This window comes from Streptomyces sp. NPDC005492 (assembly GCF_040605995.1).
Lineage (GTDB): Bacteria > Actinomycetota > Actinomycetes > Streptomycetales > Streptomycetaceae > Streptomyces.
The window spans coordinates 1-46,655 of sequence record NZ_JBEXDX010000060.1 but is presented as its reverse complement, the minus strand read 5'-3'; the positions used below and the strand labels follow the sequence as shown (position 1 = coordinate 46,655).

Annotated in this window: 41 protein-coding genes, 5 tRNA genes, 1 other RNA gene and 4 pseudogenes; 22 read left to right on the top strand and 29 right to left on the bottom strand. The window is 68.3% G+C overall.

Features of this window, described 5'->3' with window-relative positions:
* Position 1: 1 nt before the first annotated feature.
* Positions 2–65 (top strand) — tRNA-Asp (locus tag ABZT04_RS41680).
* A 142-nt stretch (positions 66–207) separates the two neighbouring features.
* Positions 208–375 (top strand): DUF6274 family protein, encoded by a 168-nt coding sequence (locus ABZT04_RS41675; RefSeq protein ID WP_356064692.1) that lies wholly within the window; start codon positions 208–210, stop codon positions 373–375.
* A gap of 401 nt (positions 376–776) precedes the next feature.
* Here ABZT04_RS41675 and bldC read toward each other — a convergent pair whose 3' ends face one another.
* Together bldC and ABZT04_RS41665 are read right to left on the bottom strand one after the other, a co-directional pair.
* Positions 777–983: a developmental transcriptional regulator BldC gene (gene bldC / locus ABZT04_RS41670; RefSeq protein WP_003949541.1), complete on the bottom strand. Its 207-nt coding sequence runs from the start codon at positions 981–983 to the stop codon at positions 777–779.
* Positions 984–1,493: 510 nt separating this feature from the next.
* The gene (locus ABZT04_RS41665; RefSeq protein WP_356064689.1) at positions 1,494–2,336 is read right to left on the bottom strand and encodes a hypothetical protein; all 843 of its coding nucleotides are present in this window, start codon (positions 2,334–2,336) and stop codon (positions 1,494–1,496) included.
* Positions 2,337–2,560: 224 nt separating this feature from the next.
* Between ABZT04_RS41665 and ABZT04_RS41660 the strand changes: the two genes are divergently transcribed.
* Both ABZT04_RS41660 and ABZT04_RS41655 read left to right on the top strand, forming a co-directional pair.
* The gene (locus tag ABZT04_RS41660) at positions 2,561–3,652 is read left to right on the top strand and encodes a Glu/Leu/Phe/Val dehydrogenase dimerization domain-containing protein (protein ID WP_356064686.1); all 1,092 of its coding nucleotides are present in this window, start codon (positions 2,561–2,563) and stop codon (positions 3,650–3,652) included.
* A 274-nt stretch (positions 3,653–3,926) separates the two neighbouring features.
* Entirely contained in the window at positions 3,927–4,184 is a 258-nt protein-coding gene (locus ABZT04_RS41655; protein ID WP_019061825.1) for a DUF3073 domain-containing protein, read from the top strand.
* Between the two features lie 122 nt (positions 4,185–4,306).
* On the opposite strand, the gene purM is transcribed toward ABZT04_RS41655, so the two are convergent.
* The 4 genes from purM to ABZT04_RS41635 form a co-directional block, all read right to left on the bottom strand.
* Positions 4,307–5,380 (bottom strand): phosphoribosylformylglycinamidine cyclo-ligase, encoded by a 1,074-nt coding sequence (purM, locus tag ABZT04_RS41650; protein ID WP_356064683.1) that lies wholly within the window; start codon positions 5,378–5,380, stop codon positions 4,307–4,309.
* 34 nt (positions 5,381–5,414) lie between these two features.
* Positions 5,415–6,941, bottom strand: coding sequence for an amidophosphoribosyltransferase (purF, locus tag ABZT04_RS41645; RefSeq protein WP_356064680.1), 1,527 nt, complete (start codon positions 6,939–6,941; stop codon positions 5,415–5,417).
* A gap of 61 nt (positions 6,942–7,002) precedes the next feature.
* Positions 7,003–7,392, bottom strand: coding sequence for an META domain-containing protein (locus ABZT04_RS41640; RefSeq protein WP_356064677.1), 390 nt, complete (start codon positions 7,390–7,392; stop codon positions 7,003–7,005).
* A gap of 45 nt (positions 7,393–7,437) precedes the next feature.
* Positions 7,438–8,235 carry a sterol carrier family protein gene (locus tag ABZT04_RS41635; RefSeq protein ID WP_356064674.1) on the bottom strand — a complete coding sequence of 266 codons (798 nt, stop codon included), beginning with the start codon at positions 8,233–8,235 and terminating at the stop codon, positions 7,438–7,440.
* 43 nt (positions 8,236–8,278) lie between these two features.
* Here ABZT04_RS41635 and ABZT04_RS41630 point away from each other — a divergent pair, with 43 nt between their 5' ends.
* Both ABZT04_RS41630 and ABZT04_RS41625 read left to right on the top strand, forming a co-directional pair.
* A complete protein-coding gene (locus ABZT04_RS41630; protein ID WP_356064671.1) occupies positions 8,279–8,782 on the top strand; it encodes a hypothetical protein in 504 nt (167 codons plus the stop codon).
* An 85-nt stretch (positions 8,783–8,867) separates the two neighbouring features.
* Positions 8,868–10,022 carry an NAD(P)/FAD-dependent oxidoreductase gene (locus tag ABZT04_RS41625; RefSeq protein ID WP_356064668.1) on the top strand — a complete coding sequence of 385 codons (1,155 nt, stop codon included), beginning with the start codon at positions 8,868–8,870 and terminating at the stop codon, positions 10,020–10,022.
* A gap of 60 nt (positions 10,023–10,082) precedes the next feature.
* Here ABZT04_RS41625 and purL read toward each other — a convergent pair whose 3' ends face one another.
* From purL to purS, 3 genes are read right to left on the bottom strand one after another with little or no spacing between them, the layout of a single operon-like run.
* Positions 10,083–12,341, bottom strand: a complete 2,259-nt coding sequence (gene purL, locus ABZT04_RS41620; RefSeq protein ID WP_356064665.1) for a phosphoribosylformylglycinamidine synthase subunit PurL — start codon at positions 12,339–12,341, stop codon at positions 10,083–10,085.
* Positions 12,338–13,018 (bottom strand): phosphoribosylformylglycinamidine synthase subunit PurQ, encoded by a 681-nt coding sequence (gene purQ, locus ABZT04_RS41615; RefSeq protein WP_356064662.1) that lies wholly within the window; start codon positions 13,016–13,018, stop codon positions 12,338–12,340. Before purQ ends, purL begins: the two co-directional genes overlap by 4 nt.
* Entirely contained in the window at positions 13,015–13,278 is a 264-nt protein-coding gene (gene purS / locus ABZT04_RS41610) for a phosphoribosylformylglycinamidine synthase subunit PurS (protein WP_015659417.1), read from the bottom strand. Before purS ends, purQ begins: the two co-directional genes overlap by 4 nt.
* A 382-nt stretch (positions 13,279–13,660) precedes the next feature.
* On the opposite strand from purS, the gene ABZT04_RS41605 reads away from it, so the two are divergent.
* From ABZT04_RS41605 to ABZT04_RS41570, 8 genes are all read left to right on the top strand, one after another.
* On the top strand, positions 13,661–13,978 hold the full coding sequence (locus ABZT04_RS41605) for an Lsr2 family protein (RefSeq protein WP_019073805.1): 318 nt from the start codon (positions 13,661–13,663) through the stop codon (positions 13,976–13,978).
* Positions 13,979–14,114: 136 nt separating this feature from the next.
* Positions 14,115–14,186, top strand: a tRNA-Gly gene (locus ABZT04_RS41600).
* Between the two features lie 80 nt (positions 14,187–14,266).
* Positions 14,267–14,342, top strand: a tRNA-Gly gene (locus ABZT04_RS41595).
* Between the two features lie 129 nt (positions 14,343–14,471).
* A complete protein-coding gene (locus ABZT04_RS41590) occupies positions 14,472–15,410 on the top strand; it encodes an ABC transporter ATP-binding protein (RefSeq protein WP_356064660.1) in 939 nt (312 codons plus the stop codon).
* The gene (locus tag ABZT04_RS41585; protein ID WP_356064657.1) at positions 15,407–16,183 is read left to right on the top strand and encodes an ABC transporter permease; all 777 of its coding nucleotides are present in this window, start codon (positions 15,407–15,409) and stop codon (positions 16,181–16,183) included. The genes ABZT04_RS41590 and ABZT04_RS41585 overlap by 4 nt, the downstream gene beginning before the upstream one ends.
* A gap of 20 nt (positions 16,184–16,203) precedes the next feature.
* Entirely contained in the window at positions 16,204–17,595 is a 1,392-nt protein-coding gene (locus tag ABZT04_RS41580; protein WP_356064703.1) for a histidine kinase, read from the top strand.
* A gap of 169 nt (positions 17,596–17,764) precedes the next feature.
* Positions 17,765–18,382 (top strand): response regulator transcription factor, encoded by a 618-nt coding sequence (locus tag ABZT04_RS41575; RefSeq protein WP_356064656.1) that lies wholly within the window; start codon positions 17,765–17,767, stop codon positions 18,380–18,382.
* Positions 18,383–18,405: 23 nt separating this feature from the next.
* Positions 18,406–18,481, top strand: a tRNA-Gly gene (locus ABZT04_RS41570).
* 47 nt (positions 18,482–18,528) lie between these two features.
* On the opposite strand, the gene ABZT04_RS41565 is transcribed toward ABZT04_RS41570, so the two are convergent.
* From ABZT04_RS41565 to ffs, 6 genes are all read right to left on the bottom strand, one after another.
* Positions 18,529–19,428: a phosphoribosylaminoimidazolesuccinocarboxamide synthase gene (locus tag ABZT04_RS41565; protein ID WP_356064654.1), complete on the bottom strand. Its 900-nt coding sequence runs from the start codon at positions 19,426–19,428 to the stop codon at positions 18,529–18,531.
* A gap of 69 nt (positions 19,429–19,497) precedes the next feature.
* Entirely contained in the window at positions 19,498–21,003 is a 1,506-nt protein-coding gene (locus ABZT04_RS41560; protein WP_356064651.1) for a N,N-dimethylformamidase beta subunit family domain-containing protein, read from the bottom strand.
* 197 nt (positions 21,004–21,200) lie between these two features.
* Complete coding sequence (locus ABZT04_RS41555; RefSeq protein ID WP_356064701.1) at positions 21,201–23,786, bottom strand: hypothetical protein; 2,586 nt, start codon at positions 23,784–23,786, stop codon at positions 21,201–21,203.
* Between the two features lie 312 nt (positions 23,787–24,098).
* Positions 24,099–25,352 (bottom strand): phosphoribosylamine--glycine ligase, encoded by a 1,254-nt coding sequence (gene purD / locus ABZT04_RS41550; RefSeq protein ID WP_356064649.1) that lies wholly within the window; start codon positions 25,350–25,352, stop codon positions 24,099–24,101.
* A gap of 151 nt (positions 25,353–25,503) precedes the next feature.
* Entirely contained in the window at positions 25,504–27,762 is a 2,259-nt protein-coding gene (locus tag ABZT04_RS41545) for a DNA polymerase III subunit gamma and tau (protein WP_356064647.1), read from the bottom strand.
* Between the two features lie 81 nt (positions 27,763–27,843).
* An RNA gene (gene ffs / locus ABZT04_RS41540) (signal recognition particle sRNA small type) lies at positions 27,844–27,942 on the bottom strand.
* Between the two features lie 71 nt (positions 27,943–28,013).
* Here ffs and ABZT04_RS41535 point away from each other — a divergent pair.
* Positions 28,014–28,101 (top strand) — tRNA-Ser (locus ABZT04_RS41535).
* 75 nt (positions 28,102–28,176) lie between these two features.
* Here ABZT04_RS41535 and ABZT04_RS41530 read toward each other — a convergent pair.
* From ABZT04_RS41530 to ABZT04_RS41480, 11 genes and pseudogenes are all read right to left on the bottom strand, one after another.
* Entirely contained in the window at positions 28,177–29,448 is a 1,272-nt protein-coding gene (locus ABZT04_RS41530) for a tyrosine-type recombinase/integrase (RefSeq protein WP_356064644.1), read from the bottom strand.
* A gap of 10 nt (positions 29,449–29,458) precedes the next feature.
* The gene (locus tag ABZT04_RS41525) at positions 29,459–29,692 is read right to left on the bottom strand and encodes an excisionase family DNA-binding protein (RefSeq protein WP_356064641.1); all 234 of its coding nucleotides are present in this window, start codon (positions 29,690–29,692) and stop codon (positions 29,459–29,461) included.
* Positions 29,685–30,986: a replication initiator gene (locus tag ABZT04_RS41520; RefSeq protein ID WP_356064698.1), complete on the bottom strand. Its 1,302-nt coding sequence runs from the start codon at positions 30,984–30,986 to the stop codon at positions 29,685–29,687. Before ABZT04_RS41520 ends, ABZT04_RS41525 begins: the two co-directional genes overlap by 8 nt.
* A 152-nt stretch (positions 30,987–31,138) precedes the next feature.
* Positions 31,139–31,389, bottom strand: a pseudogene (locus tag ABZT04_RS41515) (SpdD protein).
* A 25-nt stretch (positions 31,390–31,414) separates the two neighbouring features.
* On the bottom strand, positions 31,415–31,609 hold the full coding sequence (locus tag ABZT04_RS41510; protein ID WP_266770641.1) for a hypothetical protein: 195 nt from the start codon (positions 31,607–31,609) through the stop codon (positions 31,415–31,417).
* A gap of 16 nt (positions 31,610–31,625) precedes the next feature.
* Positions 31,626–31,817, bottom strand: a complete 192-nt coding sequence (locus ABZT04_RS41505; RefSeq protein ID WP_356064637.1) for a mobile element transfer protein — start codon at positions 31,815–31,817, stop codon at positions 31,626–31,628.
* Positions 31,818–32,001: 184 nt separating this feature from the next.
* Positions 32,002–32,639: pseudogene (locus ABZT04_RS41500) on the bottom strand (DUF2637 domain-containing protein).
* 80 nt (positions 32,640–32,719) lie between these two features.
* A pseudogene (locus tag ABZT04_RS41495) lies at positions 32,720–34,101 on the bottom strand (FtsK/SpoIIIE domain-containing protein).
* Positions 34,101–34,457, bottom strand: a complete 357-nt coding sequence (locus ABZT04_RS41490; protein ID WP_356064634.1) for a hypothetical protein — start codon at positions 34,455–34,457, stop codon at positions 34,101–34,103. Before ABZT04_RS41490 ends, ABZT04_RS41495 begins: the two are co-directional and overlap by 1 nt.
* 171 nt (positions 34,458–34,628) lie before the next feature.
* Positions 34,629–34,910 (bottom strand): DUF3027 domain-containing protein, encoded by a 282-nt coding sequence (locus ABZT04_RS41485; RefSeq protein ID WP_356064631.1) that lies wholly within the window; start codon positions 34,908–34,910, stop codon positions 34,629–34,631.
* A gap of 14 nt (positions 34,911–34,924) precedes the next feature.
* Positions 34,925–35,713 (bottom strand): GntR family transcriptional regulator, encoded by a 789-nt coding sequence (locus ABZT04_RS41480; RefSeq protein WP_356064628.1) that lies wholly within the window; start codon positions 35,711–35,713, stop codon positions 34,925–34,927.
* Positions 35,714–35,823: 110 nt separating this feature from the next.
* On the opposite strand from ABZT04_RS41480, the gene ABZT04_RS41475 reads away from it, so the two are divergent.
* Both ABZT04_RS41475 and ABZT04_RS41470 read left to right on the top strand, forming a co-directional pair.
* On the top strand, positions 35,824–36,231 hold the full coding sequence (locus tag ABZT04_RS41475) for an NUDIX domain-containing protein (protein ID WP_356064696.1): 408 nt from the start codon (positions 35,824–35,826) through the stop codon (positions 36,229–36,231).
* Positions 36,232–36,277: 46 nt separating this feature from the next.
* Positions 36,278–36,706, top strand: a complete 429-nt coding sequence (locus ABZT04_RS41470; protein ID WP_356064626.1) for an ATP-binding protein — start codon at positions 36,278–36,280, stop codon at positions 36,704–36,706.
* Here ABZT04_RS41470 and ABZT04_RS41465 read toward each other — a convergent pair.
* A complete protein-coding gene (locus ABZT04_RS41465) occupies positions 36,672–36,980 on the bottom strand; it encodes a hypothetical protein (protein WP_356064623.1) in 309 nt (102 codons plus the stop codon). The two genes, ABZT04_RS41470 and ABZT04_RS41465, sit on opposite strands and share 35 nt — an antisense overlap.
* A 377-nt stretch (positions 36,981–37,357) precedes the next feature.
* On the opposite strand from ABZT04_RS41465, the gene ABZT04_RS41460 reads away from it, so the two are divergent.
* The 5 genes and pseudogenes from ABZT04_RS41460 to ABZT04_RS41440 all read left to right on the top strand — a co-directional run bounded on the left by ABZT04_RS41460 (position 37,358) and on the right by ABZT04_RS41440 (position 44,059).
* Entirely contained in the window at positions 37,358–39,619 is a 2,262-nt protein-coding gene (locus tag ABZT04_RS41460) for a tetratricopeptide repeat protein (RefSeq protein WP_356064621.1), read from the top strand.
* 617 nt (positions 39,620–40,236) lie between these two features.
* Positions 40,237–40,827, top strand: a complete 591-nt coding sequence (locus ABZT04_RS41455; protein ID WP_356064619.1) for a toll/interleukin-1 receptor domain-containing protein — start codon at positions 40,237–40,239, stop codon at positions 40,825–40,827.
* A pseudogene (locus tag ABZT04_RS41450) lies at positions 40,824–40,967 on the top strand (AAA family ATPase); the annotation flags it as partial. The gene ABZT04_RS41455 and the pseudogene ABZT04_RS41450, both read left to right, overlap by 4 nt.
* A 141-nt stretch (positions 40,968–41,108) precedes the next feature.
* Entirely contained in the window at positions 41,109–43,352 is a 2,244-nt protein-coding gene (locus tag ABZT04_RS41445) for a tetratricopeptide repeat protein (RefSeq protein WP_356064694.1), read from the top strand.
* 176 nt (positions 43,353–43,528) lie between these two features.
* Positions 43,529–44,059 (top strand): hypothetical protein, encoded by a 531-nt coding sequence (locus tag ABZT04_RS41440; protein ID WP_356064616.1) that lies wholly within the window; start codon positions 43,529–43,531, stop codon positions 44,057–44,059.
* A 326-nt stretch (positions 44,060–44,385) separates the two neighbouring features.
* Here ABZT04_RS41440 and ABZT04_RS41435 read toward each other — a convergent pair whose 3' ends face one another.
* Both ABZT04_RS41435 and ABZT04_RS41430 read right to left on the bottom strand, forming a co-directional pair.
* On the bottom strand, positions 44,386–45,108 hold the full coding sequence (locus ABZT04_RS41435) for a hypothetical protein (RefSeq protein ID WP_356064614.1): 723 nt from the start codon (positions 45,106–45,108) through the stop codon (positions 44,386–44,388).
* 885 nt (positions 45,109–45,993) lie between these two features.
* Entirely contained in the window at positions 45,994–46,323 is a 330-nt protein-coding gene (locus ABZT04_RS41430) for a hypothetical protein (protein WP_356064611.1), read from the bottom strand.
* Between the last annotated feature and the right edge of the window lie 332 nt (positions 46,324–46,655).

The following is a 46,655-nucleotide window of genomic DNA, read 5'->3' as shown; positions in this document are numbered from 1 at the left end:
TGGAGCAGTTTGGAGTGCTCGCCACCCTGTCAAGGTGGAGGCCGCGGGTTCAAATCCCGTCAGGACCGCAGTAGATGAAGGCCCGCACCCGCGAGGGTGCGGGCCTTTTTCATGCCCTCCCCTGAACGCCTGCCGTCTTGACGCCCCCACATCCGCCAGGTACCCAGAAACCAGGCCCCGTTCCCGCAGGGCCACTGGAGGTGGCGTATGGCGGCTTCGGTCAGGCATGAGACGCGGGCCCTGCTCCGTGCGCATCTGTCGGCCGCCGGCTCCTACCGCCATGTGACCCGGCACTGCCCGATCTGCCACCGGCTGCTGCGGCTGGCCATGGACTCCCCTCCGCCCCGGGACGATCCGGAGGGCCAACCCTCTTAGCGCACATAGGTCAGCGGCAACAAGCCATCCGGCATGTGACGGGTGTCACCGCATAAGTTTTTGAAACCGCGGAACTCACACCTCGCTTACAACTGGTCAATTTAATATGTGCAATTGCACCCCTACGGGCGATGGTCCACAGGAGATCCGACAGCCCTCCCCAGAGTCCGACAAGGTCCCTCACAGGACCCTGCGTTCTGCGCGCACGGACCCACGACCAGGCACAAAAAAGATCGCGCTGGACCCGGCGGAGTCCAGCGCGATCTACGACGCACCCTGTGTTCACATGTCTGAAGAGCTTGGGCGTGGGCCCTGTTGGGGCAGAACCCGCGTCGCTTGGAGCTGTGCTGTCGGGCGCTTGACCGGTTGGGGGACCAGCCGTTTCGCCCTTATTCAGTTGGTCAGGCTTCGCTGCGCTGCTGCGGGATGCCCGCGAGCAGTGCACGGACCTCCGCCTCGCGGTAACGGCGGTGTCCGCCGAGCGTGCGAATCGAAGTGAGCTTGCCGGCCTTCGCCCACCGCGTGACCGTCTTGGGGTCCACACGGAACATCGTGGCGACCTCAGCCGGGGTCAGCAGCGGCTCGGCATCAGGGGTGCGAGCGGTCATGAGCGGCCTCCTCGGGAGAACCGAACCTTCTCGGTTCTTTCCTCTAAATTCTGCACCTTGACCCGCGTTGCCCGAAATGGCGGACGCGAGTCGAGTCGGTTATAGGACGAACGGCTTGTCCTCGGCACTACAACTACACCATCTGTCCAACCGCGTAGGCCAAACCGATGGAATTGCCCTCCCAGGTGGCCATCAGCGACGGAAGCCGATGGACCATGCCATAGCGGACAGTCACACCACTGTGACGATCAGTCACAGGGCGATCAGGAGTCATCCAGACCCCCCAAAGCACGCAATGCTGAGATTCCGCCCACAACGGGACGGACAGAGTCCTCCCCGGACTCCTTGTCCTATTTTGGCACGAGGGTGGGCAAGGGGCGCAAGGGATCTGTACGTGCGTTCCGTCACGCTTGGCATCAAAGGTCCGGATCGGGACCTACGTCCTGTGTTGACGAACCGTAAGAATCCTATGCGCAGTTGTTCGAAACTGTCAGTTCGCTTCGGTTCGTCTCAGTTCGCCGAGCGCCGGTCCCTGACCGACCGCCAGCGCTCCACGAGCCGCCCGTACGCCTCGCCCGCCGCCGCCCCGTCCCCGACCCGCAGCGCCTCGATGCCCTCGGCCACGTCCGCCGCCGAGTGGTCGTCCTCCAACTCGCCGGCCGGCAGGACATGCACGAGCCCGCCGTAGTCCAGTTCCACCAGCGAACGCGGATGGAACTCCTCAAGCCAGCGCCCCACGTCCACCAGACCGTCGATCAGCGGCCCCTCGTCGATCGCGTCCTTCAGGGCCCGCAGCGCCCGCGCCACCCGCCGCCGCGCCTGCACCATCGGCGTCCGGTAGCGCAGCATCGGCGGATCGTCCCCGGAGGCCTTGTCGTAGCGCCGCTCCTCGTCGCCGACGAGCACGAACCAGTTCAGCGGCACCTGCCAGGTCGCCGTGCGGATCCACGGCCGGGCGTCCGGGTTGCGGGCCAGCCAGCGCTCGTAGTCCTGGGTGGCCTGATGCCGTAGGAGCGGCGGCAATACGGCGTCCAGGACCGGCGGCGGGAGCTCCTCGGCGAGGTCGCCCAGGGCCTGCCAGCCGCGCAGCCGGGTGCGCCAGGGGCAGACGCAGACCACGCCGTCGACCTCCACCACGAAGGCGTCGGCGCTCTCGTGCACCGGCACCGGGACGGGCGGAGTGGGCAGCAAGTCGGCCAGCGCGCGGCGCAGTTCGTCCTGGTACGACGGGCGGTCGGGGCGGCGGGCGTAGCGCGCCCAGTGGCCGCGCTCCGGCTCGGGGAAAGCGGCCAGTGGTTCGTAGACCCGCAGATAGGTCGCGTACGGGACGATCACCGAGGACACCTTGGGCACGCCTGCTTCCCTCCCCCGCCGACCGTCGGGAAAACCTCTGGGACCCGCTCGCGAACGCACGGGAAAACTATGCAGATCGTCGCACGGACACCCCCCTCCAGTAGGTGATCCTGAACACTGCACCGATCGCGGTCGGACGCAGGCTCTACGCTCGTGCCACCGGCACCCGCCACCCTTACGGGGGCCTGTCTCCAACCGCCGCCACTTACCCAGGAGTCACCACAGTGACCGACGTAGACAACGGCGTCCTGCACACCCTGTTCCACTCGGACCAGGGCGGTCATGAGCAAGTCGTGCTCTGCCAGGACCGGGCCAGCGGCCTCAAGGCCGTCATCGCCATCCACAACACCGCCCTGGGCCCCGCCCTGGGCGGTACGCGCTTCTACCCGTACGCGAGCGAGGCGGAGGCCGTCGCCGACGCGCTCAACCTCGCCCGCGGGATGTCGTACAAGAACGCCATGGCCGGTCTTGACCACGGCGGCGGCAAGGCCGTGATCATCGGTGACCCGGAGCGCGACAAGACCGAGGAACTGCTGCTCGCCTACGGCCGGTTCGTGGCCTCACTCGGCGGGCGGTACGTGACCGCGTGCGACGTCGGCACGTATGTCGCCGACATGGACGTCGTGGCCCGCGAGTGCCAGTGGACGACCGGACGCTCCCCTTCGAGCGGCGGCGCGGGCGACTCCTCGGTGCTGACCGCCTTCGGCGTCTTCCAGGGCATGCGCGCCAGCGCCCAGCACCTATGGGGCGAGGCTTCGCTGAGCGGCCGCAAGGTCGGCATCGCGGGCGTCGGCAAGGTCGGGCACCACCTGGTGGAGCACCTGCTGGACGAGGGCGCCGAGGTCGTGATCACCGACGTGCGCGAGGAGTCCGTACGACGGATCCTCGACAAGCACCCGACCGGCGTGAGCGCCGTGCCCGACACCGAGGCGCTGATCCGGGTCGAGGGGCTCGACATCTACGCCCCCTGCGCCCTCGGCGGCGCCCTGGACGACGACACCGTCCCGGTGCTGACCGCCAAGGTGGTGTGCGGCGCGGCCAACAACCAGCTCGCGCACCCGGGCGTCGAGAAGGACCTCGCCGACCGCGGGATCCTCTACGCACCGGACTACGTGGTGAACGCCGGCGGGGTGATCCAGGTCGCCGACGAGCTGCACGGGTTCGACTTCGAGCGGTGCAGGGCGAAGGCCGCGAAGATCTTCGACACCACGCTGGCAATATTCGCACGTGCGAAGGAAGACGGTATTCCGCCGGCCGCCGCGGCCGACCGGATCGCCGAGCAGCGGATGCACGAGGCGGCCGCCGGGAACAGGTGAGCGGTACCCGCCGACGGGCACTTAGAGAGAACTCTCACGTTCGTCGGCGGGTCGCCTGCCAAGAAGTGGTTAAAATCGCGGTTGACCAGCGAGTACAGGGCACCTCGCGGGTCCTGGAGCCCGGCACGTGCTGCGGGCGACGTACCGTATGGGCGCGGGCTCAGGTACCGTGGAAGCCCTACGGACCGGTCTCTCCACGGAGAGTCCGTTCCAGAACATGAACGCGTGTCAAGACTCTGGGGCCACCGAGCCCCGTATCCGAGGGGGTCGAGCCATGGGGCGCGGCCGGGCAAAGGCCAAGCAGACGAAGGTCGCCCGCCAGCTGAAGTACAGCAGCGGCGGGACTGACCTCTCGCGTCTGGCCAATGAGCTGGGCGCTTCGACTTCGAGCCAGCCGCCGAATGGCGAGCCGTTCGAGGACGACGACGAGGAAGAAGACGACCCGTACGCTCAGTACGCGGATCTCTATAACGACGACGATGAGGACGAGGACGACGAGTCCGGTCCTCAGTCGCAACGTCGAGGCGCTTGACGCACCAGCGTCCCTCGCAGTTCCGTCATTTCCGGAGCAACTGCACCTCACCCGGTCCGGGGCAACACCGCCGGACCGGGTTTTGTGCTGCCTTTCAGCAGCCTCGTCAGACTGAGGCGCTTCTAGATCGAATACGTGCCGACCATCTCCGCGCCCGTCGCGTGGTCGCCGCGCTCGGTGATCTCGCCGGCGATCCAGGCCTCGACCCCGCGGTCGGCCAGCGTCTCCAGGGCCACCTCCGCCGACTCCTCCGGGACGATCGCGATCATGCCGACGCCCATGTTCAGGGTCTTCTCCAGCTCCAGGCGTTCGACCCGGCCGGTCTTCCCGACGAGGTCGAAGATCGGTGCCGGGGTCCAGGTGGAGCGGTCCACGATCGCGTGCAGTGTGTCCGGGATCACTCGGGCGAGGTTGGCGGCGAGTCCGCCGCCGGTGATGTGCGAGAAGGCGTGCACATCGGTGGTGCGGGTCAGTGCCAGGCAGTCCAGCGAGTAGATCTTGGTGGGCACGAGGAGTTCCTCGCCGAGGGTGCGGCCCAGTTCGTCGACGCGCGCCTCCAGGTCCAGGCCCGCCTGGTCGAGGAGCACATGCCGGACGAGCGAGTACCCGTTCGAGTGAAGTCCGGAAGCCGCCATCGCGATGACCGCGTCACCCGTCCGGATGCGATCGGCGCCGAGCAGCCGGTCGGCCTCCACGACGCCCGTACCGGCGCCGGCGACGTCGAAGTCGTCCGGGCCCAGCAGACCGGGGTGTTCGGCGGTCTCGCCGCCGACCAGGGCGCAGCCGGCCAGCACACAGCCCTCCGCGATGCCCTTCACGATGGCCGCGACACGCTCGGGGTGCACCTTGCCGACACAGATGTAGTCGGTCATGAAGAGCGGCTCCGCGCCGCACACCACGATGTCGTCCATGACCATGGCGACCAGGTCGTGGCCGATCGTGTCGTAGACACCGAGGCGGCGCGCGATGTCGACCTTGGTGCCGACGCCGTCCGTGGCGGAGGCGAGCAGGGGGCGCTCGAACCGCTTGAGGGCGGAGGCGTCGAAGAGCCCGGCGAAACCGCCGAGGCCGCCGAGGACCTCGGGGCGCTGGGTCTTCTTCACCCACTCCTTCATGAGTTCTACGGCGCGGTCGCCCGCGTCGATGTCGACGCCGGCAGCCGCGTAGGAGGCACCGGAAGCGGGACTCTCAGACATTGCCTGGGATCTTTCGGGTTGATGGGTACGAGGCTTACGGGCGACGGATCGCGTCGGCCGCCGCCGTGGCGGCCGGACCGGCCGCCAGCTCGGTCTCCAGGAGCTGCTTGCCGAGCAGCTCGGGGTCCGGGAGGTCCATCGGGTACTCGCCGTCGAAGCAGGCGCGGCACAGGTTGGGCTTGGCGATGGTGGTCGCCTCGATCATGCCGTCGATGGAGATGTACGACAGGGAGTCGGCGCCGAGCGAGGTGCCGATCTCGTCGATGGTCATGCCGTTGGCGATGAGCTCCGCGCGGGTGGCGAAGTCGATGCCGAAGAAGCAGGGCCACTTCACGGGCGGCGAGGAGATCCGGATGTGGACCTCGGCGGCCCCGGCCTCGCGGAGCATGCGCACCAGCGCGCGCTGGGTGTTGCCGCGCACGATCGAGTCGTCGACGACGACCAGGCGCTTGCCCTTGATGACTTCCTTCAGCGGGTTCAGCTTCAGGCGGATGCCGAGCTGCCGGATGGTCTGCGAGGGCTGGATGAACGTACGGCCGACGTAGGCGTTCTTCACCAGACCCGCACCGAACGGGATGCCCGAGGCCTCCGCGTAACCGATCGCGGCCGGCGTGCCGGACTCCGGAGTCGCTATGACCAGATCGGCCTCGACCGGAGCTTCCTTGGCGAGCTTGCGGCCCATCTCCACGCGGGAGAGGTACACGTTCCGGCCGGCGATGTCGGTGTCGGGGCGGGCGAGATAGACGTACTCGAAGACACAGCCCTTGGGCTTCGCTTCCGCGAATCGGGAGGTGCGCAGGCCGTTCTCGTCGATGGCGACGAACTCGCCCGGCTCGATCTCGCGGACGTAGGCGGCGCCGCAGATGTCGAGGGCGGCGGACTCGGAGGCGACGACCCAGCCGCGCTCCAGGCGGCCGAGGACCAGCGGGCGGATGCCCTGCGGGTCGCGGGCCGCGTAGAGGGTGTGCTCGTCCATGAAGACGAGCGAGAAGGCGCCCTTGACCTGGGGGAGGACCGCGTGGGCGGCTTCCTCGATGGTCAGCGGCTTGCCGTCGGTGTCGACCTGGGCCGCGAGGAGCGCGGTGAGCAGGTCGGTGTCGTTGGTGGCCGCGACGCGCGGGGTACGGCCTTCCTGCTTGGGCAGGTCGGCGACCATCTCCGCGAGCTGGGCGGTGTTGACCAGGTTGCCGTTGTGGCCAAGCGCGATGGAACCGTGCGCGGTGGCGCGGAACGTCGGCTGGGCGTTCTCCCAGACGGAGGCGCCGGTGGTCGAGTAGCGGGCGTGACCGACCGCGATATGACCCAGGAGCGAACCGAGCGAGGTCTCGTCGAAGACCTGGGAGACCAGACCCATGTCCTTGAAGACAAGGATCTGCGAGCCGTTGCTGACCGCGATTCCCGCGGATTCCTGGCCTCGATGCTGCAGGGCGTAGAGCCCGAAGTAAGTGAGCTTGGCGACCTCTTCACCGGGAGCCCAGACCCCGAAGACGCCACACGCGTCCTGGGGACCCTTCTCGCCGGGGAGCAGATCATGACTGAGTCGACCGTCACCACGTGGCACGCCACCGAGTGTAGGCGAGATCGACCACTGGTCCGAATTCGGGTTACTCGCCGGTAGTGGATCACTTGTCGGCGACCGCGTGCACGATCGTGCCGTTTCCGCTGGTCAGGGTGAGGGTGTCGTGATCGACTCGATAGCCGACCTGCCCGCCGAAGAGGGCGAGCAGCGAGCGTTCGGTGCCCATGAGTGAGGCGTCGCACATCATTCGGGTGGTGGACGGGCGGCCGAGCGTGATGTGTCCGGTGCGTACGGTCGCCGTCGCGTCCACGGAGTTGCAGCCGAGCCGGCCGCCGACCTTGCCGGTCCTGGCGTCGAAGGTGAGGTACGCCTGCTTGCCGGCGGACGGTGAGGTGACGGTCCACTTCGTGCCGAAAAGCGGGGTGGTGTCCGATCCGCCGCACGCGACGGCGAGGGGCAGCACGGTGAGGACCGCGAGGGTGAGTCGCTTCATGTCCATGGTGGTGGGACGGGAGGGACGGGGGCCCGGTTCCCCGACTCAGCTCATCAGCGGCAGCAGCCCGCGCAGATCCGCCCGTTCCCCGCTCGCACTGACCTTCGCCTCTCCTACGGCGTCCTTCCACGACGTCCGTCCGGTCGCCAGCCGGAGCCAGGTCAGGGGGTCGGTCTCGACGACGTTCGGTGGGGTGCCGCGGGTGTGCCGGGGCCCTTCGACGCACTGCACGACGGCGTACGGCGGGATCCGCACCTCCGTCGAACCGCCGGGCGCCTTCACGGCCAGCGCGTCGGCCAGCAGCCGGGTGCAGGCGGCGAGGGCCTGGCGGTCGTAGGGGATGTCGAGGCCGGGGACGGCGGCGTTCAGGTCGTCGGTGTGGACGACGAGTTCGACGGTGCGGGTGACGAGGTAGTCGGCGAGGGGGAGGGCGCCGACGTTGGTGGCCAGCAGCCGGGTGCCGGGGTGGGCGTCGAGTTGCTCGGTGAGGTGCCGCTCGATGTCGGCGAGGTAGGTGTCGAGGTCGGGGTGCTCCCGGCCCAGCCGTCGGCTGAAGTCGTCGATGGCCGCGGAGTTGGCGCTCGTCGCGAACGCCCAGTCGAGCAGCACGGCGTCCTGCTTCGCCGGCTCCGGCAGGGCGAGGGCGCGCTCGATCGCCGTGAGCGCCATCCCGATGTGCGCGACGAGTTCCCGTACGGTCCACCCGCCGAGCCGGGTCGGCAGCGCGAGCTGCTCGGGGCTGAGGGCCGCCACCGCCTCCCGTACGTTCCCGAACTGGGCGAGGACCGCGGCGCGGGTCCTGGCGGGGTCGTAGGTGCGGGGGCGCTTCTTGGCGGTGGGCATGGCGGCGAGCCTAGTGCGCGTCCCGGGTCGGTCTCACGGCGTTTTGCGCGCGTACTCCCCGAGCCCGTGTTCCACCAACGCGAAGGCGGGCGCGGCGCGTTCGGGGGCGTCGAGCGGCGACCGTCTCGACCGGCTCGCCCGCGTCGAGACGGCGGTAGTGCCCCCCGGTCAGGGCGTCGCGCGCGGCGCTGATCATGGCGGCGCTGATCATGGCGGCGGCGACCGTGGCGAGGGAGTGGCCACGACGTCGATCCGCTTCTTCCAGACACTGGGCAACGCCCTGGGCACGGCGGTGTTCGGCACGGTGCCGGCCCGCTTCTACGCCGGGCACGGTCCCGGCGGCGACATCGCGGCCGTGGCTCATCTGACGGGTGCGGCCCACGCGGCCGGCGTCCAGGCGTTCGTGGATGCGACCCGGGTGGTGTTCTGGGGCGGGGGCGGCCTGATGGCGGTGGCCGCGGTGCTGGCCCGGCGGTTGCCCAAGCCTCCTGAGCTGCCCCGGGAACCGTCCTGTCGGTCGTCTGTCGGAGCTGTCGGTACGACGTAGGCGGGCTGTCGGTGCCGCGTTGAAACCTTGGTGAAGAACCCGCCGGGCGCTCGTCCGGCAGTCCCGCCACTCACAAGGAGTCGTCATGACCACTCACGTCACGATCATCGGAGCCGGGCTCGGCGGACTGACGCTCGCCCGCGTCCTGCACGTCCACGGCATCACCGCCACGGTCTACGAGGCCGAGGCTTCACCGATGGCCCGAACACAGGGAGGGATGCTCGACATCCACGACTACAACGGCCAACTGGCGCTCAAGGAAGCGGACTTGATGGACGAGTTCCGCGGCATCATCCTGGAGGGCCGCCAGGCGACCCGCGTCCTCGGCACGGACGGGACCGTCATGCTCGACCATCCCGACGACGGCACCGGTGGCCGGCCCGAGGTGCAGCGCGGCGAGCTGCGGCGGATCCTGCTCGACTCGCTCCCGGCCGACACCGTGCGGTGGGGGCACAAGGTCACCGGTGTCCGGAGTCTCGGTGCGGGCCGGCACGAGGTGACCTTCGCGGACGGCACCACCGTCGGCACGGACCTGCTCGTCGGTGCGGACGGCGCGTGGTCGCGGGTACGGCCGCTGCTGTCCGACGCCGTTCCCGAGTATTTCGGCCGGTCGTTCGTCGAGACCTATCTGTTCGACGCCGAGACCCGGCACCCGGCCGCCGCGAAGACGGTCGGCGGCGGTTCCCTCTTCGTGCTCGGCCAGAACGCGAACGGCAGGTGGATCGGGGCCCACCGGGAGACCGGCGAGACCCTGCACGCCTACGCCACACTGACCAAACCCCAGGAGTGGTTCGCCGACATCGACTTCACCGACTCCGCCGCGGCCATCGCGCGGATCGCCGCGGAGTTCGACGGCTGGGCCCCCGAGATCACCACCCTGATCACCGACAGCGACACCGCCCCGACCGTGCGCCCCCTCAACTCACTGCCGATCGGGCACCGTTGGGACCGAGTGCCGGGAGCGACCCTGCTCGGCGACGCCGCCCACCTCTCGCCGCCGGACGGCGAGGGCGCCAACCTGGCCATGCAGGACGGTGCCGAACTCGGCAAGGCCATCGCCGCGCACCCCGACGACATCGAGCGGGCGCTCGCCGAGTACGAGGAGGCACTGTTCCCCCGTAGCGCCGAAGCCGCGAAGGCGGCCGTGGCCACCAACGACGCCATCGGCGGGGACCTGCTCGAATTCTTCGCCCAGAAGGGGCAGGGAAACCAGGAAGAACAGGAAGAACAGTCCGCATGACAGGCGTTCGTGGAACGGTCACCGTGACCGTTCCACGAACGCTTGCGTGGCCCCGGCGTACTACGCCAGCAGCGCCTCGATCGTCCCCTCGTGCGCCTCGCGCAGCTCCTCCAGGGACAGCGCGAACTCGCCCTGGATATCGACCGATTGACCGTCGACGACTCCGATCCGCGTGACCGGCAGCCCCCGCGCCCCGCACATGTCGGTGAAGCGCAGCTCCTCCGAGCGCGGCACGGCCACGACCGCGCGGCCCGCCGACTCCGAGAACAGGAACGTGAACGCGTCGAGCCCGTCCGGTACGACCAGACGCGCGCCCTTCTCGCCCAACAGGGCCGATTCCACGACCGCTTGGACGAGACCGCCGTCGGACAGGTCGTGCGCCGAGTCGATCATGCCGTCGCGGGAGGCGGAGATCAGGATCTCGGCCAGCAGCCGCTCGCGCTCCAGGTCGACCTTCGGGGGCAGCCCGCCGAGGTGGTCGTGGACCACCTGCGACCAGGCCGAACCACCGAACTCCTCGCGGGTGTCGCCGAGGAGGTAGAGGAGCTGGCCTTCCTCCTGGAACGCCACCGGCGTGCGGCGCGCCACATCGTCGATGACACCCAACACCGCGACCACCGGCGTCGGGTGGATGGCCACCTCGCCCGTCTGGTTGTAGAGCGACACGTTGCCGCCCGTCACCGGGGTGCCCAACTGCTGGCAGGCGTCGGCCAGTCCACGGATCGCCTCCGCGAACTGCCACATCACCGCCGGGTCTTCGGGCGAACCGAAGTTCAGGCAGTCGGAGACGGCGAGGGGCTTCGCACCCGTCGTCGCCACATTGCGGTAGGCCTCGGACAGGGCCAACTGGGCGCCCGCGTACGGGTCCAGCTTCGCGAACCGGCCGTTGCCGTCCGTCGCGATGGCGACCCCGAGCCCGGTCTTCTCGTCGATGCGGATCATGCCCGAGTCCTCGGGCTGCGCCAGCACCGTGTTGCCCTGCACGAAGTGGTCGTACTGCGACGTGATCCACTTCTTGGACGCCTGGTTGGGAGAACCGACCAACTGGAGGACCTGTGCGCGGAGTTCCTCGCTGGTCGCCGGTCGCGGCAGCTCGTTCGCGTCGTCCGCCTGGAGCGCGTCCTGCCAGTCCGGGCGGGCGTACGGGCGCTCGTAGACCGGGCCGTCGTGCGCGACCGTGCGCGGGTCGACGTCCACGATCTTGCCGCCGTGCCAGAAGATTTCGAGGCGGTCGCCGTCGGTCACCTCACCGATGACGGTGGCGATGACGTCCCACTTCTCGCAGATCTCCAGGAAGCGCTCGACCTTCGCCGGCTCGACGACCGCGCACATCCGCTCCTGCGACTCGCTCATGAGGATTTCCTCGGGCGAGAGCGTGGAGTCACGCAGCGGTACGTCGTCCAGGGTGACCGTCATGCCGCCGGAGCCGTTGGACGCCAACTCGCTGGTGGCGCAGGAGAGTCCGGCCGCGCCCAGGTCCTGGATGCCGACGACCAGCTTCTCGGCGAAGGCCTCAAGCGTGCACTCGATCAGCAGCTTCTCCTGGAAGGGGTCACCCACCTGGACAGCCGGCCGCTTCGAAGGCTTCGCGTCGTCGAAGGTCTCGCTCGCCAGGATCGACGCGCCGCCGATGCCGTCGCCGCCCGTGCGGGCGCCGTAGAGGATGACCTTGTTGCCCGCGCCGGAGGCCTTCGCGAGGTGGATGTCCTCGTGCCGCATCACGCCGATGGCACCGGCGTTCACCAGCGGGTTGCCCTGGTAGCAGGCGTCGAAGACGACCTCGCCACCGATGTTGGGCAGACCCAGGCAGTTGCCGTAGCCACCGATGCCCGCGACGACGCCCGGCAGGACGCGCTTGGTGTCGGGGTGGTCGGCCGCGCCGAAGCGCAGGGGGTCCACCACGGCGACCGGGCGGGCGCCCATCGCGATGATGTCGCGGACGATGCCGCCGACACCCGTGGCCGCGCCCTGGTAGGGCTCCACGTACGACGGGTGGTTGTGCGACTCGACCTTGAAGGTCACCGCGTAGCCCTGGCCGACGTCGACGACACCCGCGTTCTCGCCGATGCCGACGAGCAGCGCGTCGCTCTGCGGGGCCTTCTCGCCGAACTGGCGGAGGTGGACCTTGGAGGACTTGTAGGAGCAGTGCTCGGACCACATGACCGAGTACATGGCGAGCTCGGCGCCGGTGGGCCGGCGGCCGAGGATCTCGACGACCCGCTCGTACTCGTCCTTCTTCAGGCCGAGTTCGGCCCAGGGCAGCTCGACGTCGGGGGTCTCGGCCGCGTGCTCGACCGTGTCCAGAGGCGTCCGGCTCATGCGTTGACCAGCTTCTTGAGGATCGAGGTGAAGAAGGGGAGGCCGTCGGTGCGGCCGGACCCGATGAGCGGCTCGACCGCGTGCTCGGGGTGCGGCATGAGACCCACGACGTTCCCGGCGGCGTTCGTGATGCCGGCGATGTCGCGCAGCGAGCCGTTCGGGTTCAGGTCCAGGTAGCGGAAGACGACCCGGCCCTCCGCCTCCAGCTCGTCGAGCGTGTGCTCGTCGGCGACGTACCGGCCGTCCATGTTCTTCAGCGGGATGTGGATCTCCTGGCCTGCGGTGTAGTCACCGGTCCAGGCGGTCTCCGCGTTCTCCACCCGCAGTTTCTGGTCACGGCAGATGAAGTGCAGGTGGTTGTTGCCGAGCATCGCGCCGGGGAGGAGGTGCGCCTCGGTGAGGACCTGGAAGCCGTTGCAGATACCCAGGACGGGGAGTCCCGACTTCGCCTGCTCGATGACCGTCTCCATGACCGGCGAGAAACGGGAGATGGCGCCCGCGCGCAGATAGTCGCCGTAGGAAAAACCGCCCGGGAGGACGACCGCGTCGACCTGGTGGAGGTTCTTGTCCTTGTGCCAGAGGGCGACCGGTTCGGCGCCGGCGAGACGGATCGCGCGCTGGGTGTCGCGGTCGTCGAGGCTGCCGGGGAAAGTGACGACGCCAATACGAGCGGTCACTTGGCGGCCTCCGCCACTTCTTCCACCTTGACGGTGAAGTCCTCGATCACCGTGTTGGCGAGGAAGGATTCCGCAAGATCGTGGATGCGGGCGAGCGCGGCCTCGTCGACCGGGCCGTCAACTTCCAGTTCGAATCGCTTTCCCTGACGTACGTCGGAGATGCCTTCGAAACCCAGGCGCGGCAGCGCACGCTGGACCGCCTGGCCCTGGGGGTCGAGGATCTCCGGCTTGAGCATGACGTCGACTACGACGCGTGCCACGGGCACTCCCGGTGGTGTGGTGCTGAGCAGGTTCCTGCGGGTCTTCGGCAGGTGTCTTCAGACTACCCGCACAAAATTTCTACGCGGGTAGAGTTGTAGGAATCTACGTGATGACCATCACGATCCGGTGTCGGACGGGGGTGTTCACGAAAAGTTCAGGGAAAGATCCCGGATCGATCCCGGTTCCCTATTGCGCCGAGACACGCGGGGAGATTTAGTCGGGCTTCACATTGCATTGCCGGGCACTGTACAAATGAATTGGCAATAGCCGATACTTTGCCCAATAACAGGCGGACAGTCGACATCTCCGCACCTCCGTGGCGTCTCTGTACGTCTCTGCGGATAGTGCGGTTGGAGGTGTCGCACGAAGGGACCGATATTCGTGGCGCAGAAGGTCGTGGTCACTCTCTTTGACGACATCGACGGCTCGGAAGCGGCGGAGACGATCGCCTTCGGACTCGACGGCAAGTCGTACGAGATCGACCTGAATCAAGCCAATGCCAAGAAACTGCGTAAGGCGCTCGCGCCGTACGTGGACGCAGGTCGCAAGCGGTCGAGGTCGGGCAAGGCCTACCGCCAGACCGAGGTGGCCCCCGACCCGGCGGCCGTCCGGGCCTGGGCCCAGGCGAACAAGATGGACGTGCCGGCGCGCGGACGCATCCCCAAGAAGGTCTACGAGGCGTTCGCCGCTGCCCAATAAGGGCTCTGTGCGAGCTGGGCCTACGGCCGGTCACCGGGCCCTCGGAGCAACCGACTTGCGCTGCACCCCTCCTGGTCAGCTAGAGTTCGGAGCACGCCGAGGGGCGAGGCCGAAAGGCCCAGCTCACGGAGTACATGCGGGTGTAGTTCAGTAGCAGAACATCCCCCTTCCAGGGGGAAGGCGCAGTGTGCAATTCCTGTCACCCGCTCTGCATCGCCGTCCGGACCACTGCTGTGGATCGGGTAGGCTGGTGCTCGCGCCGATCGGTGAGAGCTGGTCGGAGGCAATGCGGACGTAGCTCAGTTGGTAGAGCGCAACCTTGCCAAGGTTGAGGTCGCCAGTTCGAACCTGGTCGTCCGCTCCAGTTTCAGAGAAAGCCCCGGTCCAGTGGACCGGGGCTTTCTCGTGTGCCCGGCACCCGTCTGACATTTGTCATGCCGAGCGGTGACACCGCGCACTGCCCCGCCGCTCCCGCCGCCGGGACGCTGAAGTCATGAACACCAACGAACACGAACACGTGATTGAGGTCACTGACCTACGCCGTGTGTACGGGGGCGGGTTCGAGGCGGTGCGGGGGATCACCTTCTCCGTGCGCCGTGGGGAGATCTTCGCGCTCCTGGGCACCAACGGCGCGGGGAAGACCTCCACGGTCGAACTTCTGGAGGGACTCGCACCGCCGTCCGGCGGCCGGGTGCGCGTCCTCGGCCACGATCCCCACACCGAGCGGGCCGCCGTACGGCCTCGCACCGGGGTGATGTTGCAGGAGGGCGGGTTCCCGTCCGAGCTGACCGTCGCCGAGACCACCCGGATGTGGGCCGGCTGCACGAGCGGGGCCCGGCCCGAGGCGGAGGCGCTCGAACTGGTCGGACTCGCGCGGCGGGCGGACGTACGGGTGAAGCAGTTGTCCGGAGGCGAACGGCGGCGGCTCGACCTGGCGCTCGCGCTGCTCGGCGAACCCGAGGTGCTGTTCCTCGACGAACCGACGACCGGCCTCGACGCCGAAGGGCGCCTGGACACCTGGGAGTTGGTGCGGGCGCTGCGGGACGGCGGGACGACCGTGCTGCTGACCACGCACTACCTGGAAGAGGCGGAAGGGCTCGCCGACCGTCTCGCCATCCTGCGCGAGGGGCGGATCGCGGTCACCGGGACGCCGGCCGAGGTGACGGCGGGACAGCCGTCGCGGATCTCCTTCGAACTGCCCGCCGGGTACTTCGTCGGGGACCTGCCGCCGCTCGGCGAGCTGGGGGTCGTCGGACACGAGGTGGCCGGGCGGGTCGTACGGCTGAAGACGCATGAGCCGCAGCGGGCGGCAACGGGGCTGCTGGTGTGGGCCGAGGGGGCGCGGATCGAGCTGCGGCGGCTGGAGGTGCGGTCGGCCTCGCTGGAGGAGGCGTTCCTCGGGATCGCGCGGGAGCGGGAGGTGGCGGTATGAGTTCGACGACCACTACTCCGGTACGGCGGTTGCGGGCGCTGGGGCGGGCCGAGCTGACACTGCTCGGGCGGAACCGGAACGCGGTGGTCACGGCGCTGCTCGTGCCGCTGTCGCTGCCGTTCAGCGTGCGGCCCGCGGTCGACCAGATGGACCTGAAAGGAGAGGGGCTGAGCGTCGGTTCGGTGATGCTCACGGCCGCGATCGGGTTCTCGCTGCTCTTCGCCGTGTACTCGTCCCTGGTCGGCGCGTTCGTCGCGCGCCGGGAGGAACTGGTCCTCAAGCGGCTGCGCACGGGGGAACTCGACGACTCCGAGATCCTCGCCGGCACGGCCCTGCCCTCCCTGTGCCTCGGGCTCGTCCAGTCGCTGCTGCTGGCGGTGGCCTGCACGCTGCTGCTGGACGCCGGGGCTCCCGCGGTGCCCCAACTCGTCGTCCTGGGGCTGCTGTTCGGCCTCTTCCTCTGCGCCGCGCTGGCGGCCCTCACGGCGAGCGTGACCAGGACGGCGGAGAGCGCGCAGGTGACCGCGCTGCCGGTGCTGTTCGCGTCCATGCTGGGTTCCGGGATCATCATCCCGCTGCAGTTCCTGCCCGACCGGGTCGCCGACGTCTGCGCCTTCCTCCCCCTCTCCCCCGCGATCCGGCTGATCAGCGGCGGCTGGAACGGCGATCTGTCCGGCTACGACGCGCTGGGCGCCGTTCTGACCGCGCTGGCCTGGACCGTCCTCGCGGTGTTTGCTGTACGGCGGTGGTTCCGGTGGGAGCCGCGGCGGTGAGCTACGGGGGGCGGGGCGAGATGCGGGCATCGGTCGGCTGGTGGGGGCGGAAGAGCACGCCCGGGAAGATCGAGACGTACACCCGGTGGTCCTTCCACCTCTTCGCCGTGATCGAGGTCGCGGCGGTCGGGCTGCCGGCCTTCGCCCAGGCCGGTGCCGGGCTCGCGGCCTGGCTGCCGGCGGTCGTGGTCGTGCACGCCGTGCTCTGTTCCCGGACCGCCTCCCAGGCCCTCGACTGGACCCGGGGCAGACGTGAGCGGCCCGTACGGCTGCTGCGGACCTTCGGCGCGGTCACCGTGCTGATCGCTGGCATCGCGATCGTCCTCACGAAGCATGGCCCCGGCGGCGAACACGTGGCAGCCGCCGCGAACACGGTCTTCGTGGGGGTGCTGGGTTTCGGCGGCGGCACGCTCGCCCTCGGGGTGCGCGGCCGAGGGCACGTCCTCGCGGTCGTGACGGGGTGCGTGGTCGGCGCGCTGCTCGTGCAGCTCCCGCTGGGGGTGGCCCTCCCGGCGGCGCTCGGCACCGCGTTCGCCGTACTCGTCAGCTCCGGCGGTCTCGCCTTCACCTCCGCCTTCTCCGTCTGGCTCCTCGACGCCGTCTACGAACTCGACGAGGCCCGCGAGACCCGCGCCCGCCTCGCCGTCGCCGAGGAACGGCTGCGCTTCGGCCGCGACCTCCACGACGTGATGGGCCGCAACCTGTCGGTGATCGCCCTCAAGAGCGAACTCGCCGTCCAACTCGCGCGGCGGGACCGGCCCGAGGCCGTGGAGCAGATGATCGAGGTACAGCGGATCGCCCAGGAGTCCCAGCGCGAGGTCCGGGACGTCGTACGCGGCTACCGCGAGGCCGACCTCCGCCTCGAACTGGCCGGTGCGCAGGGCGTGTTGGCGGCGGCGGGCATCGAGTGCGAGATCACGGGGGAAGCGACGGGGCTGCCGGCCGAGGTGCAGTCGGCGCTGGGGTGGGTGGTGCGGGAGGCGACCACCAATGTGCTGCGGCATGGGGATGCGGGGCGGTGCGTGGTGGGGGTGCGGGTGGGGGTGGGGTGTGTGGTGCTGACTGTGGAGAACGACGGGGTTAAGGGGGGTGAGGGTGTGCCTGGGGGTGTTGGGGGCGGTGAGGTCGAGAGTGGCGGGGGTGCCTGGGGTGGAGCCGGGCAGATGAGGAGCGCTGGGGGCGGTGGCCTCGGGGATGGCGAGGGCCTCAGTGGCGGATCCGGGATTGCGGCGGGCGCCGGTGGCAGAGCCAGGCTCGTGGGGAGCGTCGGTGGTGGGTCCGGGCTCGTTGGGCTTCGGGAGCGGTTGAGTGCGGTGGGTGGTGCGTTGGAGGCGGGGGCGGTGGAGGGGGACCGGTTCCGGGTGGTGGCTACGGTGCCGTTGCCTGCGGTGACGGGGGGCGTGGCGCCATGACCGTGCTCGGCGGGCAATCGGTGGCCGGGGTGATGGGGACACCGCATGGACGGGTTCCTCGGCTGCCCGGTGTCCGCCGGCACCGAGGACCGTACGGCAACGAACAGGCCCACTTCACAACCCCGCCCACCCCCCGACCACAACCCACCCTCCCGACCGGAGTCGCCCCATGACCACCCCCGTCGTACGCCTGCTCCTTGCCGATGACGAGCACCTCATCCGGGGTGCGCTCGCCGCGTTGCTCGGGCTTGAGGATGATCTGCTCGTGGTGGCCGAGGCGGCGAGTGGGCCTGAGGCGTTGGCGATGGCTCGGGCTCATGTGCCGGATGTGGCTGTGCTGGATCTTCAGATGCCGGGGGCGGACGGTGTGAAGGTGGCCACATCTCTGCGGGATGAGCTGCCCGGGTGCCAGGTGCTCATCGTGACCGGTCATGGGCGGCCGGGGCATTTGAAGCGGGCGCTTGCGGCGGGTGTGCGGGGGTTCGTTCCGAAGACCGTCAGCGCGCAGCGGCTCGCGGAGATCATTCGTACGGTGCATGCCGGAAATCGATACGTCGACCCCGAGTTGGCGGCCGATGCCATCGCCTCCGGGGACTCGCCGCTGACCGCGCGGGAGGCCGAGGTGCTGGAACTCGCCGCCGACGGAGCGCCCGTCGCGGAGATCGCCGAGCGGGCCGCGCTGTCCCAGGGGACCGTACGGAACTATCTGTCGTCCGCCGTCTCGAAACTCGGTGCCGAGAACCGGCATACGGCGGTGCGTCTCGCACGCGAGCGAGGTTGGGTATAGTTGCTCTCGCGCCACGGCGCAGCGCGGACGTAGCTCAGTTGGTAGAGCGCAACCTTGCCAAGGTTGAGGTCGCCAGTTCGAACCTGGTCGTCCGCTCCAGCAGAAGTAAGAACCCCGGTCCGGTGGACCGGGGTTCTTTTCTGTGGCTAGCTCCAGCTCAGGCCCGTCAGACGCTCGTACGCCTCGATGTACTTCGCGCGCGTCGCGTCCACGACCCGCTGCGGCAGCGGCGGCGGAGGCTGCTCGCTCCTGCGGTCCCAGCCGGACTCGGCCGAGGTCAGCCAGTCGCGCACGAACTGCTTGTCGTACGACGGCTGCGCGCGGCCCGGCTCCCACTCCTCGGCCGGCCAGAAGCGGGAGGAGTCCGGGGTGAGCACCTCGTCGGCGGCGATCAGCATCTCGCCCTCGAAGCCGAACTCGAACTTGGTGTCCGCGAGGATGATGCCCCGGTCGCGGGCGATGTCCCGGGCGCGGCCGTAGACGGCGAGGGTCGCCTGGCGCAATTGCGCGGCGGTGTCGGCGCCGACCTGGCGGGCGACCTCCTCGTACGACACGTTCTCGTCGTGCTCCCCTACGGCGGCCTTGGTGGCCGGGGTGAAGATCGGCGCGGGGAGTTCGCTGCCGTCGACCAGGCCCTCGGGGAGGGCGAGACCGCAGACCGTACGGGATGCGTTGTACTCCAGCAGACCGGAGCCGGTGAGGTAGCCGCGGGCCACGCATTCCACCGGGACCATCCGGAGCGACTTGCAGATAAGGGTGCGGCCCGCCCACTCGGCGGGGGCGCCGGGCGGGAGATCGGTGCCGAGGACGTGGTTGGGGATCAGGTCGGCGAGCTGGTCGAACCACCAGAGGGAGAGCTGGGTGAGGACGCGGCCCTTGTCGGGGATCTCGGTCGGCAGCACCCAGTCGTACGCCGAGATGCGGTCGCTGGCGACCATCACGAGCTCGCCCGCCTCGTTCTGGTAGAGGTCGCGCACCTTGCCGGTGTGGAGGTGCGTCAGGCCCGGGACCTGGAGCGGCTCGGGCTTTTCTACGAATCCGGACACGGTTCCTCCAGTGGTTCTCTCCAACTGGCTCGATTGTCCCGTATGCACGGCCCGCCTCCGGTCACGGGGTCAGTCGTGCTTGCAGATGCGGTCCAGGAGGTTGGCCGTGGCGCGCTGGATACGGGCGTCCACATGGCCGGGGCGGTCCAGGGCCGGTGACCAGGCGAAGGTGCCGGAGGCGAAGACGAGGGAGCCGGACGGCGCCCGGTACAGGGAGGTCTCCTGGTGGCGGAGGGCGCCCTCGCTGTCCGCGTACGGGGAGTGGGCGAGCAGGATGCGCTCCTCGTGCTGGGGGAGCTGGGTACGCGGGAAGTACCGGTCGGCCTCGCCCGCGACCAGGCCCTCGATCCCCTCGCCCTCGCCGGCGCCGGTCGCCTCCCACAGCCAGTGGTCGGCGTTGCGGACGATCAGGGGGTGCGGCTCGGGCACCCGGCCCGCGTACTGGATACCCACCAACTGCTGCTCTGGGCGGTCGATTTCACGCCACAGCACCGGTCGGCCCGGGCCCCGGCGCTTGCGGCAGGTGAGCAGCCGGTCCGGGACACCGGACGGGGAAGCGGCCAACTCCACTTGCCAGTACATGGTGTTGGCGGAGAGGAAGACGAGGGACGTGCCGTGCTCGCGGGCGCGTTCGACGGTACGGCGCATAGGCGTCGACCAGTACTCGTCGTGGCCCGGGAAGACCAGCCCCCGGTAACGGGTGGGGTCGACGCGCCCCGCGTGCAGGTCGCGGGCGTCGGCGTAGGCGAGGTCGTAGCCGTAGCGCTCGGCCCAGCGGATGAAGTCGTAGGCGTGGCCCACATGCAGGGGCAGGCCCGCGCCCGCGTACGGGCGGTCGAAGGAGACCGTCGTCGCGGCCTCGGACTCGCCGAGCAGCCGGCCGTCCCCGTCCCAGGCGTGGTAGAGGCTCGCGCCAATGCGGCCGTCCTCCGGGTAGAGGTTGTAGGCCTGCCAGGTGATGTCGGGCAGGAGGAGGAGCAGGTCGGCGGGGTGGTTGTCGCGGACCGTGAAGGGGATGTGGGAGCGGTAGCCGTCGGCGGTGGTGAGGACGGCCACGTACGCGCCGATGCTCCAGTAGCTCGGGACCTGCAGCCGCCAGGACAGCCACCAGTGGTGGCAGGAGACCGTGCGGTCGGCGGTGAGCGGCGGGGGCTGGACGATGCCGGAGAGGCGGGGGCTGGTGGTGATCTTCGCGGCGCCGTCACCGCCGTAATGGCCGATGCGGTAGATGTCGACGGCGAACTCCTGGGGCGGGTCGACCGTGACATGGAAGTCGAGCGCCTCGCCGGGGGCGACCGCGCTCGCCGAGGTGAACCCCTTGATCTGCCGCCGCACGTCGTCGGCGGAACGGGGGCCGCCCCCGGACCCGCGCGGGGCGGGGACCTTGGGCAGATCCCTGCCGGAGGTGTGGGCCGGGACCGGGGCGGGGTCCACGTACCAGGGGACGACGTGGCCGGTGTCGTCGAAGTAGGTCTCGCTGCCCCGGAGCCAGGGGACGGGGCCCTGTCCGAAGGGGTCCGTGACGGCGTGCGCCAGCGCTCCCGACTCCCAGCGGCTGATCTGCTCCGACCCCATGACCGCTCCCCTCCCTCGTGCCCCCGTGGTCGTCCTTCGTCGATCTCGTGCGTGTGTCGTATGCCGTACGCCTTTGCCATGGACGGCGCGGTGTACGGGACCGGCCCCAGCACATCACATTAAGCACGCACTCTGTCACTGGTCGTTGCCAATTGACCAAAAGTGGAAGCCAGGGTTCCGCGTCAGGGAGTTCGCGGTCAGACGAGCCTTACCGGCTTCTCCGGGCGTATGCCCAGGTCGATCAGCCACGCCCGCAGGGGCGCCGGGTCGCCGTCCTCGACGAGGCTGAGCACCCTCGGGGCGAGATCGGCCGCCCTTTCGCCGTTCACCAACAGCGTCGGACCGTCGAGCCAGTCGAGCCCGGGGGTCGCGCCGGCCGTGTCCATCGCGGCGCAGCACACCATCGCCGTGACGTGATCGGCGAGCAACTCCCGCCCGGTGCGCGGCGGTTGAAGCGGGAAGAGGGGCAACGAACCGTCGTCCCACAGTGCGGTGTCGGGCCCCTGCCCAGCCGGAGCCGAACCCACCGGCGGGGTCGCCGCCTCCTCCCGCGCCAACTCCGCGGTCAGCCCCGCGGCAAGCGCGGCACTGCGCGGCGAGCCACACTCGTCGAGCTCTTCGTCGTCTTCGGCGGCCATTGCCTTGTAGTGCTCGGGGTGGTGGGGGGTGGGGGGCTCGGTCTTACCGGTGCCGGGGCCGGTGCCTGTGCCTGTGAGAGTGCCGGTGCCGTCCAACTCGGTGTCTTCGTCGACGGTGTTCGCCTTCGCCGGCCGGTCGGTGGTGTCGGTTTCGGTGGACTCGTCGAGGTCAACGGGTGCCGGGGATACGGCGGTTCCGTCGGCCCCGGCGCGATCGACTCCCACGCCCTCATCGGACGCGTCCGCCTCCGTGTACCGGCCGCCGTCGCCATCCTCGGCGGGCCCATCCAGGCCAACAGGACCTGGGGATACGGCGGTTCCGTCCAACCCTCCCCCCGCGCCCTCTTCGGCCGCGTGCGCCTCCGCGTACCGGCCGCCGTCACCATCCTCAGCGGACCCGTCCAGACCAACAGGCCCTGGGGAAACAGCCGTTCCTCCGAACCTGGCGCGATCGCTCCTCACGCTCTCGTCAGCCGCGTCCGCCTCCGCATACCGGCCACCGTCACCATCCTCGGCAGGCCGGTCCAGACCAACATGCCCTGGGGACACGGCCATTCCGTCGAACCCGGCGCCCTCGCTCCCCACGCCTTCATCACCCGCGTCCGCCTCCGCATACCGGCCGCCGTCACCATCCTCAGCGGAACCGTCCAGACCAACCGGCCCTGACGATGCGGAGGTTCCACCGGACCCGGCGCGATCACCCCTCACGCCCTCGTCAGACGCGTCCACCTCGGCATACCGGCCGCCGTTGCCATCCTCAGCGGGTCCATCCAGACCAACAGGCCCCGGGGAAACAGCCGTTCCATCAAAAGCGGCACCATCGATCCCCACGTCCACTCGACCCGCATAGCCGCCGGAGACCCCCGTCAAGTGGTCCACCACGCGGGCCAGCGTCGGGGCGTCGTGATGGGCGGTGATCGGGTCGAGGGTGCGGCGGACGCCGAGGGTGTCCAGGACTCGGTGGAGGCGGGCCGCGTCGGTGCGCCATTTGCGGTCGACGACCTCCTCCGGGTACTCCTGCCAGTCCACCGGCGCCCAGTCGGGACCGGCCTCGGCGGGGCCGCCGTGGAAGAGGCGGGCGGCCAGGAGCGAGGTCGCCTCGTCGATCGTGCCGGGCTCTTCGAGCAGGTCGCAGGCGGGGCGCTCGCCGAGGCGGGAGGCGAAGCCCTCGGCCAGGCGGTCGCGGCGGGACAGCTCCGTCAGGGCCGCTACGACGCCCGCGTCCAGCCGGGACGGCCAGCGGCCCATCCGCCACGCGGGCAGCGCGACCCGGGTCAGCAGCCGGTCCCAGCCCGCGTACGCCAACCCCACCTGTTCCTGCGCGACGATCCGCAGGCCGTAGTCCACAGCCTGTGCGCGCTCGGCGGCAGCGGCGGCCACACCCCGCTCCATCTCGGCCGCGTGCCCCCGGCAACTGCGCAGCAGCAGCCGGGCGACCCAGCCGACACCGGCCAGCGCCGAGCGGAACACGGCACCCCGAGGTGCCGAGGTCACCGCCACCGCGGCGTCCAGCCCCCGTACGAAACGGCGGGCCGCTGCTATGTCCGGGTGCGCGGAGGGACCCGTGCCGGCCACCACCGGGGCGAGCACCGCGCGCAGCTCACCGACCCGCATCCACCACAGGAACGGCGAGCCGATGACGAGGACGGGCGAGGCGGCCGTACGACGCGAGCGCGCCGGGGTGAGGCCCCGCACGCCGGTGATCTCGTCGCGGTTCTCCTGCGGGGGCGGGCCGTGGGCCGGGTGGGTGCGGTCCTCCAGCCAGCTGTCGCAGTCCGGCGTGAGCGCTATCGCGGACGGCGCGGGGACGTCGAGGCGGTCGGCCAGGTCGCGCACCATGCGGTACAGATCGGGGGCCGACTCCTCGGCGATCGCGACCGTAGGACTCACGGCCGGCCGGGACCGCGCGACGACCAGCGCGATGGCGCCGGCCGCGAGCAGCACGACGACGGCGGTTACGCCCATGATCCAACGGGAGAGGTCCCAGCCCCGGCCCACGAGATGGCCGGTGGAACCGCCGGCGAGCAGGATCACCGCGACGGCGGCGGGCAACAGGGCGACGGCCAGCGCCCGGCTGCGGATCCGCAGCACGGCCAAGGCCCGGGAACGCGCCGCCTGCGCGCCCGCCTCCACACCCACACCCATACCGGTCACGACCGGACCTCACCCCCTCCGTGGTGTCCCGCTCTGCTGGCGTTGCTCACTCCCCCACTGTGGCACCCACCACTGACATCGCAATGCCGGTGGGCCAAGTGCCGGAACGCTTGCGCCGCACCATAGTTGGGGCCCCGGCCCCCGTCAGCCGGATGGGGCATCGGTCACTCGATGGAATGGCTCAGGGGAAAGGTGGATGACAGAGAGCAAGGATCAGGCCCCGAATCATGAGACGGATTCGGGGCCCTGGGGGTTTATCGCGGCCTGGAGATACAGGTGGCCGACGGGTCGGCACCAGGGCGGCTACTCGCCCGCCGCCGCCTTCGCCGCGATGTCCGTACGGTGCTGGGAGCCGTCGAGCCGGACCCGGCTCAGGGCCGCGTACGCGCGCTCGCGGGCCTGGGTGAGGTCCTCGCCGGAGGCCGTGACGGACAGCACCCGGCCGCCCGCGCTGACGACGTCGTCGCCGTCGTACTTGGTCCCGGCGTGCAGCACGTACGCGTGCGGGGCGTCCTGCGCCGCCACCTCGTCGAGGCCGGTGATCGGGTCGCCGGTGCGCGGGGTGCCGGGGTAGTTGCGTGAGGCGATGACGACGGTGACCGCCGCGTCCTCGCTCCAGCGCAGGGGCGGCAGGTCGTCGAGGGTGCCGTTCGCCGCGGCGAGGAGGACGCCGGCCAGCGGGGTCTTCAGACGGGCCAGGACCACCTGGGTCTCGGGGTCGCCGAATCGGGCGTTGAACTCGATGACCCGCACACCGCGCGAGGTGATCGCGAGCCCGGCGTAGAGGAGCCCGGAGAACGGCGTACCGCGCCGCCGCAGCTCGTCCACGGTCGGCTGGAGGACGGTCTGAAGGACCTCCTCCACCAGTTTCGGATCGGCCCACGGCAGCGGGGAGTACGCGCCCATGCCACCGGTGTTCGGGCCCTCGTCGCCGTCCAGCGCGCGCTTGAAGTCCTGCGCGGGCTGGAGCGGTACAACGGTCACGCCGTCGGTGATCGCGAACAGGGACACCTCGGGACCGTCGAGGAACTCCTCGATGACCACGCGCTCACAAGCGTTGGCGTGCACCTTCGCCGCTTCGAGGTCGTCGGTGACGACGACACCCTTGCCGGCGGCCAGTCCGTCGTCCTTCACGACGTACGGCGCACCGAAGGCGTCGAGCGCCTCCTCGACCTCTTCCGGGGTCGTGCAGACGTACGAGCGGGCGGTCGGGACTCCGGCCGCCGCCATCACTTCCTTGGCGAAGGCCTTGGAGCCCTCCAGCTGCGCGGCCTCCCCGGAGGGGCCGAAGACCGGGATGCCCGCCTCGCGCACGGCGTCGGCGACCCCCGCGACAAGGGGTGCCTCCGGACCGACCACCACCAGCTCGGCGCCCAGCTCCGTGGCCAGCGCGGCTACGGCGGCGCCGTCGAGGGCGTCGACCTGGTGCAGCTCGGCGACCTCGGCGATGCCGGCGTTGCCGGGGGCGCAGTGCAGCGCGGTGACATCGGGGTCGAGGGACAGGGAACGGCACAGGGCGTGTTCGCGGGCGCCGGTACCGATGACGAGGACCTTCACGGGGGTCAGCCTAGGACACGGTGGGGGTGAGGTCGGTCGGCGCGGGTGGCGGGAGGGGGTCGGGGGCGGTCGGGGATGGTGTTACGGCTGAGGGTGAGCGCGGGCGCGGCCCGTCGCGAGGTGTCGCGCGGGGCATCGCGCGGGGCATCGCCTACTCGTTGGTGAACTCCTCCACCACCGTCGCTCCCAGCTCCCGCACGATCAGTTCGTGCCCGGAGAGGGCCGACTCGTCGAGGTCGGGGTCGTCGTCCTCGGGGGTGTCGTCCTCGGGGGCAGTGGGGTGGGGGGCGGGAGGTGGGGCCGGGGCGGCGGGAGGCTGTCCCTGCGTGGGCGCCGGCGCCGAGTGTGTGGGGGCGGATGGAGTGGTGGGGGTGGGTGGGGGTGTGGGCTGGGGGGATGCCGGGCGGGGTGCTGGCGTACCCGGGCCGGGGCCGCCGTAGCCACCGCCTCCGCCTCCGCCGTATGAGCCGCCGCCCGGCTGCGGGGGCGGGGTGCCGCCGCCCGACGGGTCGACGACCGCCTCGATCTTCCACTGGACGTTGAACTGCTCGGCCAGCGCCTGTCGCAGTACGTCCTCGCTGCCGCCGCTGTTGAAGGTGTCCCGCGCACCGGCGTTGACGAAGCCGATCTGGAGAGTCGTGCCGTCGAACCCGGTGACCTGCGCGTTCTGGCTGAGCAGGATCCAGGTGAAGCGGCGGCGGTTCTTCACCGCTTCCAGGATGTTCGGCCAGAGCGTGCGGGGGTCGGGGCCGCCGGTGGTCGGTGGTGGGCCGACGGGGGTGGGGGGCGGGCCTTGGGGTGCGGGGGCCTGCACGAGTGCAGGTGCTGACGCTGGTGCGTGCTGCGGGGTCGGGGGCTGTCCGCCGCCGGCCGGGGTTGCCGTGGGCCAGCCGCCGGGACGGCGACCGCTGCCCGCGGCTGTCGCGGTGGGCCAGGCGCCGGGGCCGGGGGCAGCGGGTTGTGGCTGGGGCTGGGGCTGTTGGGGTTCCTGGGGCTGGGTGTAGGCGGCGGGTGCAGGTGCCTGTTCCGGCGGCGCGCTCGGGCCGGGGGCCGGGGTGGTGCCGGGCGCCCCTGGACCTCGTACAGCAGCACGCGCGGCAGCGGCACCACCGCCCGGCGGAACGGGCGGAGCGGCGGGGACGTCTCCCCCGTAGGCCTGGGGCTGGGGTTGGGGTGGAGGCTGAATGTGGGAGTGGGCATCGGGTCCGGGGACGTATCCCATGGCGGGCGCCCCGCCTCCACCCGAGAAGTTGACGCCGCGCTCAAGTCGGTCGAGGCGGGCCATGACCGACTGCTCGTCGCCGTAGGCGGCGGGGAGCATCACTCGGGCGCAGATGAGTTCGAGTTGGAGGCGGGGGGAGGTGGTGCCGCGCATCTCGGTCAGGCCGGTGTTGACGAGGTCGGCGGCGCGGCTGAGTTCGGCCGCGCCGAAGGTGCCGGCCTGCGCCTGCATCCGTTCCAGGACGTCGGTGGGGGCGTCGATGAGGCCCTTGTCGAGGGCGTCGGGAACGGCGGCGAGGATCACCAGGTCGCGGAGGCGCTCCAGCAGGTCGGCGACGAAACGGCGCGGGTCGTTGCCACCCTCGATGATGCGGTCGACGACTTCGAAGGCGGCGGCGCCGTCACCGGTCGCGAAGGCCTCGACGACGGAGTCGAGGAGCGAACCGTCGGTGTAGCCGAGCAGCGAGGTGGCCATGGCGTAGGTCACACCGTCGGTGCTCGCGCCCGCGAGCAACTGGTCCATGACGGACATGGAGTCACGCACGGAACCGGCACCGGCGCGCACGACGAGCGGCAGCACACCGTCCTCGACCGGGATGTTCTCCTGCCCGCACACCTGGCCGAGGTACTCGCGCAGGGTGCTGGGAGGCACGAGCCGGAAGGGATAGTGATGGGTCCGCGACCGGATCGTCCCGATGACCTTCTCGGGCTCGGTGGTGGCGAAGATGAACTTGAGGTGCTCCGGCGGCTCTTCGACGACCTTGAGGAGCGCGTTGAAGCCCGCCGACGTGACCATGTGGGCCTCGTCGATGATGTAGATCTTGTACCGGCTGCTCGCGGGCCCGAAGAAGGCCTTCTCGCGCAGCTCACGGGCGTCGTCCACACCACCGTGCGACGCGGCGTCGATCTCGATGACGTCGATGGAACCGGGTCCGTTGCGCGCGAGGTCGCGGCAGGACAGACACTCGCCGCAGGGCGTCGGCGTAGGGCCCTTCTCGCAGTTCAGACAGCGGGCCAGGATGCGCGCGCTCGTGGTCTTCCCGCAGCCTCGCGGCCCGCTGAACAGGTACGCGTGATTGACCCGGTTGTTCCGCAGCGCCTGCTGCAACGGGTCGGTTACATGCTCCTGCCCGATGACCTCGGCGAACGACTCCGGGCGATAACGGCGGTACAGCGCGAGAGACGACACGCGTACGAGGTTATAGGCGCCCACTGACAACGGGGGCCGGTGGCGGTACTGGCACAGCGCGGACACCGGCAGACACCGGCATACGCAAGCGCCCCCCACGCACCCGCCAGAGCCAACCTACCCTTGCTGCCTTCCGGCCCTGGGGGAGTTCAGTCAGATAGCGCCGCGTGAGGGGCTCCGCACAGGCTACAGGATCTGAGCGGGGGGAACGAGTTCGCGAGCACTCCTCAACGTCTTGTATTGTTTGCGGCGGAGGATTCGCCTAGAGGCCTAGGGCGCACGCTTGGAAAGCGTGTTGGGGGCAACCCCTCACGAGTTCGAATCTCGTATCCTCCGCCAGTGCCTCACCGGGCACGATGTCGAAGGGCCCCGCTGTTCGCAGCGGGGCCCTTCGTCGTTGTCCGTGTTTCCGTCTCAGTTGTTTTTCTTGTCCGGTCGGGCCGTTTCGTTGTCCGCTCCGGTCGGCACCCAAAGAGCGTCGCCGACTTGCTGGGCAACCTTGCGGAGCATGGTCCCCGTCACGTGCATGTAGCGGGCGCGCATCCTGGCCGCTCCCCCGGGCTCCCAGCCCATGATCGGGTCGATCACGACATCAGGGACCCCGAGGATCAGGAGCACGGTCGCGGCGGTGTGGCGAGCGTCATGAAGACGGCCGTTCCGTACGCCCGCGTCCCGGAGAAGCCGCTTCCAGGTGTGGAAGTCGGTGTTGGGGCTGAGGGGACCGCCGATGGGTGAAGCGAACACGTAGCCCTTGCCCTCCCAGTCGGCACCGGCCGCGATCCGCTCCCGGTCCTGGGCTTCCTGGTGCTGGCGGAGAATCTTGATCAGCGGGTCGGGCAGGCCGATGGTGCGTCGGCCCGCGCGTGACTTGGTGGACTTGTGCTCACGGCGGGTCTGCTCCCGCTTGGGGCAGTAGCCAGCCTTCCGGCCGCACGGGTTGGCGCCGCAGCCGTGCGCGTACTTGGGACGGAGCCGGTTCTTACGAATGCGGACGTATCCCGAGGCGAGGTCGACGTCTTCCCAGTGCAGGCCGAGCGCCTCACCCTGCCGAAGGCCAAGCGCCAGGGCGACGACCCACCGCGCGCTGTTGCGGAGCTTGGCCGCCTCGACGAGCAGGCTCTGAACCTCCTCGATCGTGAACGGCTCGATGTCCTCCTCTTCGAGTCGCGGCGCCTTGGCGATCTCGGCCGCGTTGGTGGGCACGTGTCCGCGCCGTACTGCCTCGCTGAGGGCGGTACGGACCGTGCGGTGCACGTGGTGTGCGGTGCCGGCCGCGCTGCCGTTGCTCTGCATCCTTTGGTAGAAGCGCTCCAGGTGCTCGGGCTCCAGCCGATCGAGCCGGTGGGCGCCGATGCCCGGGACCAGGTGCACGCGGACGTCCACCTCGTATCCGGCGTACGTGTTCTCGGAGACGTACGGCTTGGCGATGTTCTCGACCCAGTGCTCAAGCCAGCCCTGGACGGTCCAGCCCTTGCCCGGCTTCCTGAGCTTCTTGTCGTCGCGGGCCCGCTCCAACTCGCGGACGGCCTTGGTCACTTCGGCTTTGGTCTTCCGCTCGACGTGACGGCGGTCAGGCTTGCCGTCATCACGGACGCCGACCGTCACTCGGCCGTGCCATTTGCCGTCCTTGCCGAGGTAGATGGACGAGGCGCCGTTGGGCTGGCGGGTGCGTTTCGTCTCTGTCATGGCGCCTCCCTCAGGCCGCTTCGGCGGGCTGGCGGCGGAGTTGGGTGACGTATGCGGGCAACGCCTCGGTGGGTACTCGGCGGAGTCGGCCGACCGTGACCGATTCAATCTCGCCCGCGAGCACGAGCTTGAAGCAGGTCGTACGGCCGATACGGAGGCGCCGGGCCGCTTCTTCGACGGTCAGCAGGACCAAGGACGGGTCGGCGAGGTCTGGGACAGCGGTCAGGACTCGCGGGTCAGCCACGGGTGGGTTCTCCTTCCGTGCCGGGGGCGGGGTCGAGGGATGCGGAGAGCCAGGCTTCGGTGGAGGAGAGGCCCGTTCCGGCAAAAGCCCAGTGAGCGAGGACGAACGTGGTGTTGGTGGAAGGGCCGTTGGCGGGTGTGGCTTGGGCGCGGCGCCAGTCGGCTCGGGCGGTGCGGAGGGCGCCGAGGGTGGTGGAGTAGCGGCGGGACTTGGTGGAGAAGTGGCCGCGGAAGCCGAGCATGTGGGCCCAGGCGCGGAGGCGGAGGTGTTCGAGGCTCTTTCGGGCGCCGAGGGTCCAGGCGGTTCGGATGAGGCGGCGGGCGTGGTCGCTGAGGTCGAGTTGGGCGAGTTCGGCAGCGAACTTGAGCGGGCGGTCGAGAGCTCCCGTCGCGGTTTCGGCGCCCTTGGTGGCGTACTTGGCGATGTAGGCGGCGACGGCTCGTTCGGTGAGTTCCTGGCCGTCGTTGAAATCGGCGGATCGGATGGTGCGGACGTCGAGTTGGCGGCCGAAGGTGAAGGTGTGGGTGCGGCGATCGATGGTCGGGCCGTCCACTTGTGCCTTGGTTGCGGCGGTGCGGATGGCGTCAGTCAGGAGGTCGGCCGTTGCCCAGGGCGGGGGTTGGGTGTCTCCGCCGGTGGGGCCGTCGATGCGGATGACGGCGTGGAAGTGGACGGCGCCGCGTTTCTGGTACTCGGCGACCTTGGCGAAGGACACGCGCGCGTGGTCGCGGAAGCGGCGTTGGGAGAGGCCTGCGCGCTTGGCGACTTCTCGGCGCAGGTAGGTGGAGAAGCGGCGCCAGAGGGGGCCGGTGTGTGCGTTCCAGAGGACGGCGGCTTCGTAGTCGTAGGTGTCGGGGTTGAGTGGGGTGCCGAGTTCGGTGTCGTCCTGGTCGTGGTGGGTGCCGCAGCGGCAGGGGCGGCCGTCGGTGCGGCGGTTGTGGACTGGGCCGAACCCGGGGGCCGTGAAGGTGGCGAAGACGCGGGGGTGGGTGGCGACGTGTTCGGGGGTGCCCTTGCCGCCGCGTAGGCCGGAGCTGATCAGGTGGAAGGTGTCGCGGCGGTAGACCTCGGCGCAGGCCTCGCAGCGGGTGGTGCGGCGGTTGTTGCAGCGGACGAGGAGTTGGCCGGCCGGGAGGGTCGACGAGTCGAGGTGGTGGAGGGCGGGGCCGATCTCGCCGGTTGTGGTGTCGACGTCGTACTCGGTGCGGTGGCCGTCGAGGCGGATGGGGTGGGTGCAGCCGCCGAGGCCGGAGAGTTGGCGGAGGATACCCGGGAGGGTGCCTTGCGCGGCCAGGTTCGCTAGTTCGGGGAGTGGGGCCGGGGTGGGGCGGGTGAAGATGGCTTGCTCCTTCTGGCTGGCTCGGTCAGGAGAGACGGGCCCCGGGGCGGCGAAATGCTTGGTCGTGTGCCGCCGCCCCGGAGGCCAGGGGTCGTTTCGGGGCTCGTTCAGCGCCGGTTGTGGTCGCGGTCGCGGAGCATCGAGCGCAGGACTACGGCCGCGATGGCTACGGAGATGGCCGTTACGGCGACGGCGGCCAGGAGCGCGGTGAGGACGACTCCGCCGCGACCAGGGCGACGACCGTGTTGCGGTCGATGGCGACCGGCGGGAGCGAGCGCCGTACGGGCATCGGGTCGGCCGGGGTGTGGGTGTGCGCGGGCGGCGGGGTCGGGTTGTCGGGGTACTTGGGCAGGAACACGGCGAACCCTCTCTCATCTACTCGTCTAGTTATGTGAGCCGTTTACGACGCCCACGCCGGAGCGCGTGCCGGACTCGATGGCGGGGGCGAGGAAGGTGTGCGAGAGCCAGAAGCCGAACAGGGCGATCAGGACGACGATCCAGGTTCGGACGCCGAGGAACTTGACCGCTCCCCAGGCGAAGAAGCCGAGCACGACGACGAGCGGCAGGCTGACGGTCACGGGGTGGAACTCCCTTTCAGCAGACGGGGCAGCGGTGGGTGTGGGCAGCCAACTCGGCAGCGGCGCGGCTGTCGTAGTCGTGCGAGGCACCGCAGCGCGGGGCGGTGCAGGCGGCGGTGTGCTTCTCGCGGCCCCTGTCGTCGTAGGACGTGGCGACCTGGACGGGGCCGATGCGGATGACGTTGCGGAAGCGGCGGTTGGCGGTCATCGTCAGTCCTCCTCTCGGCGGTTCGGGGCGGGGAACTCGGCGAGGATGCGGGCAGCTTGGGCAGGGTCCGAGGTCCGGTCGGCAGCTTCCTCGGCGAGGAGCCGGGCCAACGCCCACCGGCTCGGGCCATCTCTCGGGCCGCGTCGAGGTAGTCGGCGGCGGTGTTGAGGGTGAGGGGCACGGGTCAACTTCCTGTCGGTGTGAGGTGGGCGGCGATGGCTTCGGCCATGGGCGCGGGGACGCCGAGGCGGGCGCGGAGGGTCGGGGTGTCGATGGGAGTTCCGGTGCGGGTGTGGTGCTCGGCGGCGACCTTGCGGGCGTGCTCAACCAGGGCGGCCGGGACCGGCACGGCGGGGCGGTTGGGTGGTGCCTCAATGGCCGGTTGCGCAGGCATCTCAGGCGGGTGTTCGGGCGCTTCCTCCTGGACGTTGGCGAGCTCAATGTCCTTGGCTGTGGGGTCGTTGTGGTGTGGGCGAGGAGGGTGCCGCCGAGGAAGGCGACGGCGGGCCAGCCCGCGACGAGGATGCGCAGCCAGGCGGGGACGTCGCCGAGGTCGAGTAGGCCGGCGGTGGCGACGTTCGCGCCGAGGGATGCGGTCAGCGCGATGACGAACCAGCACCAGCCGGAGGCCTTCGCCTCGCCGGTCCGCAGTCGGCGCCAGGCGGCGACTAGCAGCAGGTCGACGCTGATGGGGTAGGCCCACGCTTTCCACCCGTCCTGTCCGGCCGCCGAGGCGATGTCGTGCAGGTGGGCGAAGGACAGGGCGGCAGCGATGAGCGCTTGGACGAGTACCGCGTCGACGCGGGCCAGTTGGGCGCGCATGATGCGGCTCCTTCCGGATTCGGGCATGGGAGGGGCAGGGACCTGGCGGAAGACGGTCACGCCAAACCGGTGCGGGAAGGTCAGTTGGTTGCCGGGCGCGGCTGGACGTTGGGGACCGGGGCCTTGACCGGTTGCGAGGGTGCGTACGGCTGGAAGCGCTTGAGCGCGGGCAGGTCGGGCACCAGGTGCGCGGAGTCGCGGCAGATTTCGGCAGCGTCGCCGAGGGAGAGGTAGGGGGTACGGATGCGGGACCAGCCGCCGGAGGTGTCGCCCGCGACGGCCAGGCCGGGGCGCTCGGGGGCGATGGCGCAGGCCACGCCGACAGCTTCGGGGGCGATGTCGCCCAAGGCCATCTTCGCGGAGGCTTCGTCGTTGACGCGGTGGCAGACGCGGCCGGTGAGCTGGGCGCGGAGCATGGTGGCCCCTTGCCGAGTTCGGCGCCGAAGCGCTGGCCGCAGACTTCAAGGTAGATCCCGGCGGCGCGGCCGAGTTGGGCGAGGCGGATGAGCTGGGTGACCATCTCGTCGCGGCGTTCCTCGTCTTTGCGGGTGGCGACGAGGAAGAGTTCGGCCACCTCGTCGACGAACAGCACGATCGGGACCGGGCGTTCGTTCTCGGGCAGGCCCCAGATGTCTGAAGTGATCTCCTCGTCGGGGGTGTTGGGGGCGATGCCCTGCCGGGACTTGATCAGGTCGTAGCGGTCCTCCATTTCGTCGATGAGTGCGGGGAGCAGGTCGGCTGCCTGGTCGGGGTCGGTGGCCTGGGCTGAGAGGCGGGATGCGAAGGGGGACAGTTCCACGCCGCGCTTGCAGTCGATGCCGACCAGGGCGACCGGCTGACGGGCGAGTCCGGCGACCAAGTGGCGCAGGTACATGGACTTGCCGGACAGGGTTGCACCGAGGGTGAGTTGGTGCGGAACGGTGCGGTAGTCCCGTACGAACGGGGTGGCGTCCTCCCTCAGAGCCACCGGCACCTTCAGGAGACCGGACGGGAGCTTGCGGGTACGCGGCATGCGGACCCGGCGCAGTACGTCGTAGCCGACGAGCCGGAGTTCGACGACACCGGGCTTGACGGTGGTGACGTAGACGGCGTGAACTCCCCATGCGTGGCGCAACCGTTCGGCGGAGGTGGCGACGTCTGCGGGTTCCTGGCCCGGGGCAAGCCGCAGCCGTATCCGCAAGCCGGTCGTGGTGGGTCGGATGATGCCCCGGCGGGGCGGTACGGGACGGATCTCGCGACGGGTGGTGGCCTTGACGGCGAGGACGCGAAGCCGGGACGGGGCGACGGTCAGGCCGCAGGCCTCCATGACCGAGCCGTACGAGCTGAGCAGCCGGGTCTTGGATATCGGCAGGCCGATCGTGGACCAGTACGCGGCCGGGTGCTTGGCCCGGGTATAGGCGGCCCCGCCACCGAGTGCGGCGAGGGGACCACCTACCTCCAGGAGCGTCGTCAGGTCGGACATCAGGCGGCAGCCCCCGCGGTGACCGGGTACGCGGCCGGAGTGACGGCGGCGGCGCGGAAGGCGATCCCGTGGCGCTGCTGCCCGTTGAACACGCTCTCCCAGGGTCGGGCGACGAGGCCCGGGAGCGAGACCGGAGCTCCGAGAGCCAGCCCCTCGGACACACCACCCTCGGGAACGGTGACCTTGATGAGGGACGACTCGCCCTCCTCGATGTAGACGACGCCGAGCGTCATCAACGCCTCGCCGCTGACGGCGTCCTTGGCGATCTCGCCGGTCTGACGGTCGCGGACCTTCGGCTCTGGGGCCTCGGTCAGCAGGATCGTGGCGGCGGTGGTCTCAACACGGATGGTACGCAAGGAAGTTTCCCCATCTACTCGTCTATACGTGTAGCGATCCGAGAACCCGATCTCCGGGTTCGTGCGGACCACCCTGCCACGCAACTTGCCCACTCGTCTATACGAGTATGCACGTTGAGATGTACGAGTTCGGAGAAGCGTCCCCACGTACCAGCCAAGACCGACACGAACTCACCCGAAGGAACCGTCCGTTCGGAGGGCGAACAGCTCGCAACCGTCATGCTCGAAGCGTGCTCGTCCGTCGAACACCGAGTCAGAGCGGGTGCAGACCCCCCAGTCCCGCCCCAACTCCCCACTCAGCGCGACCCAGAACCGGCAGCCACCGCACTGCTCGTCGAACCAGTCATCCCGGTAACCGGGCTGATCGGTGGGCCTGTTCCGCGCCGGCAACCAGCGCTCGTGACAGGCATCGTTGTGTTCGCGGTCGTCGCCTGTCCAAGGCTCGCCCGGCATCGGGTGATCCCCGCTCACGTGGCCGGGAGCTGATAGGAGAGGACGTACGCGTCCGCCGCCATGACTGTGTCGCAGACCTCCACGGCCCGCCCTTCGGTGTCGTAGGCGGTGCGGATGAGGTGAATCACGGGCACACCGGAAGCCAACCGGAGCGTCTTCACTTCTGTGGGCGAGGGCATGCGAGCGCGGATCTCTTCCTCGAAGTGGTCGAGGTGGTGGCCGAGTTCTTCGAGACGGGCGTAGATGCCGCCGGGGCCGGGGTTGGGTTCGGCGATCTGCGTGCCGCGCGCGACGTCGAGGGGGAGGTAGGAGGTGGCGAACTCGACCGGCTTCCCGTCGAGGAGATACCGACGTCGGCGGGCGAGCACACGCCGTACGGAACCGAGCCGGGTGGAGATGTCCTGGCTGGCCTTCTCCTCCTTGACCTCCAGACTGTCGACCTGGGGATGGCTGCCGGCCGCGTCCGCCTCCACGATGAACGCCGACTTGCCCTGCTCACGATGGCGGCGGGCGAAGCGGTCGGAGGCAAGACGCCGTACAGGAGGCCGGGGCCGCACAAAGACGCCCTTGCCGTGCTCGGCATGCACGAGCCCTTCGCCCTGGAGGACGGAGAAGGAGTTGCGGACGGTCATCCGGGAAACCCCGTAGTGCTCGACGAGATCAGCCTCCGAGGGCAGCTTCTCGCCCTCCTTGAACCGCCCACGGTCGATGGCCTCGCGCAGTTGGTCGGCGATCTGCCGGAAGACCGCACGATCACTCGTGGGGTCGAGATCGCCGAGCAAGCCGGAACGGAGAGGGCTCACGTTGAGTACTCCTTTAGGTATCTAGACGAGTGGGCGAGTGTTGTTGCTACGGTGGAGAGCCTAGCCAGCCGGGAGGGCCGAGGAACGTGAGCACTGACCGTCCGCACTCCGTGAGCGTCGCCGGAGTCATCGTCGACGACCACGGCCGCGCCCTCCTGATCAAGCGTCGCGACAACGGCAAGTGGGAGCCCCCGGGCGGCGTCCTCGAACGCGAGGAGACCATCCCCGAGGCCCTCCAGCGCGAAGTCCTCGAAGAAACCGGCATCAAGATCGCCCTTCCGGTGACCCTCACCGGCGTCTACAAGAACATGACCGGGCTGATCGTCTCCCTGGTCTTCCGCTGCCAGGCCGCCGACGGCACACCCACCACCGGGGACGAGACCCGCGCACTGCGCTGGGCCACCCGCGAAGAAGTCACCGAACTCGCCGACGAGGCCTACGCGATCCGAGTCACCGATGCACTCGACGCGATGTTCCCGCCGGCCATCCGCGCCCACGACGGCGTGAAACTCGTCTAGCCCGAACCCGCTGCACATGGCGGCCTACCAGCACGAAGGAACTTGTATGCACGAGTATACGAGCACTGCGGGGGTCTGGGGGCTCACTTGCCCAGGTTTCCCCGAAGAGGTCAGCAGGGCGCGGCGCTGGACGCGGGACATCCTGCGCGGCTCACCGTTGGCCGAGGACGCGGAACTGATCGTGAGCGAGCTGAGCGCGAACGCGATCCTCCACACGGCCAGCGGGCGGGACGCGGGCAGCTTCCACCTGGCGCTTGCGGTGTCGTCGCAGGTGGTGGCGCTGTCGGTGACGGATGGCGGAGGTGCCAGCACGGCGCCGAAGGTCGAGCACCGCGACCAGGAGGCCGAGCACGGACGGGGGCTGGGGATGGTCAGCGCCATCGCGCACCGGGTCGTAGTCCACGACAGCGACGGCGGTCACACGGTCACCGCGGAACTCTTCACGGACGTACGACGGGGAGCGCACCCATGCTGAGGATCACGACCAGGAGCGGGTTCTGGTGCGAGTGCTGGACGGAAGGGATGGATGAGCGGTTGCCGCCGACCCTGTTCGGCTCCTGCGACGCGTACTCGGAGCGCGAGGCGGACAGTTGGGTGTCGACGATCCTCCGCGCCATCTCACCTGCCCTCGACACGGACGCGTCCCAAGAAGCATGGACACGGCTCAACGACCACCGCATCGACACGAGACGAGCCCTCTTGCGCAGGGAACCTTGGACGGTGTCCGTCAGCCACGTCACCATGCGCATCACATGGACAGTCCGGCCAGCACTCTTCCTGCCCATGGCACACCGTCAGGGCACAGAACTGCCCTCGTGCGCCTACGACTTCAAATCTCACGTCGCTGATACGTAGTTTCAATGGAAAGTTGACTGCTGTCGCAAAGCGATATGTAACGTCGTGAATCAACACTCGCCCATAACCAGTACGTGCCGGAGCCGTCGATCCTCTTGCGCGGACAGGCATCCGCCCGCTATCCCGGTTCCGGGGGTGCGCGCTGATGAGAACGGGCGGGTGGCGGAACAGTCGGCTACTGCTGATCACGGCTGGGTTGGCGGTGATGGCGACTGCACCAGCTCTGTTGGCTACGTTCAAGGTCACGAACCAGTGGGCAGTCGGTGCCGCCGTGGCCAGCACGGCCGTACTGGTGGTGTTGGCCGGCGTGTGGCAGGAGCGCTACCAGCTCGCCGCGCAGCAACGAGACGAACGAGCCCTCAAAATCGAGAACGGCTGTCTGGTGTTGCCTAACGGCCGACTGCCGAGGGCAGCGCAGGCGACGGATCCGCTTCGGTTGGGCGTGCACCCCGCCCCCACCAACGTCGTCGAGCCACCAGAGCACGTTGCAGCAACAGCAAGTGAACGCGTTCCGGTGTACGTGCCGCGTGACATCGACGAAGAGTTACGTGAGCGCCTGGCACGGGGTGGGTTTGTGTTGCTGGTGGGGGATTCCACTGCGGGGAAGTCCCGTGCTGCTTACGAGGCGATGATTGCCACGTTGCCGGATCACGTACTGATCGTGCCGCAGGACCGCGCCTCGCTACCAGCAGCACTGGCCCAGGCGGCCGAGGAGCGGGAATGTGTCCTGTGGCTGAGTGACCTGGAACGATACTTGGGCACTGACGGGCTGACGCGAACTAACATCGCACGAATACTTGGGGGAAACCGCCACCATCGGGTCATCCTTGCGAGTTTGCGAGCTGCTGAGCAAGCGCGACTCACCGACGCCCTGGCTGGCCAGGGCGAGGCCGAGCGGCTGGCCTACCACGAGGCCCGGGACGTCTTGGAGCAGGCGCATCAACTGCGCGTCCAACGGATATTCAGCCCAGCCGAGCGGCAGCGGGCCCGAACGCGTGACTGGGATCCTCGGATCGCCGACGCCCTCGACCATGCCGACACATACGGCATCGCCGAATACCTCGCCGCCGGGCCCGATCTGCTACGCGACTGGCAGGACGCCTGGAGCCCTAACACGGACCCCACAGCGCCGACGCACCCACGGGCTGCTGCGCTCATTGCTGCTGCCGTAGACATTCGCCGAGCCGGCCACACCTCACCTCTGCCACGAAGCCTGCTAGAAGCCACCCACGAGCATTACCTTGACCAACGGGGAGGTCGTCGCCTTCAGCCTGAGACGTTGGAGACGGCATGGGCATGGGCCACTCGACCACAGCGGGCCACCACAACCTCGCTCTTGCAGCCCGAAAGCGACACTCACGTCCAAGTCTTCGACTACCTAACCGACACCGTTCAAGGCCAAAGCGCTCCCGGCGATCACGTACCTGAGCCCGTCATTCAAGCCGTGCTTGCCAACTGCACACCACAAGACGCCGATGGAGTCGCCGCAGCAGCGTTCGCCCATGGGCGCTACCAGCTCGCGCAGATCAGTTGGCAGTCATCCCTTGATACAAGAAGAACAACGTTGGGTGCGGAACATCCAGACATCCTCAGCAACCGCAATGACCTTGCCGTCGTACTGGGATTTCTGGGACAGCTAGAGGAGGCGGAGGCCGAACACCGGGCTGTACTGGAGACCCGCACTCGCGTGCTAGGTCCCGAACACTCAAGCACCCTGGCCAGCCGCAACAACCACGCCTTCGCACTCCGGGCTCTGGGCCGGCTGGAAGAAGCGGAGGCCGAACACCGCGCGGAACTTGACATCTCCATTCGTGTGCTAGGTCCCGAACATCCAGACACCCTGGCCAGCCGCAACAACCACGCCATGGTCCTGCGGGCCCTAGGGCGGTTGGAGGAGGCAGAAACGGAGTACCAAGCCGTACTGGACACCTGCACTCGCGTACTAGGCCCAGAACACCCAGACACCCTGGCCAGCCGCAACAACCACGCTCTCGCGCTCCAGGTTCTAGGGCAGTTGGCGAAGGCGGAGGCGGAACATCGCACCGTACTGAACATCCGCACTCGCGTACTCGGTCACGAACACCCAGACACCCTGGCCAACCGTGACCACCACGCCATGGTCCTGCGGGCCCTAGGGCGGTTGGAGGAGGCAGAAACGGAGTACCAAGCCGTACTGGACACCTGCACTCGCGTACTAGGCCCAGAACACCCAGACACCCTGGCCAGCCGCAACAACCACGCCGTCGTGATGCGGGACCTGGGGCACTTGGAAGAAGCGGAGGCCGAACATCGCACCGTATTGAACATCTGCACTCGAGTGCTGGGTCCAGAACATCCAAACACCTTGGCCAGCCGCAACCACCACGCCATGGAGTTGCAGGATCTAGGGCGGCTAGAGGAAGCGGAGGCTGAACACCGCGCTCTACTCGAGATCCGCACTCGCGTGCTGGGCCCCGAACACCCAGACACCCTGGCCAGCCGTGACAACCACGCTCTCACCGTGACCCAGTTGAGGTGCCAGCGCGATCCGTAGTTGGCACCCATTCGCCTGACGTCAGCGCGTCAAGCATCAAACGAAGTAGGACAACCCCATGCGTCCGCCTGAGTTACAACTTTCTCTACTGGTTCAAGGCGGCTCGCTCCGCTCCCCGCGCGCGGCCCGGGCGCCGGCCGGGCCTGCGCTCCTGTCTCCGCCCCGCTCCAGCCCGGCCGGCGCCCGGGCCGCGCGCACAGCAATCAGCCACCTGGCGTGAGAGACGGAGTACATCGCGGCTGGGGCGGTCGGCTCCACGGCTTTCACGGAGCCACTTTGGCGCGAGCCTCGAAGATCATGGCCGCAACGTCGTGCTTTACCGGTCACGTCCAAGAACTGCCCGACCCGCCGGAAGCTTAAGGGGACATGATCACTCGCGCCAAAAGCAGCGCCACCCCAAAGCCGCTCCACCGACCTTCTCCGTGGGCTGCCAAGCACCACAGTGGCACATCAGTTTCAGACTGCTCCAACGTGACTCAGGACCGTTGCCAGAGAGGAAGGCAGGTCGGCGCTGGCCAAGGGTACGCTGACGCGTCAGTGGGAGCCGTTTCGCCACGCGCCTGACGAATGCACCTGACCTAAACTGGGGTAGCTCGACGGAGAAACGGAAGGGCAACGTGGTGGATTACGAATGGGACGTATTCATTAGCTACTGCCATAGCGGGCACGTAAAGGGCTGGGTGATTAACCATTTCCGCCACGAACTTAAGCTATCCCTGGAAGACGAGCTCCCTCAAGATCCGCGCATCTTCATCGACCTTGAAATACAGGTCGGCTCGCAATGGCCAGATAGGCTTGCTGACGCACTCTCTAAGAGCAGATGCTTGGTGCCAATCTGGTCGCCTCCCTATTTCCGCTCAGAATGGTGCATGGCCGAGTGGGTCAGTATGCGCAGACGTGAAGCGCTTATGCGAAATGCGAACAATCAGCCGCCCGTCTTAATCTTTCCGATCATCTTTTCGGATGGCGACCACTTCCCCGAGGAAGCCAAGAACACTCAATACTTTCGCAACTTGAGTGAGTACGGATACGATGGAGAACAATTTCGAGACACTCCAGATTATCTTGCCTTTCAGAAAGAGATGAGGAACGTCGCAAAGACTATCGCCGAAGGCCTCCAGCATTCTCCGGAATGGCAAGAAGGTTGGCCAATCGAACGCCCGACAAAACTTCCAACGCGCCCGACTAGCCGTTTGCCGAGGTTGTGATTAAAGTGCCCAACGGCCAGATTGTGACGTTCTACTCTTACAAGGGTGGCGTCGGGCGGAGCTTCCTACTCTCAAACGTGGCGACTCTACTCGCGCAGTGGGGGTACAGGGTCCTCTGCATCGACTGGGATCTTGAAGCTCCCGGACTTCATTACTATTTTCAACCATACATGGGAGTGCCGCAGTCAGGTCTGGTCGATATGGTACTAAGCGTTCGCGACCAACGACCAGTTGGCGCGCTGGATCACGTGACTCCGGTCACCTTTCCAGGTTCCGTAAGCATGGATCTTATTACGGCTGGCGGAAGGAATCCGGATTACGTCGCACGTGTCCAGAGTATCGACTGGGACCACCTCTACTCGGATGCAGATTTCGGTAACATCCTCGAAGAGTGGAGGCAAATTTGGATAAATTCTTACGATATCATTCTCGTGGATAGCAGAACCGGCATTTCGGATTCGGGCGGTATCTGCACTTCTCAGCTACCTCATGTTCTCGCCTATGCGTTTACGGCAAACCAGCAGAACCTAGATGGCGTGCTGGACGTCGTAACCAGAGCGGCTAAAGCCCGCAATCGCCTACCGTACGACCGGTCTCGCCTCCTGACACTTCCGCTGCTTTGCCGATTCGACATGAGCGAAGAATACGAACGTGCCGCGGAATGGCGAGAGAAGCTAAACGCAGAGCTTAGGTCTAGCTATAGCGCATGGGTGCCAGAGAGTTCGGACACTGACCGTGTAATTGACAATTGCACCGTCCCTTATTCGGCCTATTGGTCCTTCGGTGAAGAATTGCCAGTGGTTTCGGAAGATATTCGAAACCCTCGACTCATTAGCTATAGCATTGCCTCGATTGCTGCATTGCTTGCTCGCAAAATGGAAGATGTTGCACTCTTCACTGAAAGTCGCGACGCTTACGTAGATAGCGCGATTAGGGCTGGTCGACGCGGCGGTGAATATCGGCACGAAGTCTTCATCAGTAGTGCGCCCAACATGATGCGCGAGGCCAAGAATCTGTCCAGGCTACTGACAACTGAAGGGATCTCTACCTTCTTCCGCGGGGAAGAGACTCCGCCTGGATATAGCAATGCCCGGGGTAAGCTCATGCGTTCCGCTATTGACACCTCTCAGCATCTCGTCTTCCTGGTTCGAGATGGCATGAAATCCGCTCAGCGCGAAGATCTGAACTATTTTATCCGGCAGACATTGGACGAACAGTCAGACAGAAAGGTATTTCCTGTTGTTGCATCACGGGACGCTTTGCTGAGTTTGCCATCTATTGTTAAGGGTGTAACGGCATACAGCCTCTCGGATAGCTCCCTGGCCAATATTGCACGAATGATCAAGGTTGAGATTTCAGGTGACAGGTCGTTCAGTAATTCTGCGGCACATCACCAACTGGGCATCGCCGCACAGAACCAGGGGGACTTGGCAGCAGCTGAACGACATTTCCGCAATGCCCTTGCCATTGATGAGCAACTCAATGACCGCTTCGGCGTAGCCACCAGCCACCGGCAGCTCGGCATTGTCGCCCAGTTGCAGGGGCGGCTGGAGGAGGCCGAGGACTGGTACCGCCAATCCCTCACCATCGAAGAAGAACTCGGCGACCGTCCCGGCATAGCCATCAGTTACCACCAACTCGGCTTGATCGCCCAGGGCCGAGGGGACCTGGACGACGCCGAAAACTGGTACCGCCAATCCCTCACCATCAACGAAGAACTGGGCGACCGCTCCGGCATGGCCCGCTCCCACCGACAGCTCGGCTTGATCGCCCAGTTGCGGGGGCGGCTGGAGGAGGCCGAGGACTGGTACCGCCAATCCCTCACCGTCAACGAAGAACTCGGCAACCGTCCCGGCACGGCCATCAGTTACCACCAACTCGGCTTGATCGCCCAGGGCCGAGGACACCTGGACGACGCCGAAAACTGGTACCGCCAATCCCTCACCATCAACGAAGAACTCGGCGACCGTCCCGGCACGGCCATCAGTTACCACCAACTCGGCTTGATCGCCCAGGGCCGAGGGGACCTGGACGACGCCGAAAACTGGTACCGCCAATCCCTCACCATCAACGAAGAACTGGGCGACCGCTCCGGCATGGCCCGCTCCTACCGACAGCTCGGCTTGATCGCCCAGTTGCGGGGGCGGCTGGAGGAGGCCGAGGACTGGTATCGCCAATCCCTCACCATCGAAGAAGAACTGGGCAACCGCTCCGGCACCTACAACAGCTATGGCCAGTTGGGCGTGCTCCGTACTGAGCAGCAACGCCCCGCCGACGGCGTGCCGTACACGTTGCGCGCACTGGCAATTGCACTGGAGATCGGAAGGCCACCCGACGCGAGCCTGTACTGGCTTGGTCGGCAGAGGACGCTTCTCGGCGTCGACACCTTCCGATCCATCCTTGATGACCTGCTGCCGAACGATGAAGCCCTGTCGGTCATGAACGCCACGCAGCCCCAGGATGAACCCGCGTCAGACGACGACTCGACCGGCTCAAGCAACCCCACCAGCACAGACCAGGCGTAACCGCATCGCTGTACTTCACCAGAGGATCCGTTGATCATTTTGGACTCAACAGTCGAGGATCGACCACGCTGCGCCATCCCGTGCCTGCCAAACTCCGCGGGGTGATCTTTCCTCCGGTAGCGTGAACCGCTGAGACCGAGGACGAGACATTCCGTGAGTAGCCAAGGGGACTGGTCATGGTGCGTGCGCCCAAGAGCGTGGACGTGAAACTGAACCTGCACGTGCTGGAGATCTCTGGCACTTGGGTACCCAACGACGCCGAACGACGCGCAGCCTGGGAAGTCTACGTAGAACTGGTCACTCGGGTCTCCGTCGTCCCCCTGCGCACTGACGAGGGCCTCATGCGGGAAGCACTCAGCAGCCTGTACTCCCTGTTTGCCACGACCCGCGACGTCCTGCGCCAGCACGGCCCCGAAGTGGCCGAACCCAAGCGCAACGGACAGTGCAACTTCGGTTACCTCGCCGTCGCCATGCTCAACTTCGGCATCCGGCCCCTGCTCGCCCGCTGGCACCCGGCACTGGAGGACTGGGAGAATCAGCGCCCCGCCGACCGCTCACGTCGCGACCATGAACAACTCTGGCCCCATGCCGACGACCTCCGCACGGCCCTCAATGACGCCCGCCGCATCCTCACCGCCTACGCCGACCTCCTCGCCAGCGCCTGCGGCGTCCCCAACCTCCTGCATGCCGTACCCACCAGCGACTGACCTATCGGGCTTGACGGCCGGCCGTCCGCAAGGCCGAAGGCAGCGTGTCGAATGCGTGTCGAGGTTGGCAGGCACAGTATGGCCAAGCCGTACGACTGCCCAGATCAGCGATCAACTGCGGGCGAACGGGCTGTGCGCCCTCTAAGGAGGCGCATCCCGGGTCTAACTGTGTGACAACGCCGACGGACAGCGGCGGACGAGTACAAACGTCTGCGGACCGTCGGCGCAGGTGAGGAGCACACCAACCCAAGGTCAAACCCCCACCCAAGTTGCTTCGGGACGAAGAGGTCATCGCTCAAGGTCTCACCCCCACGCTTCAACCTGTTCTAGAGCTCCGCGTCCCAGCGCGCTCGCAGGGACGCGCCGCCAGCAAGGCTGTCGTCGAGGAACCCAGACAACTCTTGGAGAGCGTCCAAGGCGCGCTGGAGGTTGGGGCGGCGCTCACCGTTGGCGATGGCGATGTGGAACCAGATGAGGGGGTCTGCCCACACCCTCCGATCCGGTTGCGAAAGTAGGTCGCAAAATTCTCTGTAGCTCCTGAGTCGTCCTTCGGGTTCAAGGATGACGTCGGTGCCGATACTTGACTGTGTCGCGTAGTAGACGTCACAGGCGGCGAAAGCTACATGAACCTTCAGTACCAGGGCGGACAGTCTTGTGTCGTCCTTTCCCGGCAGGCGCAGGAACGGTATGTCGTGACGGGTGCGAGTCATCTGGGCGAACAGGCAGGAAGTCATCCAGATGCTAGAAACCAGCGCGACGCCCGTTCCGGCGAACCAAGCAGGGCTCTTGCCATCGACGTCCTGTGGTTCGTTGAGAACCTGAGCCGGTCGGTAGAAGCCGTACCGGTCGACAGAGTTGGCGTAGAGCGAGAGCCGGTGATGTGCTTCAGCGGTGTGCCACCTGAGGGGGTTGAGGTATGAGATGTTCTGAGTCTCGCGTTGAGTGCGTTTATTATCTCGCCGTTGCTGACGGCTGGTCAGCCACACGAGACCCATGGAGATGGCGCCTGAGGTGAAGGCCGAGACCATCGTCACCGAGAGGGTGTCCACGCAACTGTCTCCTTCATCCGCGCCCATACAGCAGCCCGAAAAAGCTGAAAGGTGCTACCGGGACGCCGCCCGTCGAGGTCGTGGCCTGCTGAGGAAAACTGGCAACCTTAGCCGCCCACGGTCATGCCCTTAGGCCCACACCACAACCGCACCAGATCCAGCGGGGAAACACGGTGAACAACCGAGCCCGGCGAGGTCACTGTTCAACCGTTCGCCCAGGTCACCGCCCATACCAGCCGCAAATGCCCGCAGCTTCCCAAGATGAGAGTGCGAGTTCGATTCTCGTCACCTGCTCCACATGAAGCCCCTAGGTCGACGTCCCGGCGGCGGAGGTCAGCCGGTTCTACCCCTGCTGCGCCGATGCCCACCCACATGGGGACAGGCCCGGTGGCATGAGTCGAGCACCCGGTCTATGCGGCTCGCACTCACAGACGATGCCTCCGGCGGGGGATCGGCCGGCACCGGGGGGGGGAAGGGGTACCGCTCCCGACTGACGGTCCGTCGTGGCGTGGGGTGCTCCCATCCCGTCCACCGCCGACCCAGGCAGAGCCGAGCAGACGCGGCCCAGGGGCGTCAAGGTCGTTCGTACAGTGGCGCGCTCCACCTTGACGCCCCTGAACCACGCCCGCTCCACGGTGTGTGGGTCGACGGCGGACGGGATGGGAGCCAGGCGGTGAGGTGTCCCGCTGTCACCGGGTGGCCTTTACCCCAGAACGCGTTTCGCGTTGGACGTCCTCCGAGAGGCCCTCGAACCGATCGCCATCCCCGGCCGACGGCCTGAGTCCCTGCGCGAGTTCGTCCAGGACCACCACCTCGTGGGCGTGCAACACCGGTTGCCTCCCGATTCAGTGCAAGCCGACGGTACGCTCACCCATTCCTTGCTGTTCAGCGCGAAGGCGTGAAACCGAGGGACTGAACGAGGTGGAACGCGGAGCCCGAAGCCGTCGGAATCCACCCCTCACGCAGGGCATGCCGAACAGCCTCAGCGACACCGGACGGCAGCACCGGCTCAGCCTCGCGTCCGATCCAGTTGCCCGGATGCGGCTGGTCAGTGGTGACCACGAGCGTCGTCCCCGGGCTGTCCGCATGCTCGACCGCGAACGAGCACGGTGACCAGGCCAGGCCCTGGAAGTACGTCGGCCTGCCTCGCAGCCGCCAGCGATAGACCGTGCCGTCGACGACGATCCGTCGTGATCCCCTGCGGACCAGTGCCATGGCGCCCCCTTCAACAGCGACGATGCTAGCGAGCCCGGCCCCGCCGTCCGTCTCAGTTTCCGTCTCATTCAACGCCGTTCACGGCCGTTCAGACGAGACCAGGGCCGGTACCCGCTCTCACGACCGGCCGTCCATGAACGCAGGTGAACGGCCCCGTACGAACCCCTCTGGACCACCACCACAGTTGGAAAGCGTGTTGGGGGCAACCCCTCACGAGTTCGAATCTCGTATCCTCCGCCAGTGCCCCCAGCCAGTTCAGCAGGCGGCCCAGCATCTGCTGCATGAACGGGGTCAGCGCGTGGACCTCGTCCACGATGACGGTCCGCCCGGAC

Excerpts from the sequence above, each read along its gene's own strand:
- ABZT04_RS41675 (WP_356064692.1), top strand. The coding sequence starts at position 208 with ATGGCGGCTTCGGTCAGGCATGAGACGCGGGCCCTGCTCCGTGCGCAT.
- ABZT04_RS41580 (WP_356064703.1), top strand. The coding sequence starts at position 16,204 with ATGCGGGCATCGGTCGGCTGGTGGGGGCGGAAGAGCACGCCCGGGAAG.
- ABZT04_RS41440 (WP_356064616.1), top strand. The coding sequence starts at position 43,529 with ATGGTGCGTGCGCCCAAGAGCGTGGACGTGAAACTGAACCTGCACGTG.
- ABZT04_RS41635 (WP_356064674.1), bottom strand. The coding sequence starts at position 8,235 with ATGCCCACCGCCAAGAAGCGCCCCCGCACCTACGACCCCGCCAGGACC.
- ABZT04_RS41555 (WP_356064701.1), bottom strand. The coding sequence starts at position 23,786 with ATGGGTGTGGGTGTGGAGGCGGGCGCGCAGGCGGCGCGTTCCCGGGCC.
- ABZT04_RS41590 (WP_356064660.1), top strand. The coding sequence starts at position 14,472 with ATGAACACCAACGAACACGAACACGTGATTGAGGTCACTGACCTACGC.
- ABZT04_RS41530 (WP_356064644.1), bottom strand. The coding sequence starts at position 29,448 with ATGACAGAGACGAAACGCACCCGCCAGCCCAACGGCGCCTCGTCCATC.
- ABZT04_RS41640 (WP_356064677.1), bottom strand. The coding sequence starts at position 7,392 with ATGAAGCGACTCACCCTCGCGGTCCTCACCGTGCTGCCCCTCGCCGTC.
- purM (WP_356064683.1), bottom strand. The coding sequence starts at position 5,380 with ATGTCTGAGAGTCCCGCTTCCGGTGCCTCCTACGCGGCTGCCGGCGTC.
- ABZT04_RS41560 (WP_356064651.1), bottom strand. The coding sequence starts at position 21,003 with ATGGGGTCGGAGCAGATCAGCCGCTGGGAGTCGGGAGCGCTGGCGCAC.
- bldC (WP_003949541.1), bottom strand. The coding sequence starts at position 983 with ATGACCGCTCGCACCCCTGATGCCGAGCCGCTGCTGACCCCGGCTGAG.
- ABZT04_RS41485 (WP_356064631.1), bottom strand. The coding sequence starts at position 34,910 with ATGCCGGGCGAGCCTTGGACAGGCGACGACCGCGAACACAACGATGCC.
- ABZT04_RS41585 (WP_356064657.1), top strand. The coding sequence starts at position 15,407 with ATGAGTTCGACGACCACTACTCCGGTACGGCGGTTGCGGGCGCTGGGG.
- ABZT04_RS41470 (WP_356064626.1), top strand. The coding sequence starts at position 36,278 with ATGCACGAGTATACGAGCACTGCGGGGGTCTGGGGGCTCACTTGCCCA.
- ABZT04_RS41625 (WP_356064668.1), top strand. The coding sequence starts at position 8,868 with ATGACCACTCACGTCACGATCATCGGAGCCGGGCTCGGCGGACTGACG.
- ABZT04_RS41430 (WP_356064611.1), bottom strand. The coding sequence starts at position 46,323 with ATGGCACTGGTCCGCAGGGGATCACGACGGATCGTCGTCGACGGCACG.
- ABZT04_RS41465 (WP_356064623.1), bottom strand. The coding sequence starts at position 36,980 with ATGCGCATGGTGACGTGGCTGACGGACACCGTCCAAGGTTCCCTGCGC.
- ABZT04_RS41505 (WP_356064637.1), bottom strand. The coding sequence starts at position 31,817 with ATGACCGCCAACCGCCGCTTCCGCAACGTCATCCGCATCGGCCCCGTC.
- ABZT04_RS41575 (WP_356064656.1), top strand. The coding sequence starts at position 17,765 with ATGACCACCCCCGTCGTACGCCTGCTCCTTGCCGATGACGAGCACCTC.
- ABZT04_RS41655 (WP_019061825.1), top strand. The coding sequence starts at position 3,927 with ATGGGGCGCGGCCGGGCAAAGGCCAAGCAGACGAAGGTCGCCCGCCAG.
- ABZT04_RS41445 (WP_356064694.1), top strand. The coding sequence starts at position 41,109 with ATGGATCTTATTACGGCTGGCGGAAGGAATCCGGATTACGTCGCACGT.
- purL (WP_356064665.1), bottom strand. The coding sequence starts at position 12,341 with ATGAGCCGGACGCCTCTGGACACGGTCGAGCACGCGGCCGAGACCCCC.